This is a genomic window from Campylobacter jejuni, from assembly GCF_049221745.1.
In the GTDB taxonomy this organism is placed as follows: Bacteria; Campylobacterota; Campylobacteria; order Campylobacterales; family Campylobacteraceae; genus Campylobacter_D; species Campylobacter_D jejuni_E.
In genome coordinates, this window is sequence record NZ_JBMJAO010000001.1 from 461,371 (window position 1) to 508,773 (window position 47,403).

Below are 47,403 nucleotides of genomic sequence, written 5' to 3' on the forward strand. Positions count from 1 at the left end.
ATTTGAAAAATTTCTTTGTTTGTTTAAAAAATAAGAAACAAAATAAACATCAGCAAGTTTATGAGATAAACTATCAGAATAACTCGCGTCTTTACCATTTTGTTCATCTTTGTATTGAGCAAAGGCAAAAAGCTCATTCATTTCTTTGGAAAATTCCCCATTCATTAAACTTACAGGATAGAGTTTAAAATGTAAATTTGGAAGAGCTTCTCTCAGTTTTTCAAGGGTTCCAAATTTATGATGATTATAACAATGTATACATTTATAAGAAAATGCTTCTATTACACTATTCTCAGAGTTAGGTAAACTTGGATTAAGAGTAATAAAACTATTATTTGCTAAAGCAAAGCTTGAATAAAATACAAGAGCTAAAACAAATTTGCAAAAAAAATTACGCATATTATATCCTTAGGTTAAATAAAATTTTTAAAGATAATTTTATTTAAAAAAAATAAATAAGCCCAAATTTATTTTTGAGCTTATTGTTATTTTTTAGGATTGAATGCTTGATCAACACACTAAAAGGCATTGCTTGATAACCCCCGTGCCTAAACCGCTAAATTGAATTTAAACAGAAGGCTTCTTAGCACCCCAATTAAATCCATCAATTTCAGGTTTTGATTCTCCAAAACTTACACCTTCTTTGCTAAGATCAAAAGCCATTCCAGCTGTTGCGTTCTAACCCATGGAGTTGTAATTCTATAAATCTCAAAGTTAAAGAGTTTTGCTAAGTCTCATGATCAATCCTTTAAAATGATTTAAACTAGCTATATTTTGATTTAGATTTTTTGGTTCGCCTATAAATTTAAGCACCAAAACCAAAGCAACAATCACTAATGCAAAAATTTTAGTATTAGGTTTATTTTTATCTAAAACATAAGCTATAAACATTACAAAAAGCACAATAAAACAGCATAAAAATGCTATAAGACAGCAAATTGCCATATTCATAAACTTTAAACTAGGAATCAAATACCAACCATTACTATAAAGCCCATTTTCAAAATCAGGTGGAGTTCCTATAAAAAATTTTTGAAAAGCATTAAGATGATTATAAGCATGTTCTGGAACCACAGGAGCATCCATCCCACATTCTCCTATTGGCAAAAACCAACTAGGAGCCCATTCATGCAAAGGTAAATTAAATGGATAAATAGGAATTTCACGACATCCATCTACACCTGCAAAAGGATTTTCAGAATAAACCACTTCATGGATATGATTTAAAGTTAAACAATGCTCCAAGCCAAGCCAAATTCCATAAAAAGCTAAGCTATAAGAAAAAATTTTTATAATATTATTTGTAGGGTTGATTAATGCAATCATACCACCTATAGCCATAACAAGCATATCAAATCTTATATACACACATTGTTCGCAAGGTTGCATAAAAAGATATTCTTGAAATAAAAAATGCGCTATACAAGTAAGTCCTATAGTAACTATGATCAAAATCAACCAAGGTTTACGTGTATCTTGCCATTTGGAAATATTAATTACAAAATTATTTCTCATTAGTCTTTTGCCTATTTCATCAGTATTAAATTTCTAAAGAAAATTTTAACCAAAAAAATATTAATCAAGAATAGGGGATTAAAAAATTTAATACACAAATTATCATTTTTATGTATATTTTGATAATAATATAAAATAATTTAATTTTTAAATATTCTTTATAGTTTTCAAAAAAAAGTAAAATATAATTTTAATTTACAAAATAAAATTATCAATTTTTTACATTATATTTTGTGGATAAGTTTATTTCACTCAAAAGGTAAAATCCTAAAAGTATGCAAAAATGATAGTTTAACCTATATTAAAGTAGAATAATCTAGATATATATAAAAAAGTTTGAAAATTATAGTTTTCAATACAAAATTATAAATTCTACATATTTTTACCTTTTATCATATCTTTTTATGATTGATATAAGATTTATTTAATAAAAATATTTCAATCTTTTTTTCTTGTTATATAAAAACAAACTTTTTCCTAAAAAAGCTTTTTTTTACTAAGTTAATACTAAAATACCTTTTCTAGTTAAAAAGCTAAAAATTTTAGATTAGGAAAAGTTTTTATGAAACACCCTTTAGATTGTGAAGAAAATTTTGAAAAATCATTCTTATTTTGGCTAGCAAAATATGTAAAATTTAAACTCAATTCGCTATCTAACAAAGAGTTAAAAAATCCACAAGCTTTAGCAGAAGTTAATTTTGCTCTTACAAAAGGTGTAAAGAACATCGAAGAACTTGACGCTCTAGCAAAAAAAGCAAGAAATGCTGGTTTAAGTGGAGTTAATACTTATTTTAACCCCTTAAAAAAAGTATTTGAGTACTTAATTTTTTACAAGCTTTACTCTTTAAAACAGATTGATGAAGAACTTATTGTAGAAGTTTTAGCAAGTATAACAGGTGCTTTATCAGATGCAAGCAAAAAAAATTATCGTATTGCTGTGATTAATTTTTTTGATTTTCTAAACAAGCAAAACGAAGAAGATGAAAAAGCACATATTTTCGATATCAATCTTAAAAACTGGGCAGGTATAGCAGGTTCTAAAGGGGTGAAATTACCTGAATTTATGAGTGAAGAAGAGCTTAAAAAATTTCTTGATGCTATTGAAAATGCAGATTTTAAAAACAATACCATACGCAATAAACTTATTATTAAAATCATCATTTTTACGGGCATACGGGTAAGCGAAGCTATCAATATCAAAATGGGTGATATTAGCGAAGAAAACGATCTTTATATCATAAGAATAAGAGCTAAAGGCAATAAATATCGCGTTGTAATGATAAAAAAAGAACTTATTTACGATTTGCTTAAAAATGTAAGTATCAATTACATGAGTAAAGACGCCCTACTTTTTGTCAATAAAAAAGGCACTCCACTGACTCAATCTTATGTCAGTCGCATAGTAGAACAGCTTTTATTTCGTGCAGGAATTCGCAAACAAAAAAATGGTGCTCACATGTTGCGTCATACTTTTGCTACTCTACTTTATAAAAAGCAAAAAGATTTAGTTTTAGTTCAAGAAGCTTTAGGGCATGCAAGTTTAAATACCTCAAGAATTTACACTCATTTTGATAATGATAAATTAAAACTTGCCGCACAGGTTGCAAAGGAATTAAGTGACTCTTGAAAACTATGCTATTTTTGGTAAATATTTTTACCATGATTTAAAACACACTTTAAAAGCCTTTAGCCACAAAGAAAATAAAAAATGCTTTAAATTTATAGAAAAATATAAAAATGATTTTTATATTTTAATGCTTGCTGATTATGAGCTATATAGATATTTTCAAGATAAAAATTTCATAAGTAAAAAACCTTATTTGTCCGTATTTGCTTTTAAAAAAAGAAAAAAATTTCAAAAAGAAGATATCGATGAAGAAAAATTTATTCCTGAATTTGTAAATTTTTTAGATCAAGATAATTACAAAGAAAATTTCATCAAAGTTAAAGAGGCGATCTCTAAAGGAAGAGTTTATCAAATCAACCTCACTCAAAATTTTAAATTTCATAGCAAAATGGATTCTTTTGAACTTTTTAAACTTTTGCTTTCTAGACAAGATACTGAATTTAAAGCTTTTATAAAAGATGAAACAAGAGAAATTTTATCCTTCTCTCCTGAACTTTTCTTCAAAACCAAAAAAAGAAAAATATTTACAAAACCTATGAAAGGCACGATTAAGCGTGATAAAGATCCTATAAAAGATGAAGAAAATAAAATTTTCTTGCAAAATGATACAAAAAATCTAAGTGAAAATGTTATGATTTGCGATCTTTTACGCAACGATCTTTCAAAAATCATCACAAAAAAAAGCTTAAAAACCAAACTTTTTGAAATTCAAAGTCACCCTACTTTACATCAAATGACTTCAAGTGTACAAGGTAAACTTAAAAAAAATATTTCTTTATATCAAATTTTTAAAGCTCTCTTTCCTTGCGGTTCTATTACAGGTGCTCCAAAGCTTGAAAGCATTAAATTTATTAAAGAATTAGAACAAAGAGATCGTGGTATTTACTGTGGAACCATAGGTTTAATACACAAAAATAAAAGCAAATTTAGCGTAGCCATACGCACCTTAGAAAAACAAGATGAAATTTATACTTATAGCACGGGCAGTGGTTTGGTTTGGGACTCAAAATTCAAAGATGAATTTGAAGAATTAAAACTTAAAAGCGCGATCTTAAATTCTTGTGATTTTCATCTTTTTGAAACCATGTATTTTAAAAATTCTCAAATTTTATTTTTAAAAGAACACTTGTTAAGGCTTATAAATTCAGCTCTTAAATTTAATTTTAATACTCGCAACATCTTTAAAGATTTTTATAATATTTTAAATCAAAAAAGTTCTTATAAAGAATATCAAAATTTTACACTTTTTAAACTTGATGAAAAAATTTTCCACAAAAAACACTCTTTATTTTACAATTTCCCCCTACCCTTTAAAAATCCACATAAGGAAGGAATTTTAAAACTGATTTTATACAAAGATGGAAAATACGAATTCCAACAAAGCACCTTAAAACAAAATTCAAATGATATTTTGCTTTTAAGTGATGATAAAATTAACTCAAAAAGCGATAATCTCTATCACAAAAGCTCTTTACGTACTTTTTATAATCAACACTCATGCAAATGGCAGAAAAACTTGTGTTATGATATAGCTTTTTTTAACGAAAAAAATGAACTTTGCGAAGGCTCAAGAACCAATCTCATCTTAGAAAAAAACGCTCAATTTTATACTCCACAAATTCAAAGCGGTATGTTAAATGGCGTATATAGAAATTTCTTAGTCAATCTTGGCTTGATAAAAGAAAAAGCATTATTTAAGCAAGATTTATTTGAAGCGGAAAATATTTATTGCATTAATTCTGTGCGTGGTTTAAAAAAGGTAAAATTACAATGAAGAAAATTTTATTTATAGATAATTATGATTCTTTTAGTTATACCATCATCCATTATCTTAAAGAACTTGGTTTTGAATGCAAAGTGATAAAAAATGATGCCTTTAAAAAAGCTAAAGAACTAGAAAAACTTGATTTTACTCATCTTATCATCTCTCCTGGCCCTCATTCTCCTAAGGAATCTAAATTAAGCTTAAAAGCAATCAAATATTTTAAAAAAAATAAAAAAATTTTAGGTATATGTTTAGGACATCAGTGTATAGCTGAAGTTTTTGGCGGCAAGGTTTCTAAAATGCAAAACCCCATGCATGGTAAAATTTCTAAACTTTATTTTAAAAAAGATCCTATTTTTAAGGGTATTAAACAAGAAATTAAAATTTGCTTATATCATTCTTTGTACATTAGTTCTATGCCTAAAAAATGCAAAATTCTAGCTCATAATTCAGAAAATATCATTATGGCAATTAAACATAAAAAATATCCCGTTTATGGATTGCAATTTCACCCTGAAGCGGTTTTAACCCAAAAAGGCAAAAAAATACTTAAAAATTTTATGAAACTTTAGCCTTTTTTGCATTTAAAACAACGCTAAATATAATCAAATCAAATTTATAAACAAAAAACAAGTCAACAATAAAAAAATGTTCATTTTGTGTTAATAATACTTGTTTTTCTTTTAATAATATGATAATATACACATACAAATTTAAATTTTAAAAAAGGAGTTTATTTATGAAACATCATAAATCGATCATGCTTTCTGCAATCGCAGCAAGTTTTATAGTTGCCCACGGGGGGGGGGCTTTATGCACAAGATATCACTAACGATACTAAACTAACACAAGATAAAGACAATAAGAGTCATTACACCTATGAATTTAACACAGGTGATACTATTAAAACAGAACTTGGCAAAACTAAATTTACAGGTGACGAAAACAGTATCAAACATCTTACTATAAAAGCAGGAAAAGATCAAAATGGTGGATTAAAATTTACAGGATCTACTCATCAAAAAGCATCTTTAGGTGATGGCTATAGTTTTGATCTTACGGCAGACAGCTTAAATTTTACAGGAGATGCCATAGGTGATGCAAATATTATTGCCACTAATGGTGCAAGCACTATCGATGCTAAAAATGGCGTAGAATTAAACAACGGACATATACAAGTAGGTAGTGGAACTTTCTTTGATCAAAGCTTTAATGGTTCTTTAACCATCAATGGAGATTTAAAACTTACCAATAGTAGCGTTACAAACTTTGGACAAGCTAATTTTAATGTTAATGGAAAAGTAAGTGCTCAAAATACAACATTTGAAGCTGAAGCATTGGATTTAAGTCGTGTAACTAGCAATGGTTTTTATATCATGAGTGCTTCAGAAGGCTTTGAAAATGCAGCAAATTCAAGTAAAAGCTTTACAGATACTAGTAGTAACAACAAAGGAAATTTAGTTTTTCACAATCCATTAGTAAATATTTCTTCTAATCTTATGAATCAAAATTACGCAGGTGGAGTAGGCACTATAACTGATTTTGATGAAATTGCACCAACAACCGATCTAAGCAGTCTTTATGCAACAGAACTTGTTCAAAAAGGCAATAGTCTTTATGTAAATGGAAATTTTGCTACCATCAAAAATGGTAGAGTTGATTTTGATGCATTAAACGCAGCCATCAAAACAGAATTTACAAAGCAAAAAACCGAATTAGAAAAACTTTATAAGGTTGATAATAAAGTAGAAAGTGGAACATTCTTTACTAATAAAAAATCAATTGAGGGAGAAATAACAAAATATAACACAGAAAAAACTGGCACTATTGCTCAATCTCAACAAGCTGTTGATACTGCTAAAGCTGCGCTTGATAAGGCCAATCAAGAAGGTAAACAAGAAGCAATTAAAACAGCTCAAGAAACTTATAATGCAGCTGTAAAAAAACTTGAAGACGATAAAAAAACTCTAAGCGAACTTAACAATCGTTTAGCAGAATACAACGCGCTTATCGAAGACGTTAAAAACAAAACAGCTAATTTAGACAAGAAAATAAATGATACAAATTTCAACATTGCAGCTGGACAAAAAGGACAAATTTTTGCTTCTTTAGCTACTTCAAATGTAGGTGGTAAATTAGCTGGAACAGCTGATTATATCTTTGCTAATGGTAAAGTAATCAACGATGTAGAAAGAGCAGCCCAATCAAATGCAGGAAATTCAGCTCTAAATGCTCCTATTGGTGCTATCAATATGTCAAACGATATGGCTATATCAAATCGTTTAGCTAAATTTAGCAATCCTTATTCAACTGTAAATGTAGCTTCTTTAGAAGGCTTAAAATTTGCAGCAGGAAATGGAATCGCTAGCGATTCTCAATACGCTTATGGAGCAAGAAGCTATGATAATAATGTATGGGCAAATGTAATCGGTGGTGCTAATATCATCGATAGTAAAAGCGGTGCTTTATATGGTGTAAGCGTAGGTTATGATCGCTTAGTAGGTGAAGATACTATTCTTGGTGCTTATTTAACTTATGCTGATTCAAAAATTAAAACTAGCATGGTAAATCAAGAAAGTGATAACTTACAACTTGGTTTATACTCAAGAACACTTTATGGAAATAGCGAATTTGACTTTAAAGGCTATGCACAATTTGGCTGGACTGATCAAGATAGATTTATAGCTGGAACAATAAATTCATCTGATTTTACTAGAAAATTCTTAGGTGCTAGTGGAACTTATGGTTATGTATTTGATATGGGAAATGATTTTTATATCAAACCTTTAGCAGGACTTAATTTTTATTATTCTTTCACACCTGATTACAATGAAAATGGTGCATACGCTCAACATGTTCAATCACAATCTAGCTTTGATACTAGTATAGAAGCAGGCGCTGAATTTAGAAAATATCTTTCAAAAGAAAGCTATATTTATGCTATGCCAAAAATCGAGCAATACATAATCACTTCAGGAGATGATTACACAGCTAGATTTTTAGGAAGCCCTACTTCATTTACTATCAATGGAAGTGATAAGAAAAAAACTTATGGCTCATTTATAGTTGGTGGAGATGTTAATATAAAAAATCAATGGGCGTTTACTTTCTCAGCGGGTGTTAAACATCTTTTAAGTGGTAAAGTAAATGATGAAAGCGAAACTTATTTAAGCGGAAATATCGGACTTAAATATCAATTCTAATCCTAAAAAATAGAATTCTCCTTTGCAAAGCCGTAAAGGCTTTGCATCCTAAAATAAATATCATTAAATCCTATATTAAGCATAACTATAAAATCAAAAAATAATAAACTTTTACAAAGCTTAAAAAATGTATAATATATTATAAAATTTAAAATCAAGGCTGTTTTTATGACTTATTTAGAAATAGAAGGCACAAATCATCTAAGCGGAAATGTTACAATAAGCGGGGCAAAAAATTCCGCCCTACCCTTGATCGTTTCAAGCATACTTGCTAAAAACGAAGTAAAAATCAACAATGTTCCTAATGTTGCCGATATAAAAACTCTTATATCTTTGCTAGAAAATTTAGGAGCTAAGGTCAATTTTCAAAACAATAGTGCTTTATTAAACACAAACACTCTTAATCAAACCATAGCCAAATATGACATTGTGCGTAAAATGCGTGCTTCTATACTTACTCTAGGGCCTTTGCTTGCTCGTTTTGGACATTGTGAAGTATCTTTGCCTGGAGGATGTGCTATAGGACAAAGACCTATTGATTTGCATCTTTTAGCCTTAGAAAAAATGGGGGCAAATATACAAATCAAACAAGGCTATGTCGTAGCTAGTGGAAATTTAAAAGGCAATGAAATTCTTTTTGATAAAATCACGGTTACAGGTAGTGAAAACATCATCATGGCAGCAGCTTTAGCTAAGGGCAAAACCAAACTCTTAAATGTTGCAAAAGAACCTGAAGTAGTTCAACTTTGCGAAGTTTTAAAAGACGCAGGACTTGAAATCAAAGGCATAGGCACAGATGAACTTGAAATTTATGGCAGCGATGGAGAACTTTTAGAATTTAAAGAATCTAGCGTTATACCTGATAGAATTGAAGCAGGAACTTATCTTTGTGCGGGAGCTATTACAAATTCTAAAATTACTTTAGATAAAGTTAACGCCACTCACCTTAGTGCAGTTTTAGCAAAACTTCATCAAATGGGTTTTGAAACTTTGATTACAGAAGATAGCATCACCCTACTTCCTGCTAAAGAAATTAAACCTATAGAAATCATGACAAGTGAATATCCAGGCTTTCCAACCGATATGCAAGCACAGTTTATGGCGCTAGCTTTAAAGGCTAATGGAACTAGCATTATCGATGAAAGATTATTTGAAAATCGCTTCATGCACGTAAGTGAACTTTTAAGAATGGGTGCAGATATTAAACTCAATGGTCATATTGCTACCATAGTAGGCGGAAAAGATCTTAACGCTGCTGATGTTATGGCTACAGATTTGCGTGCTTCTTCAGCTCTTATCTTAGCGGCTCTTGCAGCTAAAGGCACAAGTAAAGTCCATAGAATTTACCATCTTGACAGGGGTTATGAAAATTTAGAAGAAAAATTTAAAGGTTTAGGTGTAAAGATCACAAGGCTTGAAGAATGAAAAATATCTTTGAAACCTTAAAAGACTTAGAAAATCAAATTTCATGCTTAGATGAAAGTGAGCTTATCAGCCTTGAAAAAGCAAAAGATAGAATTTTAGCTAAAGATTTATACGCTACAAAAAATCTACCCAGTTTTGATAATGCTGCCCTTGATGGCTATGCTTTTAATTATGCTGATATCAATGAGGCTTTAGAAATTAAAGGAAGCATTTTTGCAGGAGATAAAAATTTTTATACAATTGCTAAAAATGAGTGTTATAAAATCATGACAGGGGCTAAAATGCCCAAAAATGCTGATACTATCTTAATGTTAGAAGATGAGTACATAGAAGAAAATAAACTCATCATTAAAAAAGCTCCTAAACAATACAATGCCTATCGTTACAAAGGAGAAGAATTAAAAAAAGGCGAACCTTTGCTTCAAAAAGGCACCAAACTTAATGATAAACATATCACCCTACTTGCTTCTCAAGGGCTTTATAAAATAGAAGTCATAAGAAAAATTCACATAGGCATTTTTTCAAGCGGAAATGAACTTAAAGAACCTTGGCAAGAATGCGATGAAGAAAGTATTTATAACGCCAATGCTTTGCCTTTACTAACCATGTTACAAAATGCTTTTTACTTAGGTATTATCAAAGATGATTTTAAAAGTACTAAAGAAGCTTTAAAAAATACAAATTTTGATCTTTTAATCACTTCAGGAGGTGCAAGCGTTGGCGAGGCTGATTTTATGGAAAAAGCTTTAGATGAATTAGGCTTTACTCCGCTTTTTAAAGGATTAAAAGCACGCCCTGCAAGACCTACTAAGCTTTATAGAAAAGGTGAAAATTTCGTATTGATTTTACCAGGAAATCCTATGGCAGCCTATCTTTCTTGTTTTATTTTTGCTAAAAAAATCATTGCTTTATTAAGTGGAAATCTAGAAAATCCTTTAAAATTTCATGCCAAAATGGGCATAGATTTAAAGCTTAAAAATGGAAGAAATAATCTCATCTTAGGAAATTTAGAAAAAGATATTTTTACACCATTTAATGAAAACAAATTTGGATCTGGTATGATACTTCCACTTGTTAAAAGTGAGTTTTTACTTATAAGTGAAGAAAATACAAGTGAATTAAAAAAAGGTGATGAAATCATGCTTTTAAAAATATAATGTTTGTGTTTTTCACAAACATTAGCTTAATTTATCCTCATCATCATGATCATGGATATATTGTTCATCATTTTCCAAGGTATCAACAAAACGCCCTATCCTTTCCCAGCGAACATTTTTATCTTTATCCCAAGAGAAATATACAAACCAAGGTTTACCTACTATCAACCTATAAGGAACAGAACCCCAAAAACGACTATCATAAGAATAATCACGATTATCACCCATCATGAAATACTCATTTTCAGGTACATCAAAAACATAAGCATTTCCGCCGCTAAAACCTATATGATTTCCAAGTTCTTTAATATAAGTTGGAGACATAGCAAAATCACCTATGCTAAGAAAGCGTAAAATATCACTTTCTATATCTTTTTTTGGATCATAATGAATACCTTTTTGTTTATAAGGTTCTTTTACATAAATTTGCCCTCCAAGAGTAACAAGATCATTTGGATAATGTTCTTTCATAAAATCATCACCCTCATGCATTCTTACATAAAGTGTTTTATTTGCATAAACTATCCTATCTCCTCCTGTACCTACACAACGTTTTACAAAGTGTTCTTTTTCATTTCTAGGATTTCTAAAAACAACTATATCTCCTCTTTGTGGCCCTTGTGCTTTTATTAAATGTCCATCTTTATTAAAATCCGGCAAAACAGGAATTTCCAACCAAGGAATATGAGGAGTTGGGATGCCATAGCTAAATTTTTTAACAAATAAAAAATCCCCCACTAATAAGGTGTTTTTCATAGAACCAGAAGGAATAACAAAAGCTTGTATAAAGAAAAAAATCACCAAAAGAACAATAACTACAGTTCCAGTCCAAGACTGCGAAAATTTATATAATTTCTTTAAAATTTCCATAGATTTTTCCTAATTAAGTCTATTTTTAGCAGATTTAACTGTGTTTTCTAAAAGCATAGCTATAGTCATAGGACCTACTCCACCTGGAACAGGAGTTATATAGCTAGATTTTTTAGATACCTCTTCAAAATCCACATCTCCGACTATCTTTCCACTTTCAAGACGATTGATTCCAACATCAACAACAATCACTCCTTCTTTTACCATATCCGATCGAAGTAAATTCACATAACCTGCTGCCACTATAATCAAATCAGCTTGCCTAGTATAAAGGCTTAAATCTTTGGTTTTGATATGACAAACGCTTACCGTAGCTCCAGCATTTAAAAGCATAGTAGTCATAGGACGACCTACTATATTTGAAGCACCTATAATAACAGCGTCTTTTCCTTCTACATCAATTTCATAAGCCTTTAAAAGCTTCATAACTCCAAGTGGAGTACAAGGCAAAAACCCACTTTCTAAGCCCAAATTTAAATATCCTACATTAATAGGATGAAAGCCATCAACATCTTTACTGCTTATAATGCTTTCAAGTATTAAGTCTTTACAAATATGATCAGGCAAAGGAAGTTGAACCAAAATTCCATGAACACTATCATCGTGATTTAAGGTATTAATCAATGCTAAAAGTTCATTTTGCGTAGTATTTTTATTAAGATGATAAACTAAAGATTTAATTCCACATTCTTCACAGGCTTTAGCCTTAGATTTTACATAAGATTGACTTGCAGCATTATCTCCAACTAAAATAACAGCCAAACAACTTTCAATCCCTTTGCTTTTCAAAAATTGATTTTTTTCTTTTAATTCTTCTTTGATTTTTATACTTAAAGCTTTACCATCAAGCAAAGTCATTATTTTCCTTCTATAAATTTAATCACTTTTTTAAAGTAAAAATTGTATCATATTAAAACTTCATTAACAAGGTGAAATTTTGAAAATTGTTTTAATGTTTTTTTTATTTAGCATCAGTCTTTTTGGTGCTGATTTTATCACCCTTAAAGAATATTCTAAAATGCTTTATGAAAATCCAAGAGGCATTAGTTGTAAAGAATGTCATGGAGTAGATGGAAGCGAACAAATTTTAGGATATTATATGAAAAATGGCATTAAAATAGCTTATAAAGTTCCAAGTATACAAAATCTTAGTTTTGAGAATTTTAAAAATTCTCTTAATCAGAGTAAAAACGCAAAATCAATCATGCCAAATTACTCTTTAACAAATGATGAAATTGTAACTTTATATAATTACATCAAGCAATTTAGCAAGGAAGAAAAATGACAAACAAAAAAGCTTTTAAAGAAGCGTGTAAATTCATCGCAGGTGGTGTAAATTCTCCAGTTCGTGCTTTTGCAAATGTTCAAAGTGAGCCAAAATTTATTTCCCATGGAAAAGGTGCTTATATTTTCGATATAGATGGAAATTCTTATATAGATTATGTTCAAAGCTGGGGGCCTTTACTTTTTGGACATTGCGATAAAGATATACAAAAAGCCTGCCAAAAAGCACTTCACAAAGGTTCAAGTTTTGGAGCTCCAACTTTATTAGAAACTGAACTTGCCAAGCTTGTTTTATCTGATTTTTCTCATTTAGAAAAAATCCGCTTTGTAAGTAGTGGAACAGAAGCAACCATGAGTGCTATTCGTCTTGCCCGTGGCTTTACTAAAAAAGATAAAATTTTAAAATTTGAAGGATGTTATCACGGGCATTCTGATTCATTATTAGTGAGTGCAGGAAGTGGTGCTGCTACTTTTAATTCTCCTAGTTCTTTGGGTGTTTTAGAAGATGTAGCCAAACACACTTTAGTAGCAAAATATAATGATATAAACAGCGTTAAAGAGCTTTTTGAAAAAAACAAAGATATTGCATGTGTTATCATTGAGCCTATTGCTGGAAATATGGGGTTAGTTCCAGCTAAACAAGATTTTTTAGAAGAACTTGCTAAGATTTGTAAAAACAATCAAACTCTGCTAATTTTTGATGAAGTAATGAGTGGATATAGAGCATCTTACCTTGGTTCTTATGGAATCAATTATATTCAAGCGGATATAATTACTTTTGGTAAGGTAATAGGAGGTGGTCTACCTGCAGCAGCATTTGCTTCTAGAGCCGAAATTATGGATATTTTAAGTCCTTTGGGTGGAGTTTATCAAGCAGGAACTTTAAGCGGCAATCCTTTGGCAATGGCTGCAGGTATAGCAAGTCTTACAAAAGCTAAGAAAAAAACTGATCTTTATGAAAAACTTGGAAAATTAGCAAAAAAACTTACCCAAGGAATGAAAAAATTAGCGGATGAAAAAGGACTTCCACTACAAGTTTGTCATGTAGGTTCTATGTTTGGATACTTTTTTACTAAAGATCCTGTATCAAACTACCAAGATGCATTAAAATCTGATCTAGCATTATTTTCAAAATTTCACAAAAATATGCTTGAGAATGGAATTTATTTAGCACCTTCTCAATTTGAAACAGGTTTTATTTGTTCAAAAATGACTAATAAAACTATAGATATAACATTAGAAGCTGTTAGGGAAAGCTTTAAAAGAATATGAGCAACATTTTAAAAGAAGAAAAAAATCACTTAGAAATTTCCAACAGCAAAAAACAAAAAATCATTCGCAAAACTCTTGAAGCTGCAGATGGTTTAAGTCTTGGCATCTCTATTGTTGTTGCTGTATTTATAGGTGTGGGAATAGGATATTTGCTTAAAAAATTTACTCCTTATCCTTGGCTTTTTTGGCTTGGAGTTTTTTGGGGGATCAGTGCTGCTATACTTAATGTTTACAAAGCTTATAAAGTTCAAGTAAAAAGCTATGAAGAATTTAAAGAAAGAGATGAGTTGATCAAAGAAAAAATTCAAAAAGAAAAGAACAAATAATGGAACATAAAAAAGCTCTATTTTATATTTTTGCCATTATTCATTTATTTTTTTGGATCATATTTTCATCGTTAAATCATTTTAAATTAGATACATTTTTAAGCTATGAAATAGCTTTTTTTAGTGTTTTATTGATTATTTTTGCTTCTTATTTAAATTATAAAAAAGTCATTATAAAAAAATCAAAAAATTATGAAAAAGATTTTAATTTCACTTCATCGCTTTTTATCAAAAAAAAACAAAATTTATCAAAAATTATTCATTTTAAAGTTCTAAAAGACGATTTAAAGCCAAATATTAAAGAGAAAATTCATTTTTTTGCTATGTTTTTTACTCTCTTTAAATTGATGGCTTATGTGATATTGGTTGCTGGATTTTTATTTTTACATCGCCAAGATAAATTAGATATCTTTGCTTATATTTGTGGAATTTCATCCTTGCTAGTTTGTGTGTTTATTTTTATTTTATATATAAAAAAGTATGAGTCCAAAAAAAATTATTAAATCAATGACAGCACTTTTTGCTGGTATGGCATTTTTATTTGCAGGCAATGCCTTGATAGTAAGCTCTATAGGCGTTATATTAAAAGAAAACGAAGAAAGTTCTTTGGCTGTTGGAGTGGTAAGTTCTTGTTTTTTTGTAGGTGCTCTTGTTGGAACCATCAGTGCTCATAAAATTATTTCTCGTATAGGTCATATACGCTCTTTTGGGTTATTTGGGGCTATTTTTGGAATTTCAGCTATGCTTCATACAGTAAGCGAAAATCTTATTTTTTGGGCTGTTTTAAGATTTTTCATAGGAATTTGCTACTATGGTCTTTTAATGGTCATAGAATCATGGCTTAATGAAAAAAGCAAAAATGCCATTCGATCTAGAATTTTAGGTTTTTATGAAATTGTTTTTTATCTTGCATTTGGTATTGGAGTTTTAATCATAGCGTTAAATTTAAGCAAACATAGTGTATTTATTCTCAGTGCAACTTTAATTTTACTTTCATCTTTACCTTTAAATTTGATTAAAATCAAAGAACCTGTTTTGCCTGCATCAAGTCCTATTTCTATACCTAAAATTTTTGATATAGCTCCTTTGGCTATCGTCACAAGCTTTATAGCCGGAATGCTTATAAATGGCTTTTTTTCTATGGCATCTTTATTTATGCTTTTGCAAGGTTTTGACACAAAAGCAGTTTCTTATTTTATATTTTGTGGGGTTTTAGGTGGTTTTATTGCACAAACCATCATAGGAACTATTTCAGATAAACTTGGTCGAAAATTTGCCATTATCACTTGTGCAAGCATAGGATTTATCACTATGCTTATATTTATCTTTTTTAAACTTCACTTGTATATGCAATATTTTTTAGGAATTACTCTTGGTGTAGGAATATTTTGTTTATATGCTTTAGCACTTGCTAGAGCAAATGATGTTTTAGTAAGCAAAAATAAAGGCGTAGAGTTAGGTCGTGGGGTTCTTTTTTGCTATTCTTTGGGATCTTTGTTTGGCCCTTTAATTTTAGGTTTTTTAATGCAATACTTTGAAATCAAAGGTTTTATATGGTTTTATATGGTTTCTTTAGCATTTTTAATTCTTTTTGCCATCAATAAACCAAATATCTTAAATAAAAATTTTAAGAAAAAATCTGGAAATACGGTGATATTTGATGATTAATACTCAACTAGCAAGTCAAATTGCCAATACGCAAAAAAATGATTTAAAAGTAGATAACTCTACTTCAAAAGATAAAACAAATTTAAAGGACAATCCAAAAGAAGCACTTGCACAAGCCTTAAAGCAAAATTTAGGTTTAAGCAAGGACGCTAGTAGTGAAGAAATACTAGCAAAATTTGTTCAAAATGAAACAGGCAGCAAATTAAAAGAACTTGTTAATAAACTTTTAGATCAAATCAATGCTCAAAAAAATCCCGATTCCCCTGTGCTTAAACAAGGAAAAAATTTAAATTTAGCTCCTAATTTTGCTAATGAATTAAAAACTTTAAGTACAGAACTTGCAAAAAGCGATACTTTTACACAAGTTTTAGACAGATTAAATCAAATTTTAAAACCTGCCAGCGAAATAAAAAACAATAACTTAGCTCCTTTGTTTAAGAATTCGGGCATATTTTTAGAAGCTAAATTAAAAGATGCTCTAAATGAAGAATTACTACCCAAAAGTTTTCACTCTCTTTTAAGTACAATCAAAGGTCTTAGTAGCGAAAAACTAAGCGTTCAGATAGCTCAACTTGCAAATACAAATTTAAGCCCAAAAGACACTTTAAAAGAATTAAAAAATATTATTAATTCTAGCAAAAATGAAAATAAGCAAATTTTAAATCAAAGTTCTTTTAAAGCACTTTTAAATTTAAGTTCTAAATTGGAAAATTTTAAAAATTATATAAGTAAAAATCCCAGTCATGCTCAAGAAAAAATCACTCCTATAGCTAATAAAATTTTAAAAGAATTAAATTCCATCAAAAATGATTTTTTCAAAGCTCTTAATAAGCCAGAAAATTTAATGATAAAAGATCTAAACATCCTTAAGCAAACTGCTACCGCCTTTGAAAAACTTGAAAATACTTTAAAAAATATACTAGGCAATCAAGCTTCTAAAATACAAGATAAAGAAAATATTTTAGAAAATCTTTTAAGTAACAAAGAAAATATCAAAGAAGAAAAACATATAAAAGCATCAAAAGAAGAAACTCTCACAGATGATGCTAAAACCGATATTAAGCAAGATTTAAAAAACGAAGAAAATTCACATGCAAAAGAAAGTGATATAAAAGAAGATGAAAATTTAGATTCTGATATAAAAACTCACGAAGAAGATACCCAAGATACAAAAAATGATATTCAAAATAATGAAACAGAAAATAAGCCAGACAATGATATAAAAAATTCCACTCCAAATCAAGAAAAAATTAAAGATGAAAAACAAGAAAATATCAAAGAAAATCCAAAATTTTATGAAACAAAAACAGAAAACAAAACTTCAATCAATACAAATGCCAACACTTCAAATCCTAACACAAATAACACACAAAATTTAAATAATTCTCAAAATATTCAACCTAACAATAACCAAACTATGCAAAATATTTTTAAAAATCAGGAATTTATAAAACAAAATATTGTAAAAAATTTGGCATTTAATGTAGAAAATTTAGATCTAGAACAAGTGCAAGATTTAAGTAAAAATTTAAGCAATCTTTCTCGCAGACTTAATGAAAGCTTAAAAGAGCTTGAACCCTATACTCAAAATGCCAAGCTTAATCAAGCAGAACTTAAAAATCTCGAACACAAACTCAATCTTTCTACTAAAGATCTAGCGCAAATTAAACCAAAAACAGAACAAGATATAGCTGAATCTTTACATCATGATGTAAAATCAACACTTTTGCAAATTTCAAATTTAGCTAAAAATGAAGGCAATGAAGCTGTATATAATCAAGCTAATCGTCTTTTGGCGCAAATTGAAATCAATCAACTCATGTCTTTAGCTAATGATTCTATCAATACTTATCTGCCTTTTTCTTGGGATGATTTAAATGATTCTAAAATTATGTTTAGACGCGGAAAAAAGGATAAATTTTTTGCTCAGATTAAACTCGAATTTGCAAAACTTGGGGATTTGGAAATTCTTATTTCTTTAAACAATGAAAAATATATAGATATCAATATTATGGCAGAAAATATCGAATTTAGAAAAACCATCTATGAAAATGCCCATGAACTTAAAAGAAATATTAATAAAGTAGGACTTTTAAGTGCAAATTTCTTTGTAGGTGATATCATAAGAAGTAAATTTGATACTAGAAATATGAAAAATTTAGATCTTGAAATGGGTATGGATAAAAAAGTATGAGCAAAATCAAAAGATCGATTAAAAAAGCTGTAGCTCTAGGCTATCAAAAAGAAAAAAACTCCGCCCCAAAAGTGCTTGCAAGTGGCAAAGGCGAAAGTGCTGCTAAAATTATTTCTTTAGCCAAAGAACACGGAGTTCCCATTAAAGAAGATGAAGATTTAATAGAAATTTTAAGCAAGCTTGACTTAGGCGATGAAATTCCGCCCAATATGTATAAAGCTGTAGCTGAAGTTTTTGCCTTTATCTATCAAATGGCAAATAAAACTCCTAAAAACTAATCCGCTATTTTTTCTCCAAATTTAACACCCTGTCCTACTTTTAAATTAAAATTTAAAAGTCCTTTTTGAGAGATTAAAACTATAGTAGAACCTAGCTCAAAATTTCCCAATTCTTCACCTTTTTTAAAATTTAAATTTTCATATTTTCTAGTAAAATTATGAGAAATTTTAGCATTGGTTTGTATACTTGCATCAAAATTAAAGCACATTTTTCCTACATTTTGTGCTCCTACAAAAACAAGCCAAAAAATACCTTTTGTATTTTGACATTTTAAACTTACTCTTTCATTTTTTATATATAAATTACTAATGCGTTCTAAATGTTTTTCATTTACGCTATAAAGTGATCCACTTGTATAAGTCGCACTTAAAATTTGCATATCACAAGGGCTGTGGTAGCGATGATAATCTTTTGGAGAAAGATAGATATTAACATAATCAAGCCCATTTTTAAGTTCATTTTCTTCAAAGTTATCTTTTAAAAGCTCTTCAACGCTATAAGTGTGACCTTTTATAGAAAAAGCAAAATGTTCTTCATTTGCTAAAAAAGTGTTTCCACATTCTAAAATTTTACCATCACTTGGGCTGATAAAACCTTCCTCGAGTTTTCTTGAAATTTGCAAAGTTCTTGTAAAAAGATCATTTAAACTCTCGTATTCACAAGGAGTTTTAAATTCACTCATATCGATATTAAAATACTTAACATAATTTTCATTGATGACTTTTTGTATCATTTTAGGAAATTTAATCCCCGCTATAAAACCAAAAAGTCTCGAACTTTCTTTTGAAAAACTCATTTTTTCCCTTTTAAATTTAAAATCACTATTTCACTCGGAGCAAAAACTCTAAGACTTGGCCCCCAAAATCCTGCTCCGCTACTCACATAAAGCTTAGTTTTTTCTCCTAAATCATAAAGCCCATGAACAAAAACTTGCTGAAGTTTAACTAAAAACATAAAAGGGAAAATTTGCCCAGCATGTGTGTGTCCACTTAAAATAAGATCAAAATCACTTAAATCATAAAGTAAAGTTGTTTTGGGTTGATGTGTGAGTAAAATACTAGGTTTGCTTGTATTTAAATCCACTTTTATTCTTGCTAAATCAGGAGCATATAAACCCTTATTAAGTCCGGCTAAATCTCCAAGTCCAGCAATATTTATAAAACCTAAATCTAAATTTTGATTGACTAAAATTTTCATATTAGTATGTTTTCTAAGCAAATCCAAAACTTCATTAATACCATGATAATACTCATGATTTCCCAAAGCATAAAAAGTTCCGTAAGTGGAGTTAAAATCATTAAGTTTTGAGATATAATTTTTTAAATCTTTAGGATTAGTATCAATCAGATCTCCTACTATTACAACCATATCAGGACTTTGCAAATTCACTTTAGTGATGAGCTTGTCTAAAAAATTTTCATGCAAATTTTTACCTAAATGTATATCGGTTAACATAGCAATTTTTAAATCTTGTTTAAGGTTTGGTATTTCAATATCAACACTCTTTACTTCAGGTGTTTTTAGAGCATTATTTATACTTGCATAAATTAAAAATACACTTAAAATTATAAGAGAAAACTCAAAAATCAAACGCAAAACAAGATTATATTTTTTATCTCTTTTGCCCATAAAAACTAAAATCAATTTAATAAAATCCCAAGCTAAAGTTATAAAAAATAAACAATAAGTCGGCGCATAAAGTATGGCTAAAATTTCATACCAAGTATCACTTAAATATTCATCTCTACGAAATATTAAAAACACGGCTTGGGCTAAAAAAAGCACAATAAAAATAAAGGTAAAAATTTTATAAAAATACTTAAAAAGAGTAATTTTCTTGATTAATCTTTTATAAATATAAACATTTGCTAAGCCAAAAATCAATAATATAATGAAAGAAAAAATTAAAAACATCATAAAAGAATTATAACTTAGTAAATTAAATATCCATATAAATTTTTCTGTTATAATAATTTTTTAAATAAATTTAAAAAGGCTATAAAATGTATCGTTTTGCACCTTCTCCCACAGGTGATATGCACATAGGAAATTTACGTGTAGCAATTTTTAACTATATCTGTGCAAGACAAGAAAATATGGATTTTATCTTACGTATCGAAGATACTGATAAGGCTAGAAATATAGCAGGAAAAGAAGAAGAAATCAAAGAAATTTTAAATCTTTTTGGTATTTCATGGCAGCATTACTATATACAAAGTGAAAATTTAAAATTTCATCGCCAAATGGCTTTAAAACTTGTAAGCGAAAAAAAAGCTTTTGCTTGTTTTTGTACTGAAGAAGAACTTGAAGCAAAAAAAGAGCTAGCTAAAAAACAAGGCAAAGCTTATCGCTACGATGGCACTTGTGAAAAACTAGCCGATATTGATGTTTTAGAATGCAAAAAACCCTTTGTTATCCGCCTTAAAAAACCTACTCATACTATGAAATTTACCGATTTTATTAAAGGCGAATTAAGTTTTGAGCCTGAAAATATAGACTCTTTTGTCATCATGAGAACAGATAAAACTCCAACTTATAATTTTGCTTGTGCAGTTGATGATATGCTTGAAAATGTCACTTGTATTATACGTGGCGAAGATCATGTTTCAAACACTCCAAAACAAGAACATATCCGATCAAGTTTAGCTTATAATAAAGCTATGACTTATGCGCACTTGCCTATCATTTTAAACGAAGAAGGCGTTAAAATGAGCAAAAGAGAAGCTCATTCTTCTGTAAAATGGCTACTTGAAAGTGGAATTTTACCTAGCGCAATCGCAAATTATCTTATCATACTAGGCAATAAAACCCCTTGTGAAATTTTTACCTTAGAAGAGGCTATAAAATGGTTTGACATTTCTAAAGTTTCAAAAGCTCCCGCAAGATTTGATCTTAAAAAACTTTTACAAATCAATCGCGAACATATCAAGATGATAAAAGATGATGAGCTTAATACAATTTTAGATTTAAACAAAGATCTTGCACAACTTGCTAAATTTTACACTCAAGAAGCAAGCACCATAAAAGAACTTAAAGAAAAAATGCAAGCTATTTTTAACACAAAAGACTTTGGAGAGTTTGAAACAGAATGCAAGATTTTAAAAGAACTCTTAAAAGATATTGAACTTTTTGAAAATTATGAAGATTTTAAAAATGAACTTTTAAACAAAAGCAACTTAAAAGGTAAAAAATTTTTCATGCCTTTAAGGATAGTTTTAACAGGAAATACCCACGGACCTGAGCTTAGTGATCTTTATCCTTATATTAAAAATTTTATTCACGAATTAGCAAGGATTTAACAATGGTTATAGACTCTTTTATTATTTCTATTTTTCAAATACTTCAAATTATTATTAATATTTACACTTGGATTATTATCATCACAGCACTTTTAAGTTGGGTAAATCCTGATCCTTATAATCCTATAGTGCAAATTTTATATAAATTAAGCTACCCTGCTTATGCTTTAGTTAGAAAAATTCCAACACGTATAGGCAGCATTGATCTTGCACCTTTAATTATAGTTTTAGCTCTACAGTTTCTTGATGTTTTTCTTGGGAATATCTTAAGGAGTATATTGTGACAAAAAAAATACTCGTTTTTTTATTTATTTTTTCAAGTTTAAATGCTACGCAATATAGTATAGAAAAACTCAAAAAGGAAGAAAATTCACTTGCTAAGGATTATTATATTTATAGGCTTTTAGAAAAAAATAAAATCAGTAAAAAAGATGCGCAGGATTTAAATTCTCATATTTTTCGCTATATAGGAAAAATTAAATCCGAACTTGAAAAAATCATCCCTTTAAAGCCTTATATCAACCCAAAATATGCTAAATGCTATACTTATACAGCAAATACTATCTTAGATGCAAATTTAACATGTCAAAGCGTTCGATTAAATTCATTGGTTTTTATAGCAAGTTTAAATCCTAAAGATAGGATAACTTTGGCTCAAATCTTTACAAATCAAAGACCTGATTTAACAAATTTATTGCTAGCTTTTAATACTTCTGATCCTATGAACTATATAGTACAAAAAGAAGATATTAATAGTTTTTTTAAACTTTATAACTATTCCAAAAAATACGATTTAGATTTGAACGCAAGCTTGGTCAATAAGTTACCAAATCATATTGGTTTTAAAAATTTCGCACAAAATATTATTATTAAAAAAGAAAATCCAAAATTTAGACATTCTATGCTAGAAATAAATCCTGAAAATGTAAGTGAAGATTCTGCTTTTTATCTAGGAGTTAATGCTTTAACTTATGATCAAACAGAACTTGCTTATGACTTTTTTAAAAAGGCGGCTCAAAGTTTTAAATCGCAAAACAATAAAGACAATGCTATATTTTGGATGTGGTTGATTAAAAACAATGAAGAAGATTTAAAAACTTTATCTCAAAGTTCTTCTTTAAATATTTATAGTCTTTACGCAAAAGAACTTACTAACACACCTTTTCCAAAAATAGAAAGCCTTAATCCAAGCAAGAAAAAAAATAATTTTAATATGCAAGATCCTTTTGCTTGGCAAAAAATAAACAAACAAATTCGCGATGCTAACGCAAGTCAACTAGATATCTTAGCAAAAGAATTTGACACACAAGAAACCTTGCCTATTTATGCTTACATATTAGAACGCAAAAATAATTTTAAAAAACATTATTTTATAATGCCTTATTATGAAAATATAAAAGACTATAACAAAACAAGACAAGCTTTAATTTTGGCTATTGCCAGACAAGAAAGTCGTTTTATTCCAACTGCTATTTCAGTTTCTTATGCTTTAGGCATGATGCAATTTATGCCATTTTTGGCCAATCACATAGGCGAAAAAGAATTAAAAATTCCAAATTTCGATCAAGATTTTATGTTTAAACCCGAAATTGCGTATTATTTTGGAAACCATCATCTAAATTACCTTGAATCACGTTTAAAATCTCCACTTTTTGTCGCTTATGCTTATAATGGTGGTATAGGCTTTACTAACCGTATGCTTGCAAGAAATGATATGTTTAAGACAGGCAAATTCGAACCTTTCTTGTCTATGGAGTTAGTTCCTTATCAAGAAAGCCGAATTTACGGAAAAAAAGTTCTAGCTAATTATATTGTGTATCGACATCTTCTGAACGATAGTATAAAGATTTCGGATATTTTTGAAAATTTAATTCAAAACAAGGCAAATGATCTAAACAAATCTTAGCTATAAGCCTAGTCTCTTCCTTGACGCTAGGAAGAGATACTTTAAAATAATCAGTATAGTTGTTTTGTATTATATATTTTAAATACTCATCATCCAATTTTTCAATATTGGCTTTTTTATTGTTGATAAAAACTTCTAAATTTTGGATTTTTAATGTATTTGGAGTAAAAGACAAAGCCAATATATCATCTTTACTTGTCTTGTCTAGAATTGGGTTTAAATAAGACATGGTTATAATGGCATTAATCTTATCTTGTGTGACTTTATATTTTTGAGTAAACATTAAAGTTTGAGATTTTAAATTTGTATCCACAATCGCCTGATCTTTTAAAGAACAAGCTCCAAGCAAAAAAGCACCTAAAATTACACTATAAATTTTCATTCTTTTTCCATATTTTTTAGTATTATTGTAGCCTTTTAACCCTATTTTTTGGTTTAAAAAGATATAATTTTATAAAAAAATTAAGAGTATATTTTATGAAACAACTTATTATAGCTTTTAGCGGGCCTTCAAATTCAGGAAAAACGACACTCATCACCAAAATAGCTGATAATTTTTTGCAACAAAATTTAAAAGTTTTAATCATCAAACACGATCCTGCCGATAAAGCTCAATTTGATTTTAACGGCAAAGATAGTTTTAAATTTTTTCAAAGTGGAGCTGAAGTCATGGTTTTAAGCCCTACAAGAACAACTTTTTTTTCTCATGAAAATAGAGATATTTTAAAAGCTTTAAAATTAAGCCCTGATTTTGACATTTGTTTAGTTGAAGGATTAAAAACTCTTGATTTACCACGCATTAGCGTATTTTGCAAAGAAATTGATGAAAGTTATTTTACTTTTTCAAACGCCATTGCAAGCTATGAAAAAATTTCCCACCCTTATCTTACTTGGCTTGATTTAAACGATATACAAGCTATTTGTCGATATATACTTAAAAATGCTAAAAATTTACAAGGAGAATTATAAAATGCAAGAAGTGATTTCTTATATACAAAAAGCGGTTTTAGAAATTTCTAACGCTTTAAAATTTCCCGATACAAGCTACAGTCAAAATCAAAATTTTACAGGAGATACTCAACTCAAATTTGATGTTTTAAGCGATGAAATCATTACAAAAACCCTAAGTCAATGTTCAAGCATTAAAGCCATCATAAGTGAAGAAAAAGACGAAATTTTAACGCTTAATGAAAAAGCAAATTTTATCGTAGCTTATGATCCTTTAGACGGTTCTAGCTTAATGGATGTTAATTTTGCCATAGGTTCTATTTTTGCTATCTATGAAGAAAAAGCAAGTGCTAAAAATTTAAGAGTCGCACTTTATAGTATGTATGGAGCGCGCTTAGAACTTGTGATTTGCAAAGATCAACCAAAACTTTATCGCTTAAATGCAAATAATGAATTCATTTTTATAAAAGATCTTAAAATGAATGAAAAAGGTAAAATTAATGCTACAGGCGGAACGCAAAAATTTTGGGAAGAAAAACACGCTAAATTTATTAAAAGTCTTTTTGATGAAGGATATCGCTTAAGATATTCTGGAGCTATGGTAAGCGATATCAATCAAATTTTATTAAAAGGTGGTGGAATTTTTAGTTATCCTGCAACACAAGATGCACCTGATGGCAAACTTCGTGCCTTGTTTGAAGTCTTTCCTCTAGCCTTTATCATAGAAAAAGCAGGTGGAAAAACTACAAATGGAAAAAACCCTTCCTTGCTTGAACTTGAATTTGATAAAATCCATGCAACAACTCCTTGTTTTTTTGGCTCAGAATATGAAATTTCAAAACTTTTAAAGGCTTACAATGAGTGAGATTAGAGATGAATTTGAACGTGATATGGATAAAAAAAAAGAAATTTTACTTTCATGTCAAAACTCAAAAAATCTAAGCTCTTGTTATAATTGCAATGAAATTTTTAACTGCCAAACTAGAAAAAATTATGTTGATGCAGTCTATAACAGTATGTCTAAGGGTAAAACCGAAGGCGGATTTGACTTTTAAAGGAAAAAAATGCGTTATATTACAACACCAATTTATTATGTAAATGATGTACCTCATTTAGGTCATGCTTATACTACCATCATAGCCGATACTTTAGCAAGATTTTATCGTTTACAAGGACATGAAACAAGATTTCTAACAGGAACAGATGAACATGGACAAAAAATCGAAGAAGCTGCCAAACTAAGAAATTCCACTCCTCAAGAATACGCTGATAAAATCAGTTTTGAATTTAGAAAATTATGGGATGAGTTTGAAATCACCTATGATATTTACGCAAGAACAACTGATACAAGGCATATTGAATTTGTTAAAGCTATGTTTTTAAAAATGTGGCAAAAAGGCGATATTTATAAAGATGAATACGAAGGACATTATTGTATTTCTTGTGAAAGCTTTTTTACTCAAAGTCAGCTTATCAATGATTATTCTTGTCCAGATTGTGGCAAAAACACTACGATTTTAAAAGAAGAGAGTTATTTTTTTAAACTTTCAAAATATCAAGATAAAATTTTACAATGGTATGAAGAAAAAGATCCCATCCTACCAAAAAACAAAAAAAACGAACTTATAAATTTTGTCCAAAGTGGTCTTAAAGATCTTTCCATCACTAGAACAAGTTTTGATTGGGGAATTAAACTACCTCAAGAAATTAATGATCCTAAACATATTATTTATGTATGGCTTGATGCACTTTTTATCTATATAAGTTCTCTTGATTTTCAAAGCAAGGGAGAAAATGCTAAATTTTGGCCTGCACATGTGCATTTAGTAGGAAAAGATATCTTGCGTTTTCATGCCATTTATTGGCCAGCTTTTTTAATGAGCGTAGATTTGCCTTTACCAAAATTTATAGGTGTACATGGCTGGTGGACTAAAGAAGGCGAAAAAATGAGCAAATCTAAAGGCAATGTTGTAAAACCTAAAGAAGTGGTTGATGCCTATGGAAGCGAAGCTTTTAGATATTTCTTGCTTAGAGAAGTGCCTTTTGGCAATGATGGGGATTTTAGTGAAAATATGCTGATAAATCGTATCAATGCTGAACTAAGCAATGAATTTGGAAATTTACTTAATCGCATCATAGGTATGAGTACAAAATATTCTCAAGGAAATATTTCAAAAGAAGGTGTTTTAAAATTTTACAATGCTGAATTAAATCAAGCAAAAGAACACTTAAATTTAGCAGTGGAATTTTTAGAAAACTTACAATGTAATCGTTATCTAGAAGAACTTTTTAAAGCCTTAAGTGTAGCAAATTTAGCTATTAGCAAATACGAACCTTGGAATTTAATCAAAGAAAACAAATACGAACAAACTCATGCTTTAGTTGCACTTTGTGCAAATATTTTAGCCAAAACAAGCCTTTTATTAAGCCCTACTCTACCAAAATCTTGTCAAAAGGTGGCTTTAGCTTTAAATTTTGAAATTTCATCTGCAAATTACGCAAAAATAATACTTAATAATGAGCTTTTAGATTTTAAAGCAAATCCTTGCGAAGCTTTATTTCCAAAAGTAGAAAAAACTCTTTTAAAACAAGAAATTAAAGAAGAACCTAAAAAAGAAGAAAGTCCTAAAATAAAAATCGATGATTTTGCGAAAATTGAAATCAAAGTTGCTAAGGTACTTGATTGTCAAAATATAGAAGGGAGTGAAAAACTTTTGAAATTTCAACTCGAACTTGATAATAAAGAAATCCGTCAAGTACTCTCAGGTATAGCAAAATACTATAAAGCCAGTGATTTAATCGGCAAACAAGTTTGCATTATAAGCAATCTTAAAAAAGCTAAAATTTTTGAACATGAAAGCGATGGTATGATACTTTCCGCAAAAAGCGGGGATAAGCTTGTTTTAATCACTCCTGAGCAACTTGTAGAAAACGGCTCTTTAGTAGGCTAAAATATGCAAATTAGTAATTTAGGCGAACTTTTAAACGCAACGCTCATTCATGAAGGTAGTGTTTTGAGCGTGGAAGGTTTTGCCATAAATTTAAACGAACTTAAAGCAGGCTTTGCCTTTTTTAATAACGATAAAAAAGAAATTGCCCAAGCTATAGAAAAAGGTGCTTATGCTATAATTACAGAAAATAACATTACTATTGAAGATAAAGAAATTTTTTACTTTAGAGTAGAAAATCTAGAACAAGCTCTTGTAAGATTTTTACGCTTTTTTTGCGAAGATAAAGAATGTGAATTTTTGCTTTTTAAATCCTATGAACTAAGTCTTTGCAAGGCTTTTTATTTTAACATTTTAAAAGGAAATATTTTTGCTGATTTTGAAAAACTAATCAAAGCAAAAAAGGGTGAAATTTTTTGCTACTGTGAGGAAAATTACTTAAATAAACTTTGCGCCTATTCTCATAGTCTAAAAGATGCTAATTTTACCTTATTATCGCGATCTAGCTTCTTTTTTACAACTTTGATTTGTGAAAATTTATATTTTAAAAATCTTAATTTGCCTTTTTTTTATGCAAATAGTTTTGCAAAAATTATTTCTTTTTTAAAAGAAAAAAATCAAAAAAAAATAATATTTGACTTTAATAAGATTGATGATTTTAAAATTTATTTTATTGATGATAAATTTGAAATCACTCCTTTTGGTTCGAGCTCTCAAGCGTTTATTGTAAGCAACAACCAAAATACCTTTGAATTCTGGAAAGAAAAATTTAAAAACATAAAAGACTTTAAAATTGCTTCTAAAAATTCTTTATTTTGCGATTTTTCCTATAATCAGCTTTCAGATTTAAGAAAATTAAAAAATTTTAAATATTGTTTAATTCTTGAAAATTATGATATTTTTGAACAAGAATTTGAAAACAAAGAAAATCAAACCCCAAGCTTATTTTAAATTCACTCCTTCATTTTCAAGCAAAAATCTTTTTATTTCAAGCCCTCCATTATATCCTCCTATACCATTGCTTGCAATAACTCTATGACAAGGTATAAAAATAGGAATTTGATTTTTAGAATTTGCATTTCCGACAGCTCTAAAAGCTTTTGGATGATTAATTTTTTCTGCTATATCTTTATAGGTAGCTATTTTGCCATAAGGAATTTCTATTAAAGCTTTATAAACCTTTGATTCAAAATCTGTACCTTGCATAAAAATAGGAATAGTGAATTTTTTAAGCTTATGAGTAAAATATAAATCAAGTTCATATTTTGCCAAGTCAAGTAAACTACAACTTTTTTCTGATCTTTTATTATCGCAAAAATTGACTCTAGTTAAAAATTTTCCATCACTATGTAAAGATAGGTAACACAAAGGTATTTTATAATAAACTTTAAACATTTTTTATCCTTCAAAGAGCTACAATTATAATAAAAAATATTTAAGGAGTAGAAAATGTCTTTTATGCAAGAATACAATAAACTTGTTGAAGAAAGAGCCGCTTTGGGTATACCACCCCTTCCTTTAAATGCAAATCAAACTAAAGAACTTTGTAAATTACTTGAAAATGAAAATAATGAAGAGCTTGCAAATCTTTTAGAAAATAGAGTAAATCCTGGTGTTGATGATGCGGCTTTAGTAAAATGTGAATTTTTAGATTCCATACTTAAAGGCAAAATCAGTGCTCCAAATATAGACAAAAAAAGAGCCTTAAGAATGCTTGGAACTATGCTAGGTGGATATAATGTTAAAGTTTTAATCGATGCCTTAAAAGATGAAAACATAGCCAAAGATGCTGCAGAAATGTTGAAAAATATTATTTTTGTTCATGATAATTTTCATACTATAGCTGAACTTAGCAAAAGCAATCTATACGCTAAAGAAGTTTTACAAAGTTGGGCCAATGCAGACTGGTTTAACAAAAAAGAAGAATTACCTCAAGTGATTAAATGTATAGTTTTCAAAGTAACAGGGGAAACAAATACTGATGATCTAAGCCCTGCAGGAGATGCTTTTACAAGAAGCGATATTCCTTTGCATGCAAATGCCATGCTAAAAGTAAGACAAGCAGGATCCTTAGAAAAAATCAAAGAGCTTAAAAAAAGCAGTCGTGAAGTAGTTTATGTAGGTGATGTTGTAGGAACAGGTTCAAGTAGAAAATCAGCAATAAATTCTATACAATGGCACTTAGGAAAAGAAATAGAAGGGGTACCAAACAAGCATAGCGGTGGTATAGTAATGGGTTCAACCATAGCGCCGATTTTCTTTAATACTGCTCAAGATAGCGGGGCTTTACCTATCATCTGCGATGTAACAAATTTAGAAATGGGTGATGAGTTTGAAATTCATCTTTACGAAGGAAAAATTACAAAAAATGGTTCTGTAATTGCAGAATTTAATCTCAGTCCAAACACACTTTTAGATGAAGTTAGAGCGGGTGGAAGAATTCCACTTATCATAGGTCGTGGACTTTGTGCTAAGGCTAGAGAATTTTTAGGAATGGAAAGTGAAAATATCTTTACCAAACCTGAACAACCTAAATCTTCAAGCGGTGGTTATACCTTAGCGCAAAAAATGCTAGGTCGTGCCTGTGGAATTGAAGGTGTGCGTCCAGGTATGTATATAGAACCTATGACTTTAACCGTAGGCTCTCAAGATACCACAGGTCCTATGACTAGAGATGAAATTAAAGAACTTGCAAGCCTAGGTTTTAATGCAGACTTTGTGATGCAAAGCTTTTGCCATACAGCTGCTTATCCAAAAGTAAGCGATTCTAATTTACATAAAACTTTACCCAATTTCATAACAAGTCGTGGCGGAGTGAGTTTAAAACCAGGTGATGGGGTTATCCACTCTTGGCTTAATCGTTTTGTATTGCCAGATAGTGTGGGAACAGGTGGAGATTCTCATACACGTTTTCCTATAGGAATTTCTTTCCCTGCAGGAAGTGGACTTGTGGCTTTTGCTGCAGTTACTGGTTCTATGCCTTTAAATGTACCTGAAAGTGTTTTAGTGCGTTTTAGCGGAGAATTGCAAGCTGGAGTTACCTTAAGAGATTTGGTTAATGCTATACCTTATTATGCAATCAAACAAGGACAACTTACTGTTGAAAAGAAAAATAAGAAAAATATTTTTGCAGGAAAAATTTTAGAAATAGAAGGCTTACCAAACTTAAAAGTCGAGCAAGCCTTTGAACTCAGTGATGCAAGTGCTGAAAGATCTGCAGCTGCTTGCAGTGTGGATTTAAGCATAGAAAGTGTAAGCGAATATATCAAATCCAATATCTCTTTAATTGAAGCTATGATAGAAGCAGGATACGAGAATAAAGCTACCCTTGCTAGAAGAGCTGAAAAAATGAGAGAATGGCTTAAAAACCCTACTCTTTTAAGAGCAGATAAAGATGCAAAATACGCTTATATTATAGATATTAATCTTAATGACATTAAAGAGCCGATCCTAGCTTGCCCAAATGACCCTGATGATGTGGCAACCTTAAGCGAAATTTTAGCCGATGATAAGCGTCCAAAAAATATAGATGAAGTTTTTGTAGGTTCTTGTATGACAAATATAGGACACTATAGAGCTTTAGGAGAAATTTTAAAAGATAAAGGCATGCTTAAAACCAGACTTTGGGTAGTGCCTCCAACAAAAATGGATAAAGCACAACTTACCAATGAAGGTTATTACAGCATCTTTGGCGCAGCAGGCGCTAGAATAGAAGTTCCTGGTTGTTCTTTGTGCATGGGTAATCAAGCTAGAGTAAATAATGGATCTGTAGTTTTCTCAACTTCTACAAGAAATTTTGATAACCGTATGGGAATGGGTGCTAAAGTATATTTAGGCAGTGCAGAACTTGCGGCAGTTTGTGCTATTTTAGGTAAAATTCCAAGCAAGGAAGAATACTTACAAATTGTCAGCGAAAAACTAAGCGATGAGCATAAGGCAAATATCTATAGATATTTAAATTTTAATGAGATTGAAAATTTCAAACTTGAAAATTAATTCAAATTTAATACTTATTTGGATTAAATAACAAAATTAAAATTTTCAAAGGAAAAATATTGAAGTTATTATTTACTTCCTTTTGTTGTTTTGCAAGCTTAATGGCTAGCAATGCCATTAACTGCGACAACATTAAAAATAATAAAACATTGCTAAATGAAAGTTCAAATTTAGATTATTTAAATATAGCTTCAAGCTGTAAAGAATCTTTAAAAAATCAAGATTTTACAAAAAAACTCTATGCAATTTCCAATGAAATTCGAGGGAGCAATAGCTCTTGTAATGGTGTGGCTTATTTGCCAAAATTACAACAATTTGATTTTTTATTATTAAAAATAGCTATCGATCCCATCGCTTATCAAAAAACTTTAGATACACCCGAAAATTTAGAAAAAAAATATGATATTTTAAAATCTTATTTTAGATATTGGGCATATCAAAGTATAGGAAATTTTAGACTTTACAAAGCTTTTTGGAAAGAATATAATAATGCTATAGAACCTTTAGAAAAGTATTTTGAAAGTAATTTTAATTTTGACAAAGGTAGTAATATTTACTATACTAGCAATGCTTTAAATGAATTTTTAAACTGGGCTGTTGGCGAAACAAAAATTTACAAAGACATTAGTCCTTTAGCAAAAATCATGTCAAATAAAAATTATTCGGTATCTTATATACAAGATTTTATTTTTTCAAATAATCCAAGCCAAGATGATCTTACTATAGCCTTGCAAGCAGCGCTTCTAAATCAAAGAGAAAAAGAAATTTTAGAACTTTTGATTCGTTTTGGTGCTAGGATTGATGAAGGTTATGAAAGTGCTATTTTTTATGCGTTAGAAAATTACGAAAATACAAATTTTTTAATTCAAAATGGAGCAAATGTTAATCAAGCTAATGCCTTTGGTAAAACCCCGCTTTTTTATGCCATAGAGTTTAATCGTCTTGATATCATAAAACTACTTCTTGACAATGGAGCAAATGTTAATCAAAAATATATTAATAACAATGAAAAATTGGCATTAAGCGCGAACATAGGTTCAAATACGCCTTATTTTATTACATTTTGTGCTTTAGAGCACACTTCAAAAAATGTTTTAATGCATGCTGCAGCCTATGGAAATGTTGAAATTTTAAAACTTCTTATCTCAAAAGGAGCAAATTTTAATGCTATTGATGATCTTGGTTTTAATGCACTTGACTTTGCGCTAGCAGCAGGTAAAAAAGAAAATGCTGATTATCTAAAAAGCTTGGGTTTAAAAGCAAATGAAAATCTATTTTATGGAGGTAGTTTAGAATGAAAACCGCATTTATTACAGGAGCTAGTTCAGGTTTTGGTAGAGCTTGTGTTGAAGCTTTTATACAAGAAGGCTACAAAGTAATTGCCCTTGCCAGACGCAAAGAGCGCCTAGAAGAGCTAAAAAAAGCTTACAAAGATAAGATTTACACCCTTTGCATAGATGTAAGAAATCAAAAAGAAATCTTTGAGGCTATTGAAAATTTACCCAAAGAATTTCAAGAAATTGATGTGCTTTTTAATAATGCAGGCTTGGCTTTAGGAGTAGATGAATTTGATAAATTAAACCTTGAAGATATTAATACCATGGTAGATACAAACATCAAAGGATTTTTATATGTTGCAAAAGCTGTTATTCCTATACTTCGTAAACAAAAAAATGCTTATATTTTTAACTTAGGTTCGGTTGCAGGAAGAAATCCTTATTTTGGAGGCAATGTGTATTGTGGAACAAAGGCTTTTGTAGGACAATTTTCCTTAGCTTTAAGAAACGATCTTAGAGGAAGCAATATTAAAGTAACAAACATTGCTCCAGGACTTTGCAAAACTGAATTTAGTGAAGTGCGTTTTAAAGGAGATATCCAAAAAGCTGATGCAGTATATGAAAATACTCAATTTATCAGTGCTAATGATATTGCTAAAGTGGTAATGTCTATCATTAACCTACCAAGCCATATTAATGTTAATGAAATCGAGCTTATGCCGGTAACACAAACTTGGAATGGATTTTATATAGAAAGAGATGAATGAATAAATTTTTAGTTTTATTGTTTTTACCTTTAGTTGCATTTGCAAACTCCTCAGAAGCAGCTGCAAATGCTAATTTGTTTGGAGCTTTTACGCTTATACCACCTTTGGTTGCTATTGCTTTAGCCTTTATCACAAAAGATGTTATTTTGTCACTCTTTGCTGGAGTTTTAAGCGGAACTTTTCTACTTAGCCTTTCTGCGAATATTTTCAAAGCACAACATTTAGCTTTTATAAATTATTACAATACCGCAGTAGAATCTTTTTCAAAGATTATTTCTTATATCTTAGATTCAACTTCTGATCCAGTAAATGCGGGAATCATTTTACAAATTCTTTGTATAGGTGGTCTTGTGGCACTTATTACAAAAATGGGTGGCGCAAAAGCTGTAGCATTAAATTTTGCTAAAAGAGCTAAATCAGCTATATCGGTTCAAATTAATACTTGGTTTTTGGGACTTTTAATCTTTTTTGACGATTATGCTAATTTACTCATTGTAGGCCCAATTATGCGTCCTTTAGCGGATAAATTTAAAATTTCTCGTGAAAAATTTGCTTTCATTATTGATTCAACTGCTGCGCCTGTAGCAGGAATAGCTGTAATTTCTACTTGGATAGGCCTAGAAGTTTCTTTAATTAAAACCGCTTATGAACATATAGGTATTAACGATATTAGTGCTTTTGGAATTTTTGTCGAAACCATACCTTATCGTTTTTATAATATCTTCATGCTTTTTTTTGTGGTAATGACTGCTATTATGGGTCGTGAATTTAGCTCTATGTATAAGGCTGAAGTACGTGCAAGAACCACAGGGCAAATTGCACCTCTACCTAAATCAGGTACACTAGATACTGCTGAGTTAGAAGATCAGTTTTTAGCACCAAAAGAAGGAATTAAAATTCGTGCTTTTGATGCTATTGTTCCTATTTTTACTTTAATCATTTTAGCTATATTAGGATTTTATTTTAATGGACTTAGCACTTTAGAAGGCGAAGAACTTACAAAAGCAAGCACCAATCCTTTGTCTTTTGAAACTTTTAGGGCTGCTTTTGGAAATGCTGATTCTTCTGTGGTGTTATTCCAAGCTGCTTTGTTTGCTGCTATTGTAGCAATTTTTATCGGGGTGCGTCGTAAAATTTTCAATCTTAAAGAAGCGGTAGAAACTTGGATATATGGCTGGAAAACCATGATTTTTACCATAGTATTGCTTTTATTTGCTTGGTCGCTTTCAAGTATAGTAAAAGATCTAGGAACTTCTTTATTTATCACTAGTTTGCTTGCAGATAAATTGCCTGAGTTTATTTTACCTGCTACTATTTTTGCTTTTGCTTCAGCCATTTCTTTTGCCATAGGAACAAGCTATGGAACTATGGGGATTTTAATGCCTTTGGCTGTGCCTTTAGCTCATGAAATCGCTAAAATCAATGCTATGGATGCAAACGCTATGCATCATTATATGGTTATTAATATAAGCTGCGTTTTAACAGGTGCGATTTTTGGAAACCATTGTTCGCCAATTTCAGATAATGTAATCCTTTCATCTATGAGTGCAAAATGCGATCATATGGAGCATGTAAGAACACAAATTCCTTATGCTTTATTTATCTGTGGTATTTCTTTAATCGCTGGATATATTCCTGTATCTTTAGGACTTAGCGTTTGGTTTGTCTTGCCTTTAAATTTCATACTTATTGTGCTTTTATTAAGACTTATCGGAAAGAAAGTTCTATGAGTCTTGAAAATTTTGGAAATTTTCTCACTTTAGATGAAAAACATTCTTTCATAAAAAAATATTTTAAAGAATTTTATACAAAGGATTTTAAACTTTTTACTTCAAAAGATAAACATTATCGCACGAGAGCTGAGCTTTCATTTTATCATGAAAACGATACGCTTTTTTATGCGATGTTTGATCCAAAAAGCAAAAAAAAGTACATTATAAAATATCTAGATTTTACTGATGAAAAAATTTGTGCTTTTATGCCAAAACTTCTAGAATACTTGCGTCAAGATGATAAATTAAAAGAAAAACTTTTTGGTGTAGAATTTTTAGCAACAAAGCAAGAACTTAGCATAACTTTACTCTATCATAAAAATATAGAAGATATAAAGTCAAATTTAGAAAATTTAAGCGATATTCTTCATATCAACCTTATAGCAAGAAGTAAAAGCAAAAAACTTATTTTTAAAACAGAAAACTTAAAACAAATTTTAAATATTCAAGATAGAAAAATATTTTATGAATTTAACAACGATTGTTTTGTTCAACCTAACACTGCCATAAACGAAAAAATGATTACTTGGGTGTGCGAAATTTTAAGCACTCAAAAAAGAATGGATTTACTTGAGCTTTACTGTGGATATGGAAATTTTACTTTAGCTTTAGCACAATTCTTTTTTAAAGTTTTAGCCACTGAAATTTCAAAAAGCAATATTAATTTTGCTTTAAAAAATTGCGAGCTTAATAATACAACAAATATCCATTTTGCAAGACTTTCAAGCGAAGAATTAAGTCTTGCTATCAAAAAAGAAAGAGAATTTTTTCGTTTAAAAGATATTCGATTAGATGATTTTAATTTCTCTCATGTTTTAGTTGATCCACCACGTGCGGGACTTGACAAAAGCGTAATTGATTTAGTAAAAAACTATGAAAATATTATTTATATTTCATGTAATCCTATCACTTTAAAAGAAAATTTAAAAGAATTAAGCCTAACACATAGAGTGGAAAACTTTGCCATTTTTGATCAATTTGTCAATACTCCACATCTTGAATGCGGAGTATTTCTTAGCAAGGTATAAAAAAATAATTCATTAATTTAGCCAGTATTACTATTGCGATACAAAGCGTAAATACAAAAGAGTGGATAAAAACACCAAGCGGGTTTTTCTTCTTTAATATAAAATGACAAAATAAAGAAAAAACAACTAAAGATAAAATTCCAAAGGCTAAAATTATTTTTGCAGCAAAAAGTAAATTTAAAGGTTTAAAATGAAAACCTGCTAAAGCACCTCCACTTAAAAAAAGCAAAAGGACTACAAAAGGCATGATTTTAACCCCAGTAGCACTAAAAAGACTTTTGTCAAAATTAGGATTTTTTCTTTTAATTACTCCTAGAATAAATACATCAACAAACAAATAACCTATAAACAAAATAGCGCAAAAAAGATGAATTATTAAAGCATATGGATAAAATTCCTCCATTTTCCCTCCTTTAAACTGTCAGAATTTTAGTATATTATAACACTTTTTTTATTTTTTAAAATTCACTTTAGTTAATTTTTCAATGCTTTAAGATTAAAATATTAAATAATAAACAAAAATTATCTTTAAAAACAATCAAAAATATTATCTATCCTAAACTCTAAATAAAAATTCATACCAAATAAATGATAAAACTGATACAATTATACTTTAAAAAATAAAATAAATCTAGAATTATTTTCCAAAATTTATTAGAAAATATTAAATTTTAGTTTTAATTTGGTATTAATGATAAAAAACTAAAGTAGAACATAAAAATAAAGATAAATTTTTACAAATACTACATTATGTTAAAACATCTATATTTTTATGATAAGAAAAAATAGTGTTAGAACTCAATAAAATTTACAAAGCAAAGCAATAAATTTCAAATTTTATAAACAAAACTCCTTTTATATATTCTTCTTTTTTAAGTGAAATTTGTCAAAGTAAAATTTTTCTTAAAAATGAAAATTTACAAATTACAGGTGCTTATAAAATCCGTGGAGCTTATAATAAAATAGCCAATCTTAGCAAAGAACAAAAAAAACAAGGGGTGATTGCAGCCAGTGTAGGAAATCATGCCCAAGGTGCGGCTATTAGTGCAAAAATTTGGTATTAAAGCTATTATTGTAATGCCAGAATCTACTCCACTTTTAAAAGTATCAGCCACAAAAGCTTTAGGCGCAGAAGTAATACTTAAAGGAGATAATTTCGACGAAGCTTACGCTTTTAACCACTTATGCAAAAAAGAATGGCCTTAGTTTTATCCATCCTTTTGAAGATGAATTTGTAATAGCAGGCCAAGGAACTTTAATGCTTGAAATGCTTGATGAAGCAAGCGTCTTGATATGACTATCGGACCTGTTGGAGGCGCAGGACCAATAAGTGGTATTGCAAGTGCGGCTAAACAAATTAATCCAAATATTAAAATTATAGGGGTTGGGGCCAAAGGAGCTCCTGCAATGTATGAAAGTTTTTATGCTAAACAAATAAAAAATTCCAAAAATGTTCGCACTATAGCTGATAGTATTGCCGTTCGTGATGTAAACCCTATTAATTTTGATATTATTTTAGAATATGTAGATGATTTTATTTAGGTTGATGATGAAGAAATTGCTAATGCAGTCTTGTTTTTACTTGAAAAGCATAAAATTGTAGTAGAAGGTTCGGAATCTGCGAGTGTAGCAGTCTTACTTCATCAAAAAATAATCACCCAAAATCATAAAAATCAGCGTAGTTTTAAACGGTGGGAATATTGATGTTCAAAAGCTAAATAATCATAGAAAAAGGACTTTTTAAAGCACATAGAAAAATACAAATTCATGTTACTTTAGTTGATAAACCAGGGGCTTTACTAGATCTTACGGATAGTTTAAAAATAGCTAATGCAAATATAGTTAAAATTGATTATGGTGATGCAATGATTTCACAATCACTTTAGAGACAAAAAGCAAGGAACATTAAGAAGATGTAAGAAAAATTTTAACCCAAAAGGCTTTTAATTTTCGAAAGTTTTTAATAATGAATACGACTCAAATAAAGCCCATTTGGTGGAGCTAAAAAGCGATTATATTGCTTTTTAGCTTCAATTTGTTCTCTAAGCTCTTTTTCACTCATTTTTCCTTCTAAAACCTTTAAAACGCTTGCTACGCTTAATCTTATTTGTCCTCTTAAAAAACCATTGGCTTTAAAACGAAAAATACTATATTCCTTATAGACATAAGCTTTAGCAAGAAAAATTTCTCTTATAGCTGTTTTATTGTTTCCTCCACTTTTACAAAAGAATTTTAAATCTTTTTTTCCTATAAAAAAGCTTAAAAGTTTATTAGCCTTAGCTATGTCAAATTTAGGATAAAAATACACATAAGAAGTCATAAAAGGATTGTAAGGAGCGTGAGAAAAAATATAACGATATTCTCTACTTTTTACATCAAATCTCACTTCAAAGTCATTTTTTACTTTTTCAATTTTTTTAATATGAATAAAAGGGTGAGAAAATTTATTGAGTTGTTTTTTAAGATATTCTAAATTTGTAAAATACTCTCCACATTCCACGCTGGCTACAGCATAGCTTGCATGCACTCCTTTATCTGTACGTGAAGCCATTAAAATAGGTGAAAAAATACCCAAATGCGACAAAGCTTTTCTTAAAGCATCTTGAACACCTTTTTTATGAGGCTGAGTGGCAGAACCTAAAAAAGCAGAGCCATCATAAGAAAATATAAGTTTTATTTTCACTAGTAACGACTCAAAATCATTTTCTTAAAACAATAAGCTGAAACAAGCAAGCTTAAAGAAAAAATTCCAAAACAAGCTAAAATTGGAGGCTGAGAAAAAGAACTTAAAAGCCCAAAGTATATAGTAATCACTCCAAACATGCCTAAATATACATAACCTTTTTCATAACGATAAGTAACCAAACCAAAACAAAGTGCAAAAAGCACACTAGCAATTGGAAATAAAGCTATAGTTGTATAAATAACAAATTCTCTTGCTCTTTGAGGATTTTCATTTAAATCATTCCAATACTCATAAAATTTCTTTATCTGAAGATTGTCTGTGTTAAATTGGGTATTTACTATCAAAGTATCAAATTCTCCGCTAAAAATACTTTGATCTTGTTCAAAATTATACATTTTGCCTTGATTTAAACTAAAAGCAAAACTATCATCTTTTCTTTGCACATGTGCTTCTTTAGCTATTATAAGTTGTTCTTTATCATCTGTTTTATGTTTAGGACGATACATGATTATATTTTCATATTTATTATTATCTTGCTTTTCTATAAAAATCATCCAATCTAAAAATTTTTGTCCAAATTCACCTGTTTTATAATTAAATTTTACTTGAGTACTCTTATAATTTACAAAATTATCTTGGAGTTCAAATACTATAGGTATCATTACTAAAGCTACAATAAGCATTAAAGCACTGATTAAACTTGAAATTTTAAGGAAAAACTTTGCTAAAATCATCGGAGAAAATCCTAAGGTAAAAAGCACTATGCTTTCATTTTCTTTAGAAAGCCTAAACAAAGCCAAAGTTAAAGAAATAAAAAAAGATATAGGTAAAGTAAAAATTAAAATTCTAGGCAGCATAAAACCATAAAGCTTTAAAAGATCTAAAAAGCTAATCTCTATACTTGAAGTAAGTTTTGCAAGCTGAATAAAAAATACCATAGATACAATAGTAAAAAGTACGAAAAATATAGATAAATTTGTACTTAAAAATTGATTTAAAACATATCTTAAACTAAGCTTCATTAAAATAATCCTAAGTTTTTACAAAATAAAACTACCACAAAAGCGATATTTAAAAAAGGTATCATAGCAAGTTCTTGCTCTTTTATTGCTTTAATTTTTAAAATTATAAAAAAAGGCAAAGTCAAAGCTGAAGCTATAAATAATACTAAAAATCCATACTCAAACCCTAAAATTCCACCTATACACGCCAGAATAATAATATCTGCATCGCCTAAATTTTCAAAAACTTCATCTTTTTTTCGAAAATGCATTAGAAAAAAGACTAAACTTTTTAGCAAAAAAACAAATCCTGCAAAACTAAAAGCATTAAACAAAAAACCTTCATTAAATTCTTTAAAAATTAAAAAATATAAAATTTCATTCTCTTTAAAAACATAAAAAAAGGCAAATAAAAAAGCACTCCAGAGTAAAAATTGTGGCACAGCCTTAAGCTTAATATCCACTAAAGAAAGTAAGAAAAAATTAAATAAAAATAAAGATAAAAATAAAAAATCATAAAAATTTTGACTTATAAAATAAATTAAAATAAGTAAAATCATGCCTAAAATTTCATTTATCAATAAAGAGATAGGTAAGGTATATTTACAAGTTTGACATTTTGCTCTTAAAAAAAGATAAGAAAAAATAGGAATAATTTCATAATATTTTAATTTCGCACCACAAGAAAAACAAAAAGAACGTAAAGCAAAAAAGGGTTTTTTTTCAATTATTCTACTTGATAAACTTGCACAAAAAGAACGTAAACAAGCCCCTAAAATCATTATAAAAAATATCATTTCCCAAAAGTTCTTTCTCTATTTCTAAATTCTTTAATAATCCTTTTAAATTCTCTTTTAGTGAGAGATGGAAATAAAGCTTCACTAAAATAAATTTCAGCATACGAACATTGCCAAAGCAAAAAATTTGAAAGTCTTTTAGCATTTCCAACGCGAAGCATTAAATCCACATCTAAAGGTAAATCTAAATTTTGCGTTAAATTTTCTTCATTTAGCTCAAGTTTTTTTTCAATCACACGCTTAGCCGCTCTTATAATCTCATCTCTTGCACCATAGCTTATGGCTAGATTAACACAAAGACCATTACAATGTTTTGTTTTTTCTTCTACTAAGATAATTTTTTCTCTTATCTTATCTTCTAAACGCGATAAATCTCCTATAGCTCTTAAATGTACATTATTTTTTTCAAATTTTTCCAAAGCTTCATCCAAACAACGATCTAAAAGTTCAAAAATAAATTCAATTTCATCTTTAGGACGATTCCAATTTTCAGTGCTAAAAGCAAAAAGGCTTAAATTTGAAATATTTTCTTCCATGCAAACTTCCATAAGTTTTTGCATGGTTTTTACCCCTTGAGAATATCCAAATTTTGCTAAAAAACCCTTAGCTCTTGCCCAACGTCTATTACCATCCATAACAACAGCAAGATGTTTTAATTCATTCATTTTTATCCCTTAAAATCAAAAAACTTTTTAAAAACAAATAAAGGCTCAATTTTACTTTCTTGCAATACATTAAAATCTAAATGTTCATTTAAAAATTTTTGCACCTTAGCAAAAGGTGTTAAAATGCTAATGCCTTGCGAATCTATTAAAATTTTTAAAGCTCCAAAAACACTAAAATACAAATAAATCTCTAAATATTTTGCTCTTTTACGCATTTGAAACAAACAAGATTTATTTTCAAAGATAAAAGGAATATGATAAATATTTTCAAAACTTGCAAAAAGCATTTCTTTTAATATTTGATAACGTTCCATATCTTTACATTCTAAAAGATTATGTATAATAAATTTTTTATAAGAAATTTTATCTTCTAAAAGTGCAATTATCAAAGCCAACCCTTCTTCAAATGACTTAAAATTAGGACGCTTTGAAAGATGTTTAAATTGTATAACTCCACCATTTTGTATATAAAGTTCAGCTAAATACTCAGCACCAATTTCAAGCTCTATCATACTTTTAGTTTGAATTTTTTTATGATTTAACAAAAGCGTATAATGTCCATAGCCTGATTTAGCTAAAACTTTCATTTGTATAGGCAAAGTAGAATTAATCATACTCATAATTTTTCACACCATTTAACAAGTTCAAAAGCTAATTTTTCTTTACTTTGCAAAGTACTTTTATTTTCATTTTTTAAAGTGATAAAATAAAGCTCATTTTGATCACTTCCAAAATAATTTTTTTGATCAATAATATTAAGACAAACCATATCAAGTTGCTTATTTTTTAAAGATTTTTTCGCATTTTCTAAAGCATTTTGAGAATCAAACTCCATCTTAAAACCTATTTTTTTACCTTTAAAATTTAAATCTTTAAGTAAATCTTCATTTAAAGATAAATGTAAATTTAAACCTTGTAAATACTCATTTTTTTTAATTTTTCCTTTTATAGCTTTTGGGATAAAATCACTCACAGCAGCTGTCATAATCAAAAAATCATGATTTAAATTTTTACTCAAAAGCTCTTTTAAATCCTTAGAACTTTCAAATTTGTAAAGCTCATAAGGTGTATCAAATTCCACAGAGCTTAAAAATTTTACTCTAGCACCTAAAAAATAAAAAGCATCGGCTATGGCTTTTGCCATTTTTCCACTTGAAAAATTACTCACGCAACGCACATCATCGATCTTTTCTTTTGTGCCGCCACCTGTGATAACTACACTTTTATCGCACCAAAACTTTTCTTTTAAAAGCTCTCTTTTGGTGATATTAAAAATATCCTTAACTTCAGCTAAGGCTCCTACGCCTTCATCTTTACAAGCTAAAACTTTACAAATAGGCTCTATAATCAAAGCTTTATTTTCTTTAAGCATCTTTAAAGAATTTTTCGTACTAAAATGATAAAACATATTTGTATTTGCTGCAGGAGCTATAATAAGAGGTTTATTTGCAGCCATTAAAGTTTGGATAAAAAGATTATCCGCTATACCAAGAGCAAGTTTATTGATAGAGTTAACACTTGCAGGGGCAAGCAAAACAAGATCTGCGTCCTTGCTAAAAGCTATGTGATTGTTTGAGTTTTGCCAACTTTCATTTTCCTCGCATAACACTTCATCAGCCAAGGCTTCAAAACTCATTTTGCTAGCAAATTTTAACAAACCATTGGAAAGCAAAACTTTTACCCTAAAGCCTTCTTTTTTAAACAAAGAAATAAGCTCATAAGATTTATAAAAAGCTATACTGCCGCTAATGGCTAAAAGTATGGTTTTCATTTTTGAAATTTCTTGTAATAATAATCTTTTATCATTTTATGCCCTGCTCTATTGATAAACAAAGCACCTTTTTCTACATTAACACTTACTGTGCTTCCTGCTGCTATGATTACTTCATCTTCAATTTTTACAGGTGCGATAAATTGCGTATCAGAACCTACAAAAACATTTTTTCCTATGATGGTTTTATGCTTTTTTGCCCCATCGTAATTACAAGTAATAGTCCCACAGCCTATATTGGTTCCACTATCTATCTCACAATCTCCTAAATAGCTCAAATGCCCTGCTTTTATGGTATTTAACTTCGCATTTTTACATTCCACAAAATTTCCTATATGAGTGTTTTTTAACTCACAATTTGGACGCAAATGTGCCAAAGGTCCTACATCACTATTTTCTACGATGGAATTTTCTATCACGCTTGAACTTTTAATAATAGAGTTTATAATCTTACTTTTACCCTCTATTCTTACATTTTCATATACTTCGCATTCTCCTATAAACTCAACATCTATACCTATAAAAGTACTTTGCGGCAAATGAAAAATCACACCCTGTTGCATCCAGTATTTTTTTATCTTTTCTTGCATGAAATTTTCGGCTATACTAAGCTCAAATTTATCATTAATCCCCATAAATTCATCTTCATCTACAAAAACTGCCTTAATCATCACATCTTTTTCTTTTGCTAGTTTTACAATATCAGTCAAATAATATTCTTTTGCAGCATTGTTATTATCAATCAAAGGTAAAAGTTCTTTTAAAAGCCTTGAGTCAATTGCATAAACTCCAGCATTGCAAGTATTTATCTCTCTTTCTTGCATATTTGCATCCTTAAATTCGACAATTTTTTCAATATTATTGTTTTTTATCACCACTCTACCATAACTTTTAGGATCTCTTGCTTTAAAAACTGCTAAATTTAATTTTGCATTATTACCCAACAAAGCTTCCAAACTTGTTTGTTCAACCAAAGGCATATCACCACAAAGAATCAATACTTTTTCATTTTTGGGCTCAAATCCTTTTAAAGCTCCTGCAGTTCCTGGATAATTTTGTAAATCCTGCTCTAAAATTTGTGTTTTTGGAAAATGCTCTAAAATTTCTTTTTCAATACGTTCTTTTTGATGAGACAAAACTACACTTACATCATCACTTAAAGCAAAAGCCTTTTTTAAAATGTGTAAAATCATACTTTTTTGACAAAGCTCGTGCAAAACCTTTGGCTTTTGTGACTTCATCCTAGTGCCTAATCCTGCCGCTAAAATCAAAATAGAAGTTTTCATTTTTTACCTTTGCTATCTAAGAAGTTTAAAAGACTATTTTAGCAGTTTAAAGTTAAAATTCTAATACCCTTAAACTAGTTTTTAGTCATCAAAAGATAAAATTTAAATTTCTTTAATAAAAACAAAGAAAAGGTTTTTAAATTTTGAAAAAAATATTATTATTTTTACTTTTAAGTATGAGTTTATTTGCTGCTGAAGCAACTATCCCTACCGTAAATTTAAGCTTAAGTGCACCTAATACACCTAATCAGCTTGTTACTACTTTAAATATAGTTATTGTTTTAACCATACTTGCACTTGCTCCAAGTATAATTTTTGTTATGACTTCTTTCTTGCGTCTTATTGTAGTATTTTCATTTTTGCGACAAGCTATGGGGACGCAAAGCATGCCACCTAATACCATTTTAGTAACTCTGGCTTTAATTTTAACTTTTTTTATAATGGAACCTGTAGCTACAAAATCTTATAATGAAGGAATAAAACCTTATTTAGCAGAGCAAATAGGCTATGAAGAAGCTTTTATAAAAGGAGCGAAGCCTTTTAAAGATTTTATGCTTAAAAATACTCGCGAAAAAGATTTAGCCCTTTTTTATCGCATACGCAACCTACCTAATCCCAAAACCATAGATGATGTTCCCCTTACAGTTTTAGTTCCTGCTTTTATGATTTCAGAGCTTAAAACGGCTTTTGAAATAGGATTTCTAATCTACTTACCATTTTTAGTTATAGATATGGTCGTAAGCTCAGTTTTAATGGCCATGGGTATGATGATGCTACCCCCTACTATGATTTCCCTACCTTTTAAACTCCTAATTTTTGTATTGGTAGATGGATGGAATTTACTAGTACAAAGACTTGTAGAAAGCTTTGTAACCTAAGAAGGAAAATCCTTCTTAGAAAAAGAATTCTAAATTATTCTTTTTAAAAGTGTCTTTAATATCTTTAAGATACTTCTCTCCTAAAGAATCAAAAAGCCCATCTTTTTTACTTTCTGCAATAAATTGATCAAGTTCTTTTTTAAGCTCTGTATTGCCTTTTTGCACCGCTATACCCCAAAACTCAGGATTTTCTTGAAAAGGTGCTAAAATGGCTCTAGTTGTATCTTGATGCTTTTGCCAAGTGCGATAAATCGTAAGTTGATCATAGAAAAATCCATCAGCCTTACCTTGAATCACTTCCAAAATAGCAGCATTTTCTTTATCAAATAAATTAATAGTTGCATTTTTTAAATTTTTAACCGCATACAAATGCCCTGTAGAACCACGCTTTAAAGCTAAAACCTTACCCTTTTTATCTAAATCTTTAATATTTTCAATATTAGATTTCAAAGGAGTTAAAATAGCCAAATTTGCCTTAGCATAAGGGATACTAAAATCTACTATTTTCCTTCTCTCATCAGTAATTGTCATAGAAGACATGATAAGATCTATCTTAGCTGTTTTTAAAGCAGGTATTAAACCATCCCAAGCAATATTTTTAACAATAAGATTATAATGATATTTTTTAACAAAGGATTCTAAAAAATCTACACTAATACCGCTTGGCTTACCTGTTTTATCGCTCATTTCAAAAGGCGGGTATCCAAGTTCCATTCCCACAACCAAATCTTTTGCACTCAAATTTAAAGCAAAAAAAGATATAAAAATTAAAATAATCTTTTTCATAATTTCCTTTCAAAATTTTTTACAAAAAAAATTATACTGATTTCATCTTATTTTGTTATTAGTCATTTATTCAAGCTTAAAAAAATTAAAATTTCTAAACCCTAGTCTGCCCTATAAGATTATTAAGTCTATCCGCTATAGAATCAGCAAAAGAATTTATACTTTCACTACTTGCTTTCCAACCATTAGCTTTTGCTTGATGAAATTCTCTATCAAAAGAGATTCCGCTGCCTACGTATACATTTTGCCATTTAACTCCTTTTTCCATTGCATATATACCTGCATCAAGCCAGCCATCTTGTGCATAGCCTTTTAATAAACTTGCAAAATCAATCTTACCTGTCATGATGTCATCTAAGGAAACACTAAAAGAAGGATTTACTTTCATTTCTAGCTTACGTTGTGCTTCCAAAACTTTTGCTTCAGGACTTAAAACAACTTGATTTGAAGATGGAATAGGCGAATAAGACTTTAAAAAACTCATAAATAAAGCTTCTTTAGAATAACTTCCATCTTCATTTTGTGGATAAACTGACATATCAGGATTAAAGTCATCTTCATATAAAGAACCTTGCTCCATACTTTGTGGAGAAAAGTCAAGTTTCATAAGGTTCATATCCAAACCCATAGTAGAATATTTAATCGCTTGTGCTTCGTGAAATTGTTCTGCATTGAATATATTTTTTACAATTTTTTCATTGTCTTCATTATTAATATAATTTAATCCTTTAGGCAATTGTTCTAAATCTGCTTCGCTAAAACTTGTTTTATCATTTGGAAATGCACTTATTACTTGATTAAAGCTATTATAATAGGATTTAACAATAGAAGCCATATCAAAACTATTATAATAGTTTCCACTAGTTTCACTAACCATACCATTTTGATTAAATCTTTCTATCTCATCCAAAGTAGATTTATGCATCTTAAAATCTTTTGGTAATCCTGCAGCTTTGTTAAAATCACTTCCCATATAGCCATCTTTATCTACACTATAACCATAGGCT

Annotated in this window: 45 protein-coding genes and 1 pseudogene (1 of these 46 only partly in view); 28 read left to right on the top strand and 18 right to left on the bottom strand. The window is 29.4% G+C overall.

Annotated features, from left to right (window positions below; translation table 11 throughout):
• Both dsbA and dsbI read right to left on the bottom strand, forming a co-directional pair.
• Window positions 1-399: the 5' portion of a thiol:disulfide interchange protein DsbA/DsbL gene (dsbA, locus tag ACOTU8_RS02350; protein ID WP_422341617.1), read on the bottom strand. The gene continues 243 nt to the left of window position 1, outside the view; 399 of the gene's 642 nt are visible here — the first part of the coding sequence; it begins with the start codon at window positions 397-399; its stop codon lies beyond the left edge, outside the window.
• 315 nt (window positions 400-714) lie between these two features.
• The gene (dsbI, locus tag ACOTU8_RS02355; protein ID WP_422341618.1) at window positions 715-1,515 is read right to left on the bottom strand and encodes a protein-disulfide oxidoreductase DsbI; all 801 of its coding nucleotides are present in this window, start codon (window positions 1,513-1,515) and stop codon (window positions 715-717) included.
• A gap of 562 nt (window positions 1,516-2,077) precedes the next feature.
• Here dsbI and xerD point away from each other — a divergent pair.
• From xerD to moeA, 6 genes are all read left to right on the top strand, one after another.
• The gene (gene xerD, locus ACOTU8_RS02360; RefSeq protein ID WP_422341619.1) at window positions 2,078-3,142 is read left to right on the top strand and encodes a tyrosine-type recombinase/integrase; all 1,065 of its coding nucleotides are present in this window, start codon (window positions 2,078-2,080) and stop codon (window positions 3,140-3,142) included.
• Complete coding sequence (gene pabB, locus ACOTU8_RS02365; protein ID WP_422341620.1) at window positions 3,132-4,916, top strand: chorismate-binding protein; 1,785 nt, start codon at window positions 3,132-3,134, stop codon at window positions 4,914-4,916. Before xerD ends, pabB begins: the two co-directional genes overlap by 11 nt.
• On the top strand, window positions 4,913-5,479 hold the full coding sequence (pabA, locus tag ACOTU8_RS02370; protein ID WP_422341621.1) for an anthranilate synthase component II: 567 nt from the start codon (window positions 4,913-4,915) through the stop codon (window positions 5,477-5,479). The genes pabB and pabA overlap by 4 nt, the downstream gene beginning before the upstream one ends.
• A 219-nt stretch (window positions 5,480-5,698) precedes the next feature.
• The gene (locus tag ACOTU8_RS02375) at window positions 5,699-8,110 is read left to right on the top strand and encodes an autotransporter domain-containing protein (RefSeq protein ID WP_422341622.1); all 2,412 of its coding nucleotides are present in this window, start codon (window positions 5,699-5,701) and stop codon (window positions 8,108-8,110) included.
• A 168-nt stretch (window positions 8,111-8,278) separates the two neighbouring features.
• Window positions 8,279-9,535, top strand: coding sequence for a UDP-N-acetylglucosamine 1-carboxyvinyltransferase (gene murA / locus ACOTU8_RS02380; protein ID WP_422341623.1), 1,257 nt, complete (start codon window positions 8,279-8,281; stop codon window positions 9,533-9,535).
• Window positions 9,532-10,692, top strand: a complete 1,161-nt coding sequence (moeA, locus tag ACOTU8_RS02385; protein WP_422341624.1) for a molybdopterin molybdotransferase MoeA — start codon at window positions 9,532-9,534, stop codon at window positions 10,690-10,692. Before murA ends, moeA begins: the two co-directional genes overlap by 4 nt.
• A gap of 21 nt (window positions 10,693-10,713) precedes the next feature.
• On the opposite strand, the gene lepB is transcribed toward moeA, so the two are convergent.
• Both lepB and folD read right to left on the bottom strand, forming a co-directional pair.
• On the bottom strand, window positions 10,714-11,562 hold the full coding sequence (gene lepB, locus ACOTU8_RS02390) for a signal peptidase I (protein ID WP_192802456.1): 849 nt from the start codon (window positions 11,560-11,562) through the stop codon (window positions 10,714-10,716).
• Window positions 11,563-11,571: 9 nt separating this feature from the next.
• Window positions 11,572-12,420, bottom strand: coding sequence for a bifunctional methylenetetrahydrofolate dehydrogenase/methenyltetrahydrofolate cyclohydrolase FolD (gene folD, locus ACOTU8_RS02395; RefSeq protein ID WP_422341625.1), 849 nt, complete (start codon window positions 12,418-12,420; stop codon window positions 11,572-11,574).
• Window positions 12,421-12,499: 79 nt separating this feature from the next.
• On the opposite strand from folD, the gene ACOTU8_RS02400 reads away from it, so the two are divergent.
• The 7 genes from ACOTU8_RS02400 to ACOTU8_RS02430 are packed head-to-tail and all read left to right on the top strand — an operon-like array spanning window position 12,500 to window position 18,584.
• A complete protein-coding gene (locus ACOTU8_RS02400) occupies window positions 12,500-12,847 on the top strand; it encodes a c-type cytochrome (protein WP_422341626.1) in 348 nt (115 codons plus the stop codon).
• Entirely contained in the window at window positions 12,844-14,118 is a 1,275-nt protein-coding gene (gene hemL, locus ACOTU8_RS02405; protein WP_422341627.1) for a glutamate-1-semialdehyde 2,1-aminomutase, read from the top strand. The genes ACOTU8_RS02400 and hemL overlap by 4 nt, the downstream gene beginning before the upstream one ends.
• A complete protein-coding gene (locus ACOTU8_RS02410) occupies window positions 14,115-14,444 on the top strand; it encodes an AtpZ/AtpI family protein (RefSeq protein ID WP_422341628.1) in 330 nt (109 codons plus the stop codon). The genes hemL and ACOTU8_RS02410 overlap by 4 nt, the downstream gene beginning before the upstream one ends.
• Window positions 14,444-14,947, top strand: coding sequence for a hypothetical protein (locus ACOTU8_RS02415; RefSeq protein ID WP_422341629.1), 504 nt, complete (start codon window positions 14,444-14,446; stop codon window positions 14,945-14,947). The genes ACOTU8_RS02410 and ACOTU8_RS02415 overlap by 1 nt, the downstream gene beginning before the upstream one ends.
• Entirely contained in the window at window positions 14,925-16,112 is a 1,188-nt protein-coding gene (locus tag ACOTU8_RS02420; RefSeq protein WP_422341630.1) for an MFS transporter, read from the top strand. Before ACOTU8_RS02415 ends, ACOTU8_RS02420 begins: the two co-directional genes overlap by 23 nt.
• Entirely contained in the window at window positions 16,105-18,306 is a 2,202-nt protein-coding gene (locus ACOTU8_RS02425; protein ID WP_422341631.1) for a flagellar hook-length control protein FliK, read from the top strand. Before ACOTU8_RS02420 ends, ACOTU8_RS02425 begins: the two co-directional genes overlap by 8 nt.
• Window positions 18,303-18,584, top strand: a complete 282-nt coding sequence (locus ACOTU8_RS02430; protein WP_002852641.1) for a FlhB-like flagellar biosynthesis protein — start codon at window positions 18,303-18,305, stop codon at window positions 18,582-18,584. Before ACOTU8_RS02425 ends, ACOTU8_RS02430 begins: the two co-directional genes overlap by 4 nt.
• On the opposite strand, the gene psd is transcribed toward ACOTU8_RS02430, so the two are convergent.
• Together psd and ACOTU8_RS02440 are read right to left on the bottom strand one after the other, a co-directional pair.
• Window positions 18,581-19,381, bottom strand: coding sequence for a phosphatidylserine decarboxylase (gene psd / locus ACOTU8_RS02435; RefSeq protein WP_422341632.1), 801 nt, complete (start codon window positions 19,379-19,381; stop codon window positions 18,581-18,583). The two genes, ACOTU8_RS02430 and psd, sit on opposite strands and share 4 nt — an antisense overlap.
• Window positions 19,378-20,502, bottom strand: a complete 1,125-nt coding sequence (locus tag ACOTU8_RS02440; RefSeq protein ID WP_422341633.1) for a metallophosphoesterase — start codon at window positions 20,500-20,502, stop codon at window positions 19,378-19,380. Before ACOTU8_RS02440 ends, psd begins: the two co-directional genes overlap by 4 nt.
• An 86-nt stretch (window positions 20,503-20,588) precedes the next feature.
• Here ACOTU8_RS02440 and gltX point away from each other — a divergent pair, with 86 nt between their 5' ends.
• The 3 genes from gltX to ACOTU8_RS02455 are packed head-to-tail and all read left to right on the top strand — an operon-like array spanning window position 20,589 to window position 23,790.
• A complete protein-coding gene (gltX, locus tag ACOTU8_RS02445) occupies window positions 20,589-21,884 on the top strand; it encodes a glutamate--tRNA ligase (protein WP_422341634.1) in 1,296 nt (431 codons plus the stop codon).
• A gap of 2 nt (window positions 21,885-21,886) precedes the next feature.
• Window positions 21,887-22,168 (top strand): YggT family protein, encoded by a 282-nt coding sequence (locus tag ACOTU8_RS02450; RefSeq protein ID WP_422341635.1) that lies wholly within the window; start codon window positions 21,887-21,889, stop codon window positions 22,166-22,168.
• Complete coding sequence (locus ACOTU8_RS02455) at window positions 22,165-23,790, top strand: lytic transglycosylase domain-containing protein (RefSeq protein ID WP_422341636.1); 1,626 nt, start codon at window positions 22,165-22,167, stop codon at window positions 23,788-23,790. The genes ACOTU8_RS02450 and ACOTU8_RS02455 overlap by 4 nt, the downstream gene beginning before the upstream one ends.
• Here the strand turns inward: ACOTU8_RS02455 and ACOTU8_RS02460 are convergent.
• On the bottom strand, window positions 23,687-24,172 hold the full coding sequence (locus ACOTU8_RS02460; protein WP_422341637.1) for a hypothetical protein: 486 nt from the start codon (window positions 24,170-24,172) through the stop codon (window positions 23,687-23,689). The two genes, ACOTU8_RS02455 and ACOTU8_RS02460, sit on opposite strands and share 104 nt — an antisense overlap.
• 95 nt (window positions 24,173-24,267) lie before the next feature.
• On the opposite strand from ACOTU8_RS02460, the gene mobB reads away from it, so the two are divergent.
• Genes mobB through ACOTU8_RS02485 form a run of 5 tightly spaced genes read left to right on the top strand, consistent with a single transcriptional unit; the run spans window position 24,268 to window position 28,637 of the window.
• Window positions 24,268-24,759 carry a molybdopterin-guanine dinucleotide biosynthesis protein B gene (gene mobB / locus ACOTU8_RS02465; RefSeq protein ID WP_053872921.1) on the top strand — a complete coding sequence of 164 codons (492 nt, stop codon included), beginning with the start codon at window positions 24,268-24,270 and terminating at the stop codon, window positions 24,757-24,759.
• 1 nt (window position 24,760) lies between these two features.
• A complete protein-coding gene (gene fbp / locus ACOTU8_RS02470) occupies window positions 24,761-25,603 on the top strand; it encodes a class 1 fructose-bisphosphatase (protein WP_422341638.1) in 843 nt (280 codons plus the stop codon).
• Complete coding sequence (locus tag ACOTU8_RS02475; RefSeq protein ID WP_422341639.1) at window positions 25,596-25,793, top strand: hypothetical protein; 198 nt, start codon at window positions 25,596-25,598, stop codon at window positions 25,791-25,793. The genes fbp and ACOTU8_RS02475 overlap by 8 nt, the downstream gene beginning before the upstream one ends.
• Before the next feature lie 9 nt (window positions 25,794-25,802).
• Window positions 25,803-27,689 (top strand): methionine--tRNA ligase, encoded by a 1,887-nt coding sequence (gene metG / locus ACOTU8_RS02480; RefSeq protein WP_422341640.1) that lies wholly within the window; start codon window positions 25,803-25,805, stop codon window positions 27,687-27,689.
• Between the two features lie 3 nt (window positions 27,690-27,692).
• Complete coding sequence (locus tag ACOTU8_RS02485) at window positions 27,693-28,637, top strand: hypothetical protein (protein ID WP_422341641.1); 945 nt, start codon at window positions 27,693-27,695, stop codon at window positions 28,635-28,637.
• On the opposite strand, the gene ogt is transcribed toward ACOTU8_RS02485, so the two are convergent.
• A complete protein-coding gene (gene ogt, locus ACOTU8_RS02490; protein WP_422341642.1) occupies window positions 28,629-29,081 on the bottom strand; it encodes a methylated-DNA--[protein]-cysteine S-methyltransferase in 453 nt (150 codons plus the stop codon). The two genes, ACOTU8_RS02485 and ogt, sit on opposite strands and share 9 nt — an antisense overlap.
• Before the next feature lie 54 nt (window positions 29,082-29,135).
• On the opposite strand from ogt, the gene acnB reads away from it, so the two are divergent.
• From acnB to trmA, 5 genes are read left to right on the top strand one after another with little or no spacing between them, the layout of a single operon-like run.
• Window positions 29,136-31,682 carry a bifunctional aconitate hydratase 2/2-methylisocitrate dehydratase gene (acnB, locus tag ACOTU8_RS02495; RefSeq protein WP_422341643.1) on the top strand — a complete coding sequence of 849 codons (2,547 nt, stop codon included), beginning with the start codon at window positions 29,136-29,138 and terminating at the stop codon, window positions 31,680-31,682.
• A 59-nt stretch (window positions 31,683-31,741) separates the two neighbouring features.
• Window positions 31,742-32,980, top strand: a complete 1,239-nt coding sequence (locus ACOTU8_RS02500; protein WP_422341644.1) for an ankyrin repeat domain-containing protein — start codon at window positions 31,742-31,744, stop codon at window positions 32,978-32,980.
• Window positions 32,977-33,726 carry an SDR family NAD(P)-dependent oxidoreductase gene (locus tag ACOTU8_RS02505; protein ID WP_422341645.1) on the top strand — a complete coding sequence of 250 codons (750 nt, stop codon included), beginning with the start codon at window positions 32,977-32,979 and terminating at the stop codon, window positions 33,724-33,726. Before ACOTU8_RS02500 ends, ACOTU8_RS02505 begins: the two co-directional genes overlap by 4 nt.
• The gene (locus ACOTU8_RS02510; protein ID WP_422341646.1) at window positions 33,723-35,456 is read left to right on the top strand and encodes a Na+/H+ antiporter NhaC family protein; all 1,734 of its coding nucleotides are present in this window, start codon (window positions 33,723-33,725) and stop codon (window positions 35,454-35,456) included. The genes ACOTU8_RS02505 and ACOTU8_RS02510 overlap by 4 nt, the downstream gene beginning before the upstream one ends.
• Window positions 35,453-36,526, top strand: a complete 1,074-nt coding sequence (gene trmA / locus ACOTU8_RS02515) for a tRNA (uridine(54)-C5)-methyltransferase TrmA (RefSeq protein ID WP_422341647.1) — start codon at window positions 35,453-35,455, stop codon at window positions 36,524-36,526. Before ACOTU8_RS02510 ends, trmA begins: the two co-directional genes overlap by 4 nt.
• Here trmA and ACOTU8_RS02520 read toward each other — a convergent pair.
• Window positions 36,513-36,929, bottom strand: a complete 417-nt coding sequence (locus ACOTU8_RS02520) for a copper resistance protein CopD (RefSeq protein ID WP_422341648.1) — start codon at window positions 36,927-36,929, stop codon at window positions 36,513-36,515. The genes trmA and ACOTU8_RS02520 overlap by 14 nt on opposite strands.
• A gap of 478 nt (window positions 36,930-37,407) precedes the next feature.
• Between ACOTU8_RS02520 and ACOTU8_RS02525 the strand changes: the two are divergent.
• Window positions 37,408-38,068 (top strand): annotated as a pseudogene (locus tag ACOTU8_RS02525) (pyridoxal-phosphate dependent enzyme).
• 418 nt (window positions 38,069-38,486) lie between these two features.
• Here ACOTU8_RS02525 and truA read toward each other — a convergent pair.
• From truA to glmU, 7 genes are read right to left on the bottom strand one after another with little or no spacing between them, the layout of a single operon-like run.
• On the bottom strand, window positions 38,487-39,209 hold the full coding sequence (gene truA, locus ACOTU8_RS02530; protein ID WP_422341649.1) for a tRNA pseudouridine(38-40) synthase TruA: 723 nt from the start codon (window positions 39,207-39,209) through the stop codon (window positions 38,487-38,489).
• Complete coding sequence (locus ACOTU8_RS02535; protein ID WP_422341650.1) at window positions 39,209-40,234, bottom strand: LptF/LptG family permease; 1,026 nt, start codon at window positions 40,232-40,234, stop codon at window positions 39,209-39,211. The genes truA and ACOTU8_RS02535 overlap by 1 nt, the downstream gene beginning before the upstream one ends.
• Complete coding sequence (locus tag ACOTU8_RS02540; protein ID WP_422341651.1) at window positions 40,234-41,010, bottom strand: prepilin peptidase; 777 nt, start codon at window positions 41,008-41,010, stop codon at window positions 40,234-40,236. The genes ACOTU8_RS02535 and ACOTU8_RS02540 overlap by 1 nt, the downstream gene beginning before the upstream one ends.
• Window positions 41,007-41,675 carry a polyprenyl diphosphate synthase gene (gene uppS, locus ACOTU8_RS02545; RefSeq protein WP_422341652.1) on the bottom strand — a complete coding sequence of 223 codons (669 nt, stop codon included), beginning with the start codon at window positions 41,673-41,675 and terminating at the stop codon, window positions 41,007-41,009. The genes ACOTU8_RS02540 and uppS overlap by 4 nt, the downstream gene beginning before the upstream one ends.
• 2 nt (window positions 41,676-41,677) lie before the next feature.
• Entirely contained in the window at window positions 41,678-42,295 is a 618-nt protein-coding gene (locus ACOTU8_RS02550; RefSeq protein ID WP_422341653.1) for a hypothetical protein, read from the bottom strand.
• Window positions 42,292-43,446: a bifunctional phosphopantothenoylcysteine decarboxylase/phosphopantothenate--cysteine ligase CoaBC gene (gene coaBC / locus ACOTU8_RS02555; RefSeq protein ID WP_422341654.1), complete on the bottom strand. Its 1,155-nt coding sequence runs from the start codon at window positions 43,444-43,446 to the stop codon at window positions 42,292-42,294. The genes ACOTU8_RS02550 and coaBC overlap by 4 nt, the downstream gene beginning before the upstream one ends.
• On the bottom strand, window positions 43,443-44,732 hold the full coding sequence (gene glmU, locus ACOTU8_RS02560; RefSeq protein WP_422341655.1) for a bifunctional UDP-N-acetylglucosamine diphosphorylase/glucosamine-1-phosphate N-acetyltransferase GlmU: 1,290 nt from the start codon (window positions 44,730-44,732) through the stop codon (window positions 43,443-43,445). Before glmU ends, coaBC begins: the two co-directional genes overlap by 4 nt.
• 143 nt (window positions 44,733-44,875) lie before the next feature.
• On the opposite strand from glmU, the gene fliP reads away from it, so the two are divergent.
• The gene (fliP, locus tag ACOTU8_RS02565; RefSeq protein WP_178890437.1) at window positions 44,876-45,610 is read left to right on the top strand and encodes a flagellar type III secretion system pore protein FliP; all 735 of its coding nucleotides are present in this window, start codon (window positions 44,876-44,878) and stop codon (window positions 45,608-45,610) included.
• 15 nt (window positions 45,611-45,625) lie between these two features.
• Here the strand turns inward: fliP and ACOTU8_RS02570 are convergent, their stop codons facing one another.
• A complete protein-coding gene (locus ACOTU8_RS02570; protein ID WP_422341656.1) occupies window positions 45,626-46,396 on the bottom strand; it encodes a transporter substrate-binding domain-containing protein in 771 nt (256 codons plus the stop codon).
• 94 nt (window positions 46,397-46,490) lie between these two features.
• On the bottom strand, window positions 46,491-47,403 hold a 913-nt coding region (locus tag ACOTU8_RS02575), incomplete at its 5' end, for a Cj0814 family flagellar-dependent secreted protein (protein WP_422341657.1).

Bases quoted from the DNA above. Each gene is read 5' to 3' on its own strand.
- fbp (WP_422341638.1), top strand. From the start codon at position 24,761: ATGCAAGAAGTGATTTCTTATATACAAAAAGCGGTTTTAGAAATTTCT.
- coaBC (WP_422341654.1), bottom strand. From the start codon at position 43,446: ATGAAAACCATACTTTTAGCCATTAGCGGCAGTATAGCTTTTTATAAA.
- trmA (WP_422341647.1), top strand. From the start codon at position 35,453: ATGAGTCTTGAAAATTTTGGAAATTTTCTCACTTTAGATGAAAAACAT.
- mobB (WP_053872921.1), top strand. From the start codon at position 24,268: ATGAAACAACTTATTATAGCTTTTAGCGGGCCTTCAAATTCAGGAAAA.
- ACOTU8_RS02430 (WP_002852641.1), top strand. From the start codon at position 18,303: ATGAGCAAAATCAAAAGATCGATTAAAAAAGCTGTAGCTCTAGGCTAT.
- pabA (WP_422341621.1), top strand. From the start codon at position 4,913: ATGAAGAAAATTTTATTTATAGATAATTATGATTCTTTTAGTTATACC.
- ACOTU8_RS02410 (WP_422341628.1), top strand. From the start codon at position 14,115: ATGAGCAACATTTTAAAAGAAGAAAAAAATCACTTAGAAATTTCCAAC.
- ACOTU8_RS02505 (WP_422341645.1), top strand. From the start codon at position 32,977: ATGAAAACCGCATTTATTACAGGAGCTAGTTCAGGTTTTGGTAGAGCT.
- ACOTU8_RS02550 (WP_422341653.1), bottom strand. From the start codon at position 42,295: ATGAGTATGATTAATTCTACTTTGCCTATACAAATGAAAGTTTTAGCT.
- acnB (WP_422341643.1), top strand. From the start codon at position 29,136: ATGTCTTTTATGCAAGAATACAATAAACTTGTTGAAGAAAGAGCCGCT.
- glmU (WP_422341655.1), bottom strand. From the start codon at position 44,732: ATGAAAACTTCTATTTTGATTTTAGCGGCAGGATTAGGCACTAGGATG.
- dsbI (WP_422341618.1), bottom strand. From the start codon at position 1,515: ATGAGAAATAATTTTGTAATTAATATTTCCAAATGGCAAGATACACGT.
- ACOTU8_RS02540 (WP_422341651.1), bottom strand. From the start codon at position 41,010: ATGATATTTTTTATAATGATTTTAGGGGCTTGTTTACGTTCTTTTTGT.
- xerD (WP_422341619.1), top strand. From the start codon at position 2,078: ATGAAACACCCTTTAGATTGTGAAGAAAATTTTGAAAAATCATTCTTA.
- ACOTU8_RS02570 (WP_422341656.1), bottom strand. From the start codon at position 46,396: ATGAAAAAGATTATTTTAATTTTTATATCTTTTTTTGCTTTAAATTTG.
- ACOTU8_RS02420 (WP_422341630.1), top strand. From the start codon at position 14,925: ATGAGTCCAAAAAAAATTATTAAATCAATGACAGCACTTTTTGCTGGT.
- metG (WP_422341640.1), top strand. From the start codon at position 25,803: ATGCGTTATATTACAACACCAATTTATTATGTAAATGATGTACCTCAT.
- ACOTU8_RS02450 (WP_422341635.1), top strand. From the start codon at position 21,887: ATGGTTATAGACTCTTTTATTATTTCTATTTTTCAAATACTTCAAATT.
- ACOTU8_RS02425 (WP_422341631.1), top strand. From the start codon at position 16,105: ATGATTAATACTCAACTAGCAAGTCAAATTGCCAATACGCAAAAAAAT.
- ACOTU8_RS02475 (WP_422341639.1), top strand. From the start codon at position 25,596: ATGAGTGAGATTAGAGATGAATTTGAACGTGATATGGATAAAAAAAAA.
- folD (WP_422341625.1), bottom strand. From the start codon at position 12,420: ATGACTTTGCTTGATGGTAAAGCTTTAAGTATAAAAATCAAAGAAGAA.
- uppS (WP_422341652.1), bottom strand. From the start codon at position 41,675: ATGAATGAATTAAAACATCTTGCTGTTGTTATGGATGGTAATAGACGT.
- ACOTU8_RS02520 (WP_422341648.1), bottom strand. From the start codon at position 36,929: ATGGAGGAATTTTATCCATATGCTTTAATAATTCATCTTTTTTGCGCT.
- ACOTU8_RS02485 (WP_422341641.1), top strand. From the start codon at position 27,693: ATGCAAATTAGTAATTTAGGCGAACTTTTAAACGCAACGCTCATTCAT.
- psd (WP_422341632.1), bottom strand. From the start codon at position 19,381: ATGAGTTTTTCAAAAGAAAGTTCGAGACTTTTTGGTTTTATAGCGGGG.
- moeA (WP_422341624.1), top strand. From the start codon at position 9,532: ATGAAAAATATCTTTGAAACCTTAAAAGACTTAGAAAATCAAATTTCA.
- ACOTU8_RS02460 (WP_422341637.1), bottom strand. From the start codon at position 24,172: ATGAAAATTTATAGTGTAATTTTAGGTGCTTTTTTGCTTGGAGCTTGT.
- ACOTU8_RS02535 (WP_422341650.1), bottom strand. From the start codon at position 40,234: ATGAAGCTTAGTTTAAGATATGTTTTAAATCAATTTTTAAGTACAAAT.
- ACOTU8_RS02510 (WP_422341646.1), top strand. From the start codon at position 33,723: ATGAATAAATTTTTAGTTTTATTGTTTTTACCTTTAGTTGCATTTGCA.
- hemL (WP_422341627.1), top strand. From the start codon at position 12,844: ATGACAAACAAAAAAGCTTTTAAAGAAGCGTGTAAATTCATCGCAGGT.
- lepB (WP_192802456.1), bottom strand. From the start codon at position 11,562: ATGGAAATTTTAAAGAAATTATATAAATTTTCGCAGTCTTGGACTGGA.
- ogt (WP_422341642.1), bottom strand. From the start codon at position 29,081: ATGTTTAAAGTTTATTATAAAATACCTTTGTGTTACCTATCTTTACAT.
- murA (WP_422341623.1), top strand. From the start codon at position 8,279: ATGACTTATTTAGAAATAGAAGGCACAAATCATCTAAGCGGAAATGTT.
- ACOTU8_RS02415 (WP_422341629.1), top strand. From the start codon at position 14,444: ATGGAACATAAAAAAGCTCTATTTTATATTTTTGCCATTATTCATTTA.
- gltX (WP_422341634.1), top strand. From the start codon at position 20,589: ATGTATCGTTTTGCACCTTCTCCCACAGGTGATATGCACATAGGAAAT.
- ACOTU8_RS02440 (WP_422341633.1), bottom strand. From the start codon at position 20,502: ATGATGTTTTTAATTTTTTCTTTCATTATATTATTGATTTTTGGCTTA.